General features: G+C 67.1%; 54 protein-coding genes and 2 pseudogenes (1 of these 56 only partly in view). 26 read left to right on the forward strand and 30 right to left on the reverse strand.

Annotation, left to right across the window (positions count from 1 at the left end):
* From QZM35_RS15800 to QZM35_RS15810, 3 genes and pseudogenes are all read right to left on the reverse strand, one after another.
* Positions 1-136: pseudogene (locus QZM35_RS15800) on the reverse strand (electron transfer flavoprotein subunit beta/FixA family protein); the annotation flags it as partial.
* A 31-nt stretch (positions 137-167) separates the two neighbouring features.
* Positions 168-1,307: an acyl-CoA dehydrogenase family protein gene (locus QZM35_RS15805; RefSeq protein ID WP_089427026.1), complete on the reverse strand. Its 1,140-nt coding sequence runs from the start codon at positions 1,305-1,307 to the stop codon at positions 168-170.
* Entirely contained in the window at positions 1,300-2,574 is a 1,275-nt protein-coding gene (locus QZM35_RS15810; RefSeq protein WP_301776329.1) for a CaiB/BaiF CoA-transferase family protein, read from the reverse strand. The genes QZM35_RS15805 and QZM35_RS15810 overlap by 8 nt, the downstream gene beginning before the upstream one ends.
* A gap of 119 nt (positions 2,575-2,693) precedes the next feature.
* Here QZM35_RS15810 and QZM35_RS15815 point away from each other — a divergent pair, with 119 nt between their 5' ends.
* The 3 genes and pseudogenes from QZM35_RS15815 (at position 2,694) to QZM35_RS15825 (ending at position 4,685) form a co-directional block, all read left to right on the forward strand.
* On the forward strand, positions 2,694-3,653 hold the full coding sequence (locus QZM35_RS15815) for a LysR family transcriptional regulator (protein ID WP_301776615.1): 960 nt from the start codon (positions 2,694-2,696) through the stop codon (positions 3,651-3,653).
* Between the two features lie 27 nt (positions 3,654-3,680).
* Positions 3,681-3,908 (forward strand): annotated as a pseudogene (locus QZM35_RS15820) (PLP-dependent aminotransferase family protein); the annotation flags it as partial.
* Between the two features lie 609 nt (positions 3,909-4,517).
* Positions 4,518-4,685: a hypothetical protein gene (locus tag QZM35_RS15825; protein WP_301776616.1), complete on the forward strand. Its 168-nt coding sequence runs from the start codon at positions 4,518-4,520 to the stop codon at positions 4,683-4,685.
* Between the two features lie 558 nt (positions 4,686-5,243).
* On the opposite strand, the gene QZM35_RS15830 is transcribed toward QZM35_RS15825, so the two are convergent.
* Both QZM35_RS15830 and QZM35_RS15835 read right to left on the reverse strand, forming a co-directional pair.
* Positions 5,244-6,677 (reverse strand): nicotinate phosphoribosyltransferase, encoded by a 1,434-nt coding sequence (locus QZM35_RS15830; RefSeq protein ID WP_089427022.1) that lies wholly within the window; start codon positions 6,675-6,677, stop codon positions 5,244-5,246.
* A 73-nt stretch (positions 6,678-6,750) separates the two neighbouring features.
* Positions 6,751-7,791, reverse strand: a complete 1,041-nt coding sequence (locus QZM35_RS15835) for a bifunctional nicotinamide-nucleotide adenylyltransferase/Nudix hydroxylase (RefSeq protein ID WP_089427021.1) — start codon at positions 7,789-7,791, stop codon at positions 6,751-6,753.
* Between the two features lie 191 nt (positions 7,792-7,982).
* Here QZM35_RS15835 and QZM35_RS15840 point away from each other — a divergent pair, with 191 nt between their 5' ends.
* The 4 genes from QZM35_RS15840 to QZM35_RS15855 all read left to right on the forward strand — a co-directional run bounded on the left by QZM35_RS15840 (position 7,983) and on the right by QZM35_RS15855 (position 10,447).
* Positions 7,983-8,435, forward strand: a complete 453-nt coding sequence (locus tag QZM35_RS15840; RefSeq protein WP_027789550.1) for a type II toxin-antitoxin system RatA family toxin — start codon at positions 7,983-7,985, stop codon at positions 8,433-8,435.
* A 215-nt stretch (positions 8,436-8,650) separates the two neighbouring features.
* Positions 8,651-9,367, forward strand: coding sequence for a hypothetical protein (locus tag QZM35_RS15845; protein ID WP_301776330.1), 717 nt, complete (start codon positions 8,651-8,653; stop codon positions 9,365-9,367).
* Positions 9,367-9,537: a hypothetical protein gene (locus QZM35_RS15850; RefSeq protein ID WP_301776331.1), complete on the forward strand. Its 171-nt coding sequence runs from the start codon at positions 9,367-9,369 to the stop codon at positions 9,535-9,537. Before QZM35_RS15845 ends, QZM35_RS15850 begins: the two co-directional genes overlap by 1 nt.
* A gap of 121 nt (positions 9,538-9,658) precedes the next feature.
* Positions 9,659-10,447: a lysozyme inhibitor LprI family protein gene (locus QZM35_RS15855; protein ID WP_089427018.1), complete on the forward strand. Its 789-nt coding sequence runs from the start codon at positions 9,659-9,661 to the stop codon at positions 10,445-10,447.
* A 168-nt stretch (positions 10,448-10,615) separates the two neighbouring features.
* Here QZM35_RS15855 and QZM35_RS15860 read toward each other — a convergent pair whose 3' ends face one another.
* From QZM35_RS15860 to QZM35_RS15885, 6 genes are read right to left on the reverse strand one after another with little or no spacing between them, the layout of a single operon-like run.
* Positions 10,616-10,984, reverse strand: a complete 369-nt coding sequence (locus tag QZM35_RS15860; RefSeq protein ID WP_254600211.1) for a hypothetical protein — start codon at positions 10,982-10,984, stop codon at positions 10,616-10,618.
* Between the two features lie 53 nt (positions 10,985-11,037).
* Complete coding sequence (speD, locus tag QZM35_RS15865; protein ID WP_301776332.1) at positions 11,038-11,421, reverse strand: adenosylmethionine decarboxylase; 384 nt, start codon at positions 11,419-11,421, stop codon at positions 11,038-11,040.
* Positions 11,418-11,567 carry a hypothetical protein gene (locus tag QZM35_RS15870; RefSeq protein WP_155291822.1) on the reverse strand — a complete coding sequence of 50 codons (150 nt, stop codon included), beginning with the start codon at positions 11,565-11,567 and terminating at the stop codon, positions 11,418-11,420. The genes speD and QZM35_RS15870 overlap by 4 nt, the downstream gene beginning before the upstream one ends.
* On the reverse strand, positions 11,564-13,081 hold the full coding sequence (locus tag QZM35_RS15875) for a DUF4178 domain-containing protein (protein ID WP_301776333.1): 1,518 nt from the start codon (positions 13,079-13,081) through the stop codon (positions 11,564-11,566). Before QZM35_RS15875 ends, QZM35_RS15870 begins: the two co-directional genes overlap by 4 nt.
* Positions 13,082-13,090: 9 nt before the next feature.
* On the reverse strand, positions 13,091-14,149 hold the full coding sequence (locus tag QZM35_RS15880) for an SPFH domain-containing protein (RefSeq protein ID WP_089427014.1): 1,059 nt from the start codon (positions 14,147-14,149) through the stop codon (positions 13,091-13,093).
* Positions 14,150-14,176: 27 nt separating this feature from the next.
* Complete coding sequence (locus QZM35_RS15885) at positions 14,177-14,563, reverse strand: DUF350 domain-containing protein (RefSeq protein WP_089427013.1); 387 nt, start codon at positions 14,561-14,563, stop codon at positions 14,177-14,179.
* 121 nt (positions 14,564-14,684) lie between these two features.
* On the opposite strand from QZM35_RS15885, the gene QZM35_RS15890 reads away from it, so the two are divergent.
* From QZM35_RS15890 to QZM35_RS15915, 6 genes are all read left to right on the forward strand, one after another.
* Positions 14,685-16,199, forward strand: coding sequence for a polyamine aminopropyltransferase (locus QZM35_RS15890; RefSeq protein WP_089427012.1), 1,515 nt, complete (start codon positions 14,685-14,687; stop codon positions 16,197-16,199).
* On the forward strand, positions 16,199-17,818 hold the full coding sequence (locus tag QZM35_RS15895; protein ID WP_301776334.1) for an NAD(P)-binding protein: 1,620 nt from the start codon (positions 16,199-16,201) through the stop codon (positions 17,816-17,818). Before QZM35_RS15890 ends, QZM35_RS15895 begins: the two co-directional genes overlap by 1 nt.
* 123 nt (positions 17,819-17,941) lie before the next feature.
* On the forward strand, positions 17,942-18,688 hold the full coding sequence (locus QZM35_RS15900; protein WP_174973580.1) for an N-acetylmuramoyl-L-alanine amidase: 747 nt from the start codon (positions 17,942-17,944) through the stop codon (positions 18,686-18,688).
* Positions 18,689-18,742: 54 nt separating this feature from the next.
* Positions 18,743-19,132 (forward strand): lysozyme inhibitor LprI family protein, encoded by a 390-nt coding sequence (locus tag QZM35_RS15905; protein ID WP_089427009.1) that lies wholly within the window; start codon positions 18,743-18,745, stop codon positions 19,130-19,132.
* Positions 19,133-19,237: 105 nt separating this feature from the next.
* Positions 19,238-19,816, forward strand: coding sequence for a hypothetical protein (locus QZM35_RS15910; protein WP_089433013.1), 579 nt, complete (start codon positions 19,238-19,240; stop codon positions 19,814-19,816).
* 50 nt (positions 19,817-19,866) lie between these two features.
* A complete protein-coding gene (locus tag QZM35_RS15915) occupies positions 19,867-20,406 on the forward strand; it encodes a GNAT family N-acetyltransferase (protein WP_301776335.1) in 540 nt (179 codons plus the stop codon).
* Here the strand turns inward: QZM35_RS15915 and QZM35_RS15920 are convergent.
* Entirely contained in the window at positions 20,401-21,321 is a 921-nt protein-coding gene (locus QZM35_RS15920) for a LysR family transcriptional regulator (protein WP_301776336.1), read from the reverse strand. The genes QZM35_RS15915 and QZM35_RS15920 overlap by 6 nt on opposite strands.
* A gap of 153 nt (positions 21,322-21,474) precedes the next feature.
* On the opposite strand from QZM35_RS15920, the gene QZM35_RS15925 reads away from it, so the two are divergent.
* Complete coding sequence (locus QZM35_RS15925; protein ID WP_301776337.1) at positions 21,475-22,650, forward strand: FAD-dependent oxidoreductase; 1,176 nt, start codon at positions 21,475-21,477, stop codon at positions 22,648-22,650.
* Between the two features lie 27 nt (positions 22,651-22,677).
* Here the strand turns inward: QZM35_RS15925 and QZM35_RS15930 are convergent, their stop codons facing one another.
* The 3 genes from QZM35_RS15930 to QZM35_RS15940 form a co-directional block, all read right to left on the reverse strand.
* On the reverse strand, positions 22,678-24,024 hold the full coding sequence (locus QZM35_RS15930) for a glutamine synthetase family protein (protein WP_301776338.1): 1,347 nt from the start codon (positions 24,022-24,024) through the stop codon (positions 22,678-22,680).
* 152 nt (positions 24,025-24,176) lie between these two features.
* Positions 24,177-24,734 (reverse strand): helix-turn-helix domain-containing protein, encoded by a 558-nt coding sequence (locus tag QZM35_RS15935; protein ID WP_089427004.1) that lies wholly within the window; start codon positions 24,732-24,734, stop codon positions 24,177-24,179.
* 17 nt (positions 24,735-24,751) lie between these two features.
* Entirely contained in the window at positions 24,752-26,041 is a 1,290-nt protein-coding gene (locus QZM35_RS15940; RefSeq protein ID WP_174973592.1) for an FAD-binding oxidoreductase, read from the reverse strand.
* Between the two features lie 288 nt (positions 26,042-26,329).
* On the opposite strand from QZM35_RS15940, the gene codB reads away from it, so the two are divergent.
* Genes codB through QZM35_RS15955 form a run of 3 tightly spaced genes read left to right on the forward strand, consistent with a single transcriptional unit; the run spans position 26,330 to position 29,640 of the window.
* Positions 26,330-27,625, forward strand: a complete 1,296-nt coding sequence (gene codB, locus QZM35_RS15945; RefSeq protein ID WP_367620789.1) for a cytosine permease — start codon at positions 26,330-26,332, stop codon at positions 27,623-27,625.
* Positions 27,626-27,668: 43 nt separating this feature from the next.
* Positions 27,669-28,922: a cytosine deaminase gene (gene codA, locus QZM35_RS15950; protein WP_301776339.1), complete on the forward strand. Its 1,254-nt coding sequence runs from the start codon at positions 27,669-27,671 to the stop codon at positions 28,920-28,922.
* A 40-nt stretch (positions 28,923-28,962) separates the two neighbouring features.
* Entirely contained in the window at positions 28,963-29,640 is a 678-nt protein-coding gene (locus tag QZM35_RS15955; RefSeq protein ID WP_089427001.1) for a TetR/AcrR family transcriptional regulator, read from the forward strand.
* Between the two features lie 72 nt (positions 29,641-29,712).
* On the opposite strand, the gene QZM35_RS15960 is transcribed toward QZM35_RS15955, so the two are convergent.
* Together QZM35_RS15960 and QZM35_RS15965 are read right to left on the reverse strand one after the other, a co-directional pair.
* Entirely contained in the window at positions 29,713-30,141 is a 429-nt protein-coding gene (locus QZM35_RS15960) for a hypothetical protein (RefSeq protein ID WP_089427000.1), read from the reverse strand.
* A 166-nt stretch (positions 30,142-30,307) separates the two neighbouring features.
* Positions 30,308-31,234 carry a LysR family transcriptional regulator gene (locus tag QZM35_RS15965; RefSeq protein ID WP_301776340.1) on the reverse strand — a complete coding sequence of 309 codons (927 nt, stop codon included), beginning with the start codon at positions 31,232-31,234 and terminating at the stop codon, positions 30,308-30,310.
* A 113-nt stretch (positions 31,235-31,347) separates the two neighbouring features.
* Between QZM35_RS15965 and QZM35_RS15970 the strand changes: the two genes are divergently transcribed.
* The 3 genes from QZM35_RS15970 to QZM35_RS15980 all read left to right on the forward strand — a co-directional run bounded on the left by QZM35_RS15970 (position 31,348) and on the right by QZM35_RS15980 (position 33,610).
* Positions 31,348-32,013, forward strand: a complete 666-nt coding sequence (locus QZM35_RS15970) for a DsbA family oxidoreductase (RefSeq protein ID WP_301776341.1) — start codon at positions 31,348-31,350, stop codon at positions 32,011-32,013.
* A gap of 96 nt (positions 32,014-32,109) precedes the next feature.
* Positions 32,110-33,282, forward strand: a complete 1,173-nt coding sequence (locus tag QZM35_RS15975; protein ID WP_301776342.1) for an FAD binding domain-containing protein — start codon at positions 32,110-32,112, stop codon at positions 33,280-33,282.
* A gap of 34 nt (positions 33,283-33,316) precedes the next feature.
* On the forward strand, positions 33,317-33,610 hold the full coding sequence (locus QZM35_RS15980; RefSeq protein WP_301776343.1) for a DUF488 family protein: 294 nt from the start codon (positions 33,317-33,319) through the stop codon (positions 33,608-33,610).
* 48 nt (positions 33,611-33,658) lie between these two features.
* Here QZM35_RS15980 and QZM35_RS15985 read toward each other — a convergent pair whose 3' ends face one another.
* Positions 33,659-34,954, reverse strand: a complete 1,296-nt coding sequence (locus tag QZM35_RS15985; RefSeq protein ID WP_301776344.1) for a right-handed parallel beta-helix repeat-containing protein — start codon at positions 34,952-34,954, stop codon at positions 33,659-33,661.
* A 623-nt stretch (positions 34,955-35,577) separates the two neighbouring features.
* On the opposite strand from QZM35_RS15985, the gene QZM35_RS15990 reads away from it, so the two are divergent.
* The gene (locus QZM35_RS15990) at positions 35,578-36,315 is read left to right on the forward strand and encodes a sulfite exporter TauE/SafE family protein (RefSeq protein WP_089426996.1); all 738 of its coding nucleotides are present in this window, start codon (positions 35,578-35,580) and stop codon (positions 36,313-36,315) included.
* Between the two features lie 299 nt (positions 36,316-36,614).
* A complete protein-coding gene (locus tag QZM35_RS15995; protein WP_089433022.1) occupies positions 36,615-37,994 on the forward strand; it encodes an amino acid permease in 1,380 nt (459 codons plus the stop codon).
* A gap of 95 nt (positions 37,995-38,089) precedes the next feature.
* On the opposite strand, the gene QZM35_RS16000 is transcribed toward QZM35_RS15995, so the two are convergent.
* From QZM35_RS16000 to QZM35_RS16020, 5 genes are all read right to left on the reverse strand, one after another.
* Positions 38,090-38,668 carry an NnrU family protein gene (locus QZM35_RS16000; protein ID WP_089433023.1) on the reverse strand — a complete coding sequence of 193 codons (579 nt, stop codon included), beginning with the start codon at positions 38,666-38,668 and terminating at the stop codon, positions 38,090-38,092.
* Between the two features lie 312 nt (positions 38,669-38,980).
* Entirely contained in the window at positions 38,981-39,520 is a 540-nt protein-coding gene (locus QZM35_RS16005) for a TfoX/Sxy family protein (protein ID WP_089433339.1), read from the reverse strand.
* On the reverse strand, positions 39,517-40,626 hold the full coding sequence (locus tag QZM35_RS16010) for a malate/lactate/ureidoglycolate dehydrogenase (RefSeq protein WP_089426993.1): 1,110 nt from the start codon (positions 40,624-40,626) through the stop codon (positions 39,517-39,519). The genes QZM35_RS16005 and QZM35_RS16010 overlap by 4 nt, the downstream gene beginning before the upstream one ends.
* A 55-nt stretch (positions 40,627-40,681) precedes the next feature.
* Positions 40,682-42,136 carry a M20 family metallopeptidase gene (locus tag QZM35_RS16015; RefSeq protein WP_046548379.1) on the reverse strand — a complete coding sequence of 485 codons (1,455 nt, stop codon included), beginning with the start codon at positions 42,134-42,136 and terminating at the stop codon, positions 40,682-40,684.
* An 80-nt stretch (positions 42,137-42,216) separates the two neighbouring features.
* Positions 42,217-43,287 (reverse strand): nitronate monooxygenase family protein, encoded by a 1,071-nt coding sequence (locus QZM35_RS16020; protein ID WP_301776345.1) that lies wholly within the window; start codon positions 43,285-43,287, stop codon positions 42,217-42,219.
* Positions 43,288-43,720: 433 nt separating this feature from the next.
* Between QZM35_RS16020 and adiC the strand changes: the two genes are divergently transcribed.
* Together adiC and QZM35_RS16030 are read left to right on the forward strand one after the other, a co-directional pair.
* A complete protein-coding gene (gene adiC / locus QZM35_RS16025; RefSeq protein ID WP_089433026.1) occupies positions 43,721-45,253 on the forward strand; it encodes an arginine/agmatine antiporter in 1,533 nt (510 codons plus the stop codon).
* Positions 45,254-45,256: 3 nt separating this feature from the next.
* Positions 45,257-47,596, forward strand: a complete 2,340-nt coding sequence (locus QZM35_RS16030; RefSeq protein WP_301776346.1) for an Orn/Lys/Arg decarboxylase N-terminal domain-containing protein — start codon at positions 45,257-45,259, stop codon at positions 47,594-47,596.
* Positions 47,597-47,756: 160 nt separating this feature from the next.
* Here QZM35_RS16030 and ftrA read toward each other — a convergent pair whose 3' ends face one another.
* On the reverse strand, positions 47,757-48,731 hold the full coding sequence (gene ftrA, locus QZM35_RS16035) for a transcriptional regulator FtrA (RefSeq protein WP_089426989.1): 975 nt from the start codon (positions 48,729-48,731) through the stop codon (positions 47,757-47,759).
* Positions 48,732-48,841: 110 nt separating this feature from the next.
* On the opposite strand from ftrA, the gene QZM35_RS16040 reads away from it, so the two are divergent.
* The gene (locus QZM35_RS16040; protein WP_089426988.1) at positions 48,842-49,261 is read left to right on the forward strand and encodes a rhodanese-like domain-containing protein; all 420 of its coding nucleotides are present in this window, start codon (positions 48,842-48,844) and stop codon (positions 49,259-49,261) included.
* Between the two features lie 101 nt (positions 49,262-49,362).
* Positions 49,363-49,689, forward strand: coding sequence for a superinfection immunity protein (locus QZM35_RS16045; protein ID WP_011354384.1), 327 nt, complete (start codon positions 49,363-49,365; stop codon positions 49,687-49,689).
* 15 nt (positions 49,690-49,704) lie between these two features.
* On the opposite strand, the gene QZM35_RS16050 is transcribed toward QZM35_RS16045, so the two are convergent.
* The 6 genes from QZM35_RS16050 to QZM35_RS16075 all read right to left on the reverse strand — a co-directional run.
* Positions 49,705-50,880: a cytochrome P450 gene (locus QZM35_RS16050; RefSeq protein ID WP_301776347.1), complete on the reverse strand. Its 1,176-nt coding sequence runs from the start codon at positions 50,878-50,880 to the stop codon at positions 49,705-49,707.
* A 101-nt stretch (positions 50,881-50,981) separates the two neighbouring features.
* Positions 50,982-51,248, reverse strand: a complete 267-nt coding sequence (locus tag QZM35_RS16055) for a YodC family protein (protein ID WP_089426987.1) — start codon at positions 51,246-51,248, stop codon at positions 50,982-50,984.
* A gap of 337 nt (positions 51,249-51,585) precedes the next feature.
* The gene (locus QZM35_RS16060; protein WP_089426986.1) at positions 51,586-52,446 is read right to left on the reverse strand and encodes an isocitrate lyase/phosphoenolpyruvate mutase family protein; all 861 of its coding nucleotides are present in this window, start codon (positions 52,444-52,446) and stop codon (positions 51,586-51,588) included.
* Between the two features lie 175 nt (positions 52,447-52,621).
* The gene (locus tag QZM35_RS16065) at positions 52,622-54,289 is read right to left on the reverse strand and encodes an ankyrin repeat domain-containing protein (RefSeq protein WP_301776348.1); all 1,668 of its coding nucleotides are present in this window, start codon (positions 54,287-54,289) and stop codon (positions 52,622-52,624) included.
* 193 nt (positions 54,290-54,482) lie between these two features.
* Complete coding sequence (locus QZM35_RS16070; protein ID WP_301776349.1) at positions 54,483-54,908, reverse strand: N-acetyltransferase; 426 nt, start codon at positions 54,906-54,908, stop codon at positions 54,483-54,485.
* A gap of 55 nt (positions 54,909-54,963) precedes the next feature.
* Positions 54,964-55,794 carry the 3' portion of a MurR/RpiR family transcriptional regulator gene (locus QZM35_RS16075; RefSeq protein WP_089426983.1) on the reverse strand. Its footprint extends 30 nt past the window's final position, so the window shows 831 of its 861 coding nt (coding positions 31-861); its start codon lies off the right edge, out of view — the gene reads right to left on this strand; it ends in the stop codon at positions 54,964-54,966.

Below are 55,794 nucleotides of genomic sequence, written 5' to 3' on the forward strand. Positions count from 1 at the left end.
CTTCTTCAACCGCGATTTCGTCGAACGGGTTCATCGACATCTTCACGTTCGCGATGTCGACGCCCGTGTTGTCCGACTTCACGCGGACCTTCACGTTGTAATCGACCACTCTTTTCACTGGCACCAGTATCTTCATCATTCGTTCCCCAGTCCGGTTTCAACCACCGTCATGCAAGCATCGTGCGTGCAATGACCGTGCGCTGGATCTCCGACGAGCCTTCGTAAATCCGCAGGATCCGTGCATCACGCATGAGGCGCTCGATCCGCATTTCCCGCGTGAAGCCGTAGCCGCCGTGGATCTGCAATGCGGCGTCCGTCACGAACGCGACCATCTCCGACGCATACAGCTTCGCCATCGATGCCATGTCGGTAAACGGCTCGCCGGCCGCGCGCCGCGCAGCGGCCTGCAGCGTCAGCAGCCAGGCGGCTTCGAGCTGCGTCTTCATGTCGGCGAAACGCCACTGCAGCCCCTGCTTGCTTGCGAGTGGTTCGCCACCGACGTGGCGCTGCTTCGCCCAGTCGATCGCATCGCCCAGCGCCGCTTCCGCGATCCCGAGGCTCGTCGCCGCGACGTCGAGGCGGCTGTTGTCGAGCACCTTCATCGCGGTGCGAAAGCCGCTACCCTCTTCACCGAGCCGGTTCGACGCCGGCACGACACAATCGAATGCGACTTCGTGCGCGGGCGCGCCGTGGATGCCCATCAGCTTCTCCGGCGACGACACCGACACGCCCGGCGTATCGCGATCGACGACGAATGCGCTGATCCCGCGCGTCCCGAGTTCGGGCGCAGTTTTCGCGTAGACGACGATGAATTGCGCGGCGTCCGCATTCGAGATGAAGTGCTTCACCCCACGAAGACGGTAGCGGTCGCCGTCGCGCACCGCCTGCGTGGTCATCCCCGCCGGATGGGAGCCGGCCTGCGGCTCGGTCAGAGCGAACGCGCCGAGCTTGGCGCCGGTCGCAGCGTCCGGCAGGTAGCGCGCACGCAATGCGTCGTCGCCGCCGATCAGCACCGAATCGGTCGCCAGATAGTGCGCGCCGATCATCGACGACGTCGCTGCGCATGCGTTCGCGATCTCGGCCAGCGCGAGGATGATCGCGGCCGGCGATGCCCCGATTCCGCCCCAGCGCTCCGGCAGGTTCATGCCCATCACGCCGAGTTCGGCCAGCGCCGGCACGTAGCACGTCGTCGAGGTTTCGTCGCGATCGACCTGCGCCGCATGCGGTGCGAGTTCAGCCTGTGCGAAACGGCGAATCGCATCGGCGATTTCGAGGTCGGCGTCGCTCACGCCCAGTCGTTTAAGCATCGTTCATCTCCTGACGGGTTTTGGTTTGATGGAGCGTCACCGCCGCACTGGCATCGACCGCGTCGGCGGCCGCGTGGACCACGCCGGCCTTCGCGAGCGCGGCAATCGCCGCTTCGTCGAGGCCGAGCATGCGCGTGAGCACCTCGCGTGTGTGCTCGCCAAGTTGCGGTGCGCGCGTCGTGCGCGTGCCGGGATACGCGGAAAACTTCAGCGGCTGCACGGGCAGCCGGATCGTCGAGCCGTCGGCCGCGGTCGTTTCGACGAGCAGGCGCCGCACGCGGGCCTGTTCGCTTTCGAGCGCCTGCCGCACGCTCCGGATCGGTGCGACCGGAATGCCCGCTGCGCTCAGCGACGCGTTGACGTCCGCGACCGAACGCGTTGCGGCCCACTGTTCGATACAGGCGCGCAACGCAGCCTCGTGCTCGCAACGCGACGCATCGGACGCGAACCGCGGATCGTCGACCAGCGCCGGATGGCCGATCGTGTCGGCAAGCAGGCTGAACAGCTTGTTGTTGAGCACCGCGACGACGAAATGACCGTCCGCCGCGCGATACGCGCCAAACGGCGCGGACGTCGGATGGCGATTGCCGACGCGCGGTTGCGCGACGCCGGTGGTCGCATAGCGTGCGACCAGCGCTGCTGTCAGATTCATCGTCGCATCGAACATCGACACATCGACGTGCGAGCCCTCGCCGGTGCGATCGCGTGCGACGAGTGCGGCCAGCACGCCCCACGACGCGAAGATCCCGCTGACCACATCGGACACCGAATCGCCCACCATCGTCGGGTCGCCGTCCGGTGAACCGGTCGCGTCCATCAGGCCGCACATCGCCTGAAGGATGATGTCGTACGCGGGCCGGTGCGACTCCGGGCCGGTCTGCCCGAATCCCGATACGCTCGCGTAGATCAGTGCCCGATTGCGCGCCGACAGCGCCGCATAGCCGATCCCGAGGCGATCGGCCACGCCCGGGCGGAAATTCTCGACGACGACGTCCGCCTGCGCACACAGCGATTGCGCCAGCGCCTGCCCGTCGGCGGTCTTCAGGTCGATCACGACACTGCGCTTGTTGCGGTTCATCGCAGCGAACAACCCGCTCTCGCCATTCGCGAACGGACCGATCGCACGATAGTCGTCGCCGGCGGGCGGCTCGATCTTGATCACGTCGGCGCCGAGGTCGCCGAGCAGCGCCGAACACAGCGGCCCCGCGAGTACCCGGGAAAAATCGATCACACGTATGCCGTCGAGCGGCAGCCTGGACACAGTCACGGCATCTCTCTCCTGAAGGTCGGGCCGAGTAGGCCGATGCGGTGATTCTGTTCGAGTGTGGCAATCAGATAAAATATCGGAATAAATTAACTCCTATAAGATTTTCGTATGGGTTCGACATGGCTCTGTCGCTGAGACTGCTTCGCTATTTCGTCGCGGCCGCGGAAGCGGGCAGCACGACCGCGGCCGCGGTCGCGCTGAACGTGTCGCAACCGTCGATCTCGGTGGCGATCCGCGAGCTCGAAGCGCTATTCGATGACCCGCTGTTCACGCGCGGCGCGGGCACGCGAATGACGCTCACGCACTTCGGCGAGCGCAAGCTCGCGGAGGCACGTCAGTTGCTGGCATCGGCGTCGGCGTTCGCAACCGACGACGCGGGCGACGAACCGGGCGGCGTCGTGCAAATCGGCGTATTCAGCACGATTGCGCCGGTCTATTTGCCGCGCGTGCTGGAACTCGCGCAGCAGCGTCATCCACGCCTGGACATCCGTTTTGTCGAAGGCGATCTCGCGCAGCTCGACATGGCACTGCACAAGCAGCAGATCGACTTCGCACTGATGTACGACGTAGGCTTGCCCGACGACATCGAGTGCGAATGCCTTGCCGAACTACGGCCCTATGCGCTCGTACCGGCCGGGTCCGCGCTCGCGAAGCGCAAGCGTGCGATTTCGTTGCACGATCTCGCCAAGCATCCATTCATCCTGATCGACCTGCCGCACAGCCGCGACTTCCTGATGGCGCCGTTCTGGCAATGCGGCTTGTCGCCGAACGTCCGCTATCGCGCCGTGTCGATCGAACTCGTGCGGGCGATGGTCGCGAGCGGGCTCGGCGTGTCGCTGCTGATCACGCAGAGTCCGGCGGTCACGCGCTCGCCGCTCGTCGTCGAGTGTCCGATCCGGGAATCGACGGTGATCCAGCCGCTGGTGATCGCCCGGCTTGTGCGCGCGGCGCGTACCCGTGCGTCGGAAATCGCAGCGGCCTGCGTACGCGACGCGGTCGCCGACGCGATGCGTACGCGCACGGGGCTACCCGCGTCGGAACGCACGGGTATGCGGCCAAGCACGACGATCTCCCGTTAGGCGATGCAACACGCGAACGCTCGGCCAGTTGCCGCGCGCCCGGAATGGATCGAGGTGCTCGTCGACCTGAAGCTCGCGACGTCGTTCGGCCATGCGCAGATCGGCGCGAACGTCGTCCACCGGTTGCTCGTCGACGGCACGTACCGGCGCCACGTCGACAGCCTGCGTGCGCGCCTCGCGGACGCGATGGGCGAAACGCTCCGGCGCGTCACGCGCGCCGGGCTCAGGATCTGGACGGAGCCGCGCGGCGGCGTGCGGATGCGCGCGAGCCACCGTATCCATGCTGGAGAATGATGAAGCCCGGCAATCGGGCGGACAACTACGGAATGAATCGGTAATCTGCCTTCGGCATCTGCAGCCAAGCAGGCCGACATCCGATAGAGCATGTCGTTCGGGATACCTCGTTTCGCAAATCGTACACGACCAATAGACGAGCATGCCTCCGTCCGTCGATAGTTTTCCTCCTCTTCCGGATAACTATCGAATCAATGAGCGAGAACTTCGATTCACGCGACGCTACGCACCACGAAGAACGCGACGAATGGATATGCGTCGGAACCACCTATACAAACACCACACCGGGATCCACTCACACCATCGAACTCGACATGGCGCAAATCTGCGAAAACATGTCGAACAAAACATTCAGGCGCCTGATTGCTCGGCTGCGCGACGCTGAAATTGTCCTGATTCGCGAGCGAATTCATGGCCTCGCCGCTTGGGATCAGGAAGAACAGCGCCGCGTCCAGACTTGGTTCGGCCGATCAGATGACATAGTCCGTCGAAGACTCGACACCGGATTACCCAAACTTCTGCGCACTTCCCGATGCCCGGCTTTCTACCAACTGCAAACTGAAAGTCCTGATTCACGAATGCACGCACTACGTCGACACATTCAACTCGGAAGACGAAATCTATGGGTTCGGCCCCGGCCTGAAGTACTGGGCTCAGACGCGTCCGGATGTAGCGATCGACAATGCAGACAGCATTGCCCGCTACATTTCATTTTTCGACGACAGGATTCTGTGGTGAAATTTCTTGCACGTGTGATCAGCATCGCGGTCTGGTCCTGCCTCTCGTTTTCGATTTCACCCACGGCTTGTACCGTTTCGGAAGACATGCTTGACAGCGTCCCGCTCAATTCCGACGCGATCCCTAACGAGGATCGCGTCAAAATTGCGGAGATGGTCATTCGCGCGCGTCAATGGCCGGATGCAGAGATTCGTGGCATCGTCACTGCCGGCGCCTACATCGGGGAAGTCAATCCACAAGCGCTCGCGTTACGACGAGCGGCGAATCTGAAGGAATACCTGACACAACTCGGCGTCAAGAACGAGAACATCTGGTCTGATACCCACATCATCTCGAAACCGTATCCGAAAGACAGCGCCGGTTACGAAGGTTATCTTCAGATCGGACTGACACTGGTCCCGCTTTGCAACGATGGATGTCGGCGCCTGTGTGGTGATCCGCGTACCACGCCGACATCCAGAGCCCTTCACTAAGGTAGTCCGCAGCCAAACGACATCGCGATCGCATCGCGTCGGCGACGGCGTGACCCGAGCCTCTCACGCCGCCCCGCCGCCTGCCTCACACCTCCCCCGCGTGCGCCCTCGCCCGCACTTGCGCAAACGACGTATCGACGAGCAGGCGCCCCGTATCGAACACCGTCTCCAGCGCGTCCTCCCACTCGCCTTCCAGCATCCGGTCGTCCCACGCGGCAGGCAGCGTCGTCGTCCGATACTCACCGGTGCGGAAACTGCGCAGCAGCGTGAGCCGCCCCTTCTTCGAGCGCTTGCCCTGATCGGTGACCGGATCCTTGCAGACGTCGTGCCACACGTCGCCGCGCCGGATCGCCGAGCACTTCATCGCAAAGCGCTGCGTATCGCGGTTCACCTGCTGCAGCAGCCCGCCGCCCATGCCGAACACGACGTTGCCGGCCGCATAACCCGCGTCGTCGAGCGCGGACAGAATCGCGTCGATCGACAGTTCGTCGACACCGTCGCCCTGAATCACGCGCACGCGATTCAGCACGCGCCGCCCCTTGCCGTTCACGGTCGAGCCGAACGATGCGTCGAGCGCACGCACGGTCTGCAGCACGATCGCCACCGGGTCGCCCGAATCGGGCCGCACGACCAGCGTAGCGCCGGAATCGAGCACGGCCTGCCGAAGCTCGCCGCCCCACAGATCGAGCGCGGCGAACAGATCATAGGAGTCCGACACGACCGACACGATCGCGCCGGGCAGACCAAAGCGGCGAATCATGTTCCGGTACGCATCGGCTTCGTGTTCGCGGCCCCACGACGTGATCGTGCTGTGCTCGGCCGCCGGCACCGAGTACGCGGCCATCGGCTCCCGATAGAAACGGTTCGCGGCCAGCACGCCGAGCACCGTATCCGAACCCATGAAGTTGACGAGATGCGCGGCACCGCCGATCGCGGCCGACTCCGCGCTCGACACGCCGCGTGCGCCGAAGTCGTGCAGCTTGAACGGCAGTTGCGCGAGATCGTCGTCGGTCTTTTCCAGGAAGCGGCGGATCGTCTGCCGCAGGTGCCAGCTTCGCGTCGCAACCGTCACCGGATACCACACGCGCAGCAGCATCGTCTCGAGATACGACGCGAGCCAGAACACCTGCGGGTCGTCGCATTCGACCGTCATCAGCACGTTGTGCACCGGCACGACCGAGCCCTCGGGCACCGCGCGGATCTTCACCGGCAGGTAGCCATCGTAGCGTTCGACGATATAGCGCCAGCCTGCCTCGTTGAACGGCTCGCCATGCACCGTGAAGAAATCGCGCGCCTCGTCGATCATCGCGTGCGTGATCGGCTTGCACAGATATTCCTTCAGCAGCATCTGCAGGCCGAAGAACACCGTGCGGTCGTAGCGGCCACCGCGCGATTCGACGTACGAGAACATCGCCGACGCGTCGGGCGGATATTGCAGGAAGTGGGAAGCCTTGTACGAATCCGTGTTGAGGATAGGATTGGCGAGAACCGCGGCAAAGCCGCCGAGATCGTTTTGCATGGCTAGAGCTCCTCTAGGCCGTTGAAGTGCCGCCGCGTCTGTCGCGGCGGACGGAATGCGGGGAATCAGCGGATCACAGCTTCCCCAGGAAGTGATACGCGATGTCGAAGTGATCCTCGAACATCACGTTGCGCATCTGCGCGAATTCGTTGAGCGGCACCCAGCGCGCCTTGTCGGCGTCGTCGCTGCCCTTCACGCGCGGCAGCTCGCCGGTCGGGAAGTTGAACAGGCACGCATGCGTAATCGTGCGGCCGCGCAGCGAGCGCGTCGGGTGATCGAATACCTGGCGATCCTTGATCGAGCCGCGCAACACGGGCTCCGGCAGCTTCAGGCCGGTTTCCTCGCGCAGCTCGCGGATACAGGCCGCGTCGAGCCGCTCGTCCTGGTTCACGAACCCGCCCGGCAGCGCCCACAGGCCGCGGCCCGGCTCGCTGCGGCGGCGCACGAGCAGGATATGGCCCGAGTGCACGACCACCGCGTCGACCGTCACGAACGTGACGGGATACGGGGCCGCCGCCCACGCCTTGCGATACCCGGCGATGAATTCGGCTTCCGACTTCAGCTGCGCGAATTCCGGCTGCGTGCGGAAACGCTCGAGCCAGCCGAACACGGGTTCCGGCACGGCCCACTGCACGAAGCTGTTGGTGCGTTCGGCGAAATACTGGTCGCGGATCTCGGTGGCGGAAATGTCTTCGGTCGCATCGACGTCGACGAGCTCCCATTGCGGGAACATCCGCAGGTAATACGACGTGGCGTCCTTCTCGTGGCCGATCAGCCCGACCTTGCGCTGCGCGATGTCGCCGAGCGCGGACGCGACGGCGTCCTGCACCCAGCGCACCCAGTCGCCGTCGTTGTAGGTCGAATCCTGCAACGGCGCGATCGTGACGCGGTCGCGCTCGGACGCGTCGAACAGCGAAGCCAGCATCTGGCGGCGCTCGTCGAACGAGAACGGATCTTTGATGGTGCGGGGCTTGTCGGTCGATCCGATCAGCACGCACACGCGCTCGGCCCGGCTCAGTGCCGACTTCAGCACGTTCAGGTGACCACGATGCGGAGGCTGGAAACGACCAATGAAAACGAGCGCGTCGAAGCGCCGGTTCTGTTGCGTACTCATGAGGCTCCCTCAAGAGATTGAAACGCTTCGGGTCTTTCCCGAAGGGTTGAAACGAATCCTAGGGGAAATCCCGAGGTGCGTCAATCGAGCCCGTTCGAGCCCCTCCTCGACTTGACGAAGTCTGACGAAACGCGCGTTATTGGCGGGTTACACTCGATTTCATCCTAATCCGCGCCAGGGCGCCCGCCATCATGAGGATCTCAGTCAGCCGCACCGTCGGCGTCGATCGCAGACGCCTCTTCACGTGGTCGCAGGATTACGCGCGTCGGCTCGTGTGGGACAGCTTCCTCACCGACGCCTACCTGCTCGACGGCATGACGGCCGACGTCGGCGTCGATGCGTTCTGCCGCAGCCAGTCGGGCGCAACGATGGTATCGCGCTACATCTCGTACCGTCCGCCGCAGGTCGCCGCCGTCGAAATGGTCGACGGGCCGAAAGTGCTCGAGCGCTTCAGCGGCAGCTGGAACTTCACCGAGCACACGCCCGGCACGACCGAAGTGAAATTCACGTACCACTTCCGCGCCCAGCCGGCCTGGCTGCGCTGGCTGCTCGAACCGCTGATCGGCGCGTTCTACCTCGTGCAGACGCGCCGGCGTCTCGATTCGTTCAAGCGCTGGGCCGAAGCCGAAGCGCTGCCGCACTGACCGGCGAGCTCGGGCCGTACGGCCCGGCTCGTCCGCGCCACTTCCCATCTAATGCGTCCGAACGCGCCATTGCCGCGCCGCTCCGGCATGCACCGCGCATTTGCCAGATTCGCCGAACCCGGGGAAACTACGGGCGGCCGTCACCCCGACGGCGCGCCCCGACCGAGAGAACGGGGCACCGCTCCCTGCAACGGCTTCGACACGAACCTACTCCAATGAGCCTGATATCCCGATTCTTTGGCCGCAAGGAAGAACCCGACAACCCCGTCGCGCTGGTCGCGGCACCCGACGTCGAGAACCCGCTGAGCGTGACGGTCGTCTTCGACGGCCCGCTGCAGGTCGATATCGCCGCGCTGACGGCCGCGCTGCGCGCGTACCACCCGAGCATGAAGCAGGCGCGCGTCGAGACCGAGCCGACGCTCGCGCAGGTATTCGGGCTCGCCGGCTGGGGCAACCACGTCGTCCGGCTCGTCGGCTTCGACGCACCCTATCCGTCCGAGGCCCTGGAAGCGTGTGTCGCGCCGGCCCACTACGGGCAGGACCTGAAGCAGCAAGTGCGCGCGAGCCGCAGCCACGTGATCCTCTACTACGCCGGGCACGAAGCCAATCCGCTCGACCAGTATGTCGCGCTGGCGGCCGTCGCCGGCGCGCTCGCCGAACAAAACGGCCTCGCGGTGCTGAACGAGCACGCGCACACGTCGCTGCCGGCCGGCGTCTTCAATGCGAAGGAACTCGGCGCGGAAAGCCTCGAAGTGCTGCGGGACATCCCGCTGAACCTGTTCTTCTGCGGCTTCGTGAAATACGAAGTCGAAGGCGTCAACGGCGTGTGGATGCGCACCTATGGCGCCGACGTGTTCGGCCTGCCCGATTTCGCCGCGCTCGCGTTCGCCATCATGAAGGCGAACGCTATTCGGGCATCTTCAACAACGTGATGCACTACCTGCTGGAAAGCGGCGCGCGCATGCACGCAGGCGAAACGATGCAGATCGGCGCGGAAACGTTCATGAAGCTGCGTGAGCCGCTCGAGCAAGAGTATTACCTGCAAGGGCCCGCGCAGGTGCTGGTGGCCGAGCTGATCTCGGCGGATCAGATCAATCGCTGATTTCACCTCGCCGTATCTCGCTGCACGGCGCAGGGGTTCGAGGCTTAACGAACCACGTGCGCCGCTGCATCACGTGACGGCGGCGTGACAGCCGCCATTCCAACCCGATGAGGAGCGATCCGTGTTTGGTATTCGCCTGGGTCTCACGCTGGCCGCCATCGGCCTCTCGCTATCGGCCCACGCCGACAGCATCGACTGCACGCGCGCAAAGACGCGCACCGAGCGCCTGATCTGCAGCGACAAGGCGCTCGTGTCGGCCGACAGCACATTGGCAAGCGCCTACTACGGCGCGATCGACATCGCAGCCGACCAGCAGGCCGTCATCCGATCGCAACGCGCATGGCTCGCGCAACGCGATGCGTGCGCCGATGCAGCCTGCATCGCCACCGCTTACCGCGACCGTACGGCAGCGCTGAAGCAGGTGAAGCACGCGGGCTGGAAAACCTATCGCGACCCGGTGCTCGGCATCTCGTTCGAGTACCTCGGGAACCGCCAGATCAAGAAGCCGTGCCCGGAAATCGGCGGCGACCGGTGCGTCGCGATCGTCGGCCGCAACATGACGAACAGCAGCTATTTCATTGCGTTCGAGATCGTCGATGGCGCGCTCGAACCCGTTGCGGAAAAGGAAGCCGGCTTCGAGCGGCAGGACGACGGCAAATGGATGTCGACGTATGGTCGCGGCACGCCGCAAGCGGTCGAACGCTTCTCCGGCGCCGGCTGGCGCGGCATGCGCGCGACGATCACGTGCGGCATCAGCGATCCGGAAACCGGCTTCCACGCGGCCGGCGGCGAATGCTACTGGGCCGTGCTGAGCAACGGCAAGCGCGCGGCCGTCGCGAATACCCAGGGTATCGTCGGCACCGACGACGCGACGATGCACAGCGTGTCGTCGTTCCGGTTCGAGCGTTAGCGGGAACGTCGTGACGTGCAATCGCCCGGGCATGAATCGACGTGCGATGCGTCATCGCAACGAAGCCTCGGCAGCCTGTCGCCGACACCCGCAAGCGTAAAAAACGCACTGCATGGCGCGATCCGCAACGGCCGCTCCTCCAGCCGCGCCGTTCGACCCGCATCCGCGCTAACGTGCGCCGTCCCCGCGCAACGGGAACGTTTCCGCCCCCGCCTCGCGGCGCAACGTGACCTCCGTACCCGTCAGCCATCCTGACGATTTCAGGATCGGGCGCGCGATCGCGTACAGGCGGTCGGCGCTTGCACCGTAAAAGTATAGATAGCCGTCGTTGCCATCGCGATGCAATTCGGTCTCGCCCAACTCGCCGGCCCCGGCCTGTTTCACCGCACGATCCAGCCGTTGCTCCAGCGCATGAAGGCGCGCCTTGTCCTTCTCGTAGTAATCGAAGTGCACCATCACGACCGGCCCGGGCGGCTTCGGCGGTACATCGGCGGCAGCGTCGGCCGCGTTGGCGGCAAGCAGCGCCCAGCCGAGCAACGCGGCACACCGGATTCTGTTGCGCCTATCGGCAAAGGAAGTGAATCGCCCGCTCACGTCGGCGCGCCGCCGCGCGCAACCTGCTGCCGGACTTGCGCCTGCGTGCCGAGCGCCGCGGCGATCGCATCGACCGCATCGGCCGCACGCGCCGCGCCGCACATGAACGCGTCGACGGCCGCGAAGCGATGCTCGGGCCACGTGTGGATCGTGATGTGCGATTCGGCGAGCAGCACGACGCCCGTCACGCCATGTTCGCCGCCGAAATGATGGAAATGCGCGCCGATTACACGCGCGCCGGCCTGCTGCGCCGCTTCGGTGAGGATCGACTCGAGCCGGGCGGCGTCACGCAGCAGCGCCGCGTCGATGCCGGCCAGGTCGGCCAGCACATGCGAGCCGAACGTCGCGCGCGGTGGCGTGATCCCGTCGCGCGCGGTCATTTGTGCGACCCGTACGACGAGTACCCGCTGCGCGCCGACGAACTGCCCCAGCCGCTGCCGCCCGAGCCGCTGCCGCCGATCGATGCGCAGCTGAACAGCGTGACGACGATCAGGCCGTAGATACCGTAGAGGATGTACCGGATCACGCGTTGCCCCCGTCCGATGCAAAGCGCTTCCACAGCCATTCGGGCAGCCACAGTACCAGCAGGCCGATCAGCAGGTAGACGGAACGGCCGCTGAACGAGAACAGCGAGCCCATGTTCAGGATCACGAGCAGCGCGCTGAACACGAGCGGCAGCGGCGCGAAACTGTGCGGGCCCTTCCGGCCGAACAGGCCCGTCGTCACGGTGGCGCCGGTTGCCGCCGCAGCCGCGGCCGTCGCGAGCGACGGCGTGCCGAAGCGTTCGGCAAGCGTGCTGGCCGACAGCGGCCGCGCGCGCGACCAGACGATCTCCGCGTCGCTGCGCTCGCGCGTCAGCTTGTCCTTCTGCCAGCCGTAGTCGATGATCGACGTACGATCGCCGACCTGCACGCGCCAGTTGAACGCACCGACCACGTAGACGACCTCCGAGTCGTATTCCTCGCGCAGGCGGTAGGTCTTGTCGCCGTCGGTCACGTCGGCATCGCTGCCGATCGTCGGCCACTGGTCGAGCACCTGCACGCGCTCCCAGCGCCCTTCGCTCTGCACGAGCCACAGGAACCCGCGTGTCGGATTCAGCAGCAGGTATTCGTCCCACGTCTCTTCGTTGCCCGGCACGCGGCAACGCATCATCCCGATCACCGTGTACTTCACGCCGTCGAACGTGCCGATCGCGCCGAGCTCCAGCGCCCCCTTCACCGCTTCGAGCTTGCGCTGCGCCGCGAACACGGTCTGCTGCTCGGCCGTGCACTGCACGCCCGCATGGCAACTGCCGCACACCACGTAGTCGGCCACGTTCGGCGCATACGACAGCGGCGCGCCGCAGCTCGGGCACGCGAACGGCACCATCTCCGCGCCGCGCTTCTCGCGCGTATCGTGGTCGGTATCGCGCAGCCCGGTGAAGGCGAGCGCGTCGAATTCGAGGGCTTCGCCCGTATAGACGGCCGGGCTCCCGCCGTTCGCATCGGCGTCGGAATAGTCGTAGGTCGCGAACGCGTTGCCGGTGCGCAGGTCGACGACGCGCGCCTCCCATCCGGCATCGACGCGGAACGGCAGTTCGCCGTCGCCGCCCGTGCAGCGCGCGGTGCGCACGTCCGACACGAGAAACGCGCGGCCGCCATGGTCGATCCGCATGCCCGGTTCCAGCGTGCCGAACGCAGGCCATGCGCCGCCGGACGCATCGTCGGGCTCGCGCACCGTGATCGCATACTGGCCCGACGCATCCGACAGCCAGCCGAACGTGCCGTCGTCGAACACGACGTACCACTCGCTCCACGCGCCGGCGTCGTAGGTCATCTGGATGCGCCCGAGCACGGTGAACGTACGCTTGCCGTAGCGACCGGCCGTGCCGATCTGGATCGGCGACGCATCGTCGAGCACCGTCGCCAGTTCGCCGATGCGTTCGACGTCGGTGCCGCGCTTGAGCAGCGTGCTGCGACAGAACGCGCAGACGGCCATCACCGCCGCCGCCGAGCGAAACTCGACCGGCGCGCCGCACTGGGGGCACGAGGTACTGAACATGCGCGACGCTTACCGGGTGAGCTTCGCGAGGATCTCGGCCTTCGCGCGCGAATATTCGTCTTCGGTCACGAGGCCCTTGTCGAACAGCGCCTTCAACTGTTCGAGCCGCTGCACGTAATCGGTGCCTTCCGCCGGCGCGGCAGTCGGTGCGGCGGCCACCGGCGCCGCGGCAGGCGCGGGCGCAGGCGGGGCGGCCGGCGCCGGTTGCGCGGCACCCGCCATCTGGCCGGCCATCGCCTGCCCGATCGCCGCCCCCGCGGCAAGCCCCGCGCCGATCCCGGCGATGCCGCCCGGGTTCTGCGCGGCGAGCGGAATCGCCTGCGCGGTCTGGTATTGCGTGGCGCGCGCGAGATCGCCGGCCATCCCCGCGCCGATCCGCAGGTCGAGCGCCTTCTGCAGTTCGGCCGGCAGCGACACGCTTTCAACCGCGAACGCGTCGAGCGCGAGGCCGTAGCGCGTGAACACCGGCACCAGCGCCTCGGCGACGCGCTGCGACAACAGCGACTGGTTCGCGGCCATGTCGACGAACGGCACGTCGGCCGAGCCGAACGTCGTGCTCATCGCGGTGACGACCAGGTTGCGCAGTTGCTGTTCGAGATCGTCGACCGTGTACTGCGCGCGCGTGCCGCTGACTTCGCGATGGAACGCGCCCGCATCGACGATCCGGTACGAGTAGATGCCGAACGCGCGCACCTGCACGAAGCCGAATTCGCGATCGCGGATCGTCACCGGCTGCGCGGTGCCCCAGCGCCGGCCGAGCTGCAGCCGCGTGCTGAAGAAATAGACGTCCGATTTGAAAGGAGACTGAAAGAGTTTGTCCCAGTTCTTCAGGTACGTGAGCACCGGGAGCGTGTTCGTTTCGAGCGTGTACAGCCCCGGCTGGAACACGTCGGCGACCTTGCCTTCGTTCACGAAGATCGCGACCTGCGTCTCGCGCACGGTCAGCTTGCCGCCGTACTGGATTTCCTGGTCTTCCATCGGATAGCGCCAGGCCAGCACGCCGTCGGTGTCTTCCGTCCATTGCAGGACGTCGATGAACTGCTTGCGGATGAATGAACCCAGACTCATGTCGGTCTCCTCGAAACGCGTGGCGCGTCAGGTCAGGCAGGCGGCATTGATGATGCCGACGACGAGCGACGCGGTGCCCATCAGGCCGCCCATCGCGACGTTGCGATCCTCGATCGCATGATTCATGCCGGGCATCAGGCGCGTCAGCACCGCATAGGTGATCAGTTGCACGGCCATCGCGCCGACAGCCCAGATCACGACTTCGCCGAGCGTGGAATTGTGCGCGATGCTGGACGCGAGCGTCAGGCAGAAGCCGATCAGCGCGCCGCCGAACGACAGCGTCGCGGCGGCGTTGCCGTCGCGGATCAGCGCCAGTTCGTCGAACGGGGTGACCTTCAGGTACACTGCCGCGAACACAAGAAGCAGCACGAACGCCGACAGTAAATGAACCGCATAGAGATAGGCACTATTCATTCTTTCCCTCGGATTTTGTGCTCGGTTCGCCGCCCCGTCGCCGGCCGGCCCGCGCAGGGCCAGCGGACAAAATTCCGCGCCAGTATATCCACATTGCCGACCGCCGCACAACGGACACCCGATGCTGCATAGGCGCGCGCTCGTCCTGTCGATTCTCGTGCTCGCATCGTGCGGGCTCGGCTACGAACTGATCAGCAGCGCGCTGTCCAGCTACCTGCTCGGCGATTCGATCCTGCAGTTCTCGTCGGTGATCGGCAGCTACCTGTTTGCGATGGGGATCGGCTCGTGGCTCGCGAAGTTCGTCGAGGACGACGACGTACTCGACCGCTTCGTCGACATCGAGCTGCTCGTCGGCCTGCTCGGCGGCGTGTCGGCCGCGCTGCTGTTCGCGGTGTTCGCGTGGCTCGCCGCGCCGTTCCGCGCGGCGCTCTATGCACTCGTGCTGGCGCTCGGCCTGCTGATCGGGATGGAGATCCCGCTCGTGATGCGCGCGTTCCAGCAGCGGCGCCAGGCGTTCCGCCATACCGTCAGCGAAGTGCTCACCTTCGACTATCTCGGCTCGCTCGCCGTGTCGCTGATCTTCCCGCTGGTACTCGCGCCGCGTCTCGGCCTGCTGCGCACCAGCTTCCTGTTCGGGCTCCTGAATGCGTTCGTCGCGCTGTGGACGACGCACCTGTTCCGCGACGAGATCCGCAACGTACGCGGCAAGCTGATGCGCGCGTCGCTCGTGATCGGGCTGCTCGTCGCCGGTTTCGCGCTGTCTGACCGCATCACGCACTGGGCCGAACACGGCGTGTACGGCGACGAGACGATCTATTCGGAAACGACGCCGTACCAGCGCATCGTGCTCACGCAGTGGCATGACGACATGCGGCTGTACCTGAACGGCAACCTGCAGTTCTCGTCGCGCGACGAGCATCGCTATCACGAGGCGCTGATCCACCCGACGATCGAGGCGCTGCCGTGGGCGAAGCGCGTGCTCGTGCTCGGCGGCGGCGACGGCCTCGCGGTGCGCGAGCTGCTGAAGCACCGCAACCTCGAACAGATCACGCTCGTCGATCTCGATCCCGCGATGACGAAGCTGTTCTCCACGTCCGCCCCGCTCGTCAAGCTGAACCAGGGCGCGCTGAAGGACCCGCGCGTGCACGTGATCAACGACGACGCGGTGCGCTGGCTCGAATCGAACGCCGACGTGTACGACGCGATCGTCGTCGACTTTCCCGACCCGACCAACTTCGGGCTCGGCCGGCTGTATTCCGTGCCGGTGTTCCGGCTGCTTGCACGCCACCTGTCGGAGAACGGCTACGCGGTGATCCAGTCGACCTCGCCGTATTTCGCGCCGCACGCGTACTGGACCATCATCGCGACGCTGCACGAAGCCGGCCTCAACACGTGGCCGTACCACTGCTACGTGCCGTCGTTCGGCGACTGGGGTTTCGTGATCGCCGGCAAGCGCCGCGACTTCACGGTGCCGACGCACTACGCGGTGCCCACGCGCTGGCTCGACGCGCAGACGGCCGCCGAGATGTTCCACTTCCCGGCCGACATGCCGGCGCTGCCGATGTCGCCGAACGAACTCAACGACCAGCCGCTCGTGCGCCGTTTCGACGACGACTGGAAACACGTGCTGCGCTGATGGACCGCCGCACGTTCCTCGTCGCGTCGGCGGCCGCGTCGCTCGCCGCCTGCGGGCGCACCGGCTGGATCGAGACGACGCCGCATGTCGGCTACCCCGGCATGCGCGAAGGCCATGCGCTGCGCGACCATGCAACGCTGCCGCCGCCGTCCGGCACGATCGAGACCGACGTCGCGATCCTCGGTGCGGGCGCGGCCGGGCTGTCGTGCGCGTGGCAGCTCGCACGCGCGGGGCACCAGCGCTTCACGGTGCTCGCCGGCCCCGAATTCGGCGGCAACGCGGCCGGCGGCCGCTTCGGCGATCTCGGCTATCCGAAAGGCGCGCACTACCTGCCGCTGCCGTCGCTCGAATCCACGCACCTGCGCGACATGCTCGCCGATCTCGGGGTGATCGAAGCGGCGCCGCTTTCCGCGCGCCCAGTGTACGACGAGCGCGCGCTGGTCCATGCGCCCGACGAACGGCTCTTTATCGCCGGGCAATGGCAGGACGGCATCGTGCCGACGGCCGGCCTCGGCGCCGACGACCTCGCGCAGCAGGCACGCTTCTTCGCGTACACGGACGGGCTGCGCACCGCACGCGGCGCCGATGGCCGCAAGGTGTTCTGCATCCCGATCGCGGAATCGTCGCGCGACCCGCACTGGCGCGTGCTGGACCGGCGCTCGTTCCGCCAGTGGCTGGTCGACGAGGGCTACACCGCGAAGGCGCTGCACTGGTACCTGAATTACTGCTGCCGCGACGACTATGGCGCAGGCTACGAGCATGTTTCGGCATGGGCCGGCCTGCACTATTTCTCGTCGCGCGGCGGCCATGCGGGCGATGCGAGCGACGGCGCGGTGCTGACCTGGCCCGACGGGCTGCACACGATGGTGACGAAGCTCGCCGATTCGATCGCCGCGCGCACCGGCTCGACCGCATGGTCGCGCGACGGCTTCGCGGTGCGTGCGACCGAGCGCGCGGGCGGTGTCGACGTGCTGTGCGCGCGCGTCGGCAACGACGGCACGCTGTCGACGTTCACGCTGAAGGCGCGGCGCGTCGTCTGCGCGATGCCGCTGTTCGTCGCGGCGCGCGTGTTTCCGCAGCTTGCCGCGTACGGCTTCGATCCCGCGCGCGACCTGCCGCCACGTGCGCCGTGGCTCGTGTCCAACTTCCTGCTCGACGGCATGCCGGCCGAGGAAGCGGGCGTGCCGCTCGCGTGGGACAACGTCGTCTACGACGGCGCGGGGCTCGGCTATGTCGTGTCGACGCACCAGCTGATCCGCATGTCGCCGCCGACGCGCTCAGTGTTCTCCTCGTACCAGGCGTTGAGCACGCAAGCGCCCGACGACACGCGCCGCTGGCTCGCGCAAGCCCGACCCGACGCGTTGCGCGAACAGGCGGCGATCGACCTGCAGGCCGTCTACGGGCGCGAACTGTGGAAACACGCGACGGCGCTCGAGATCACCGTGCGTGGTCACGCGATGGCGACGCCCGACGTCGGCTTCCTGAGCCGGCCGGGGCTGCTCGCGCTGCGCGATGCCGACGGCCCCGTCGTGTTCGCGCATGCCGATCTGTCCGGGCTGTCGCTGTTCGAGGAAGCGTCGTACTGGGGCGTGCTCGCCGCCCGGCGCGTGCTGGCCTGACGGTCGTCATCCGTCATTGCGGCGCCGCTGCCAGCCGCTATAATCGCCCGACATTCCGACTGCATTGAGCAGGCCGACGTGCCGCGCCGTCCGACGCGCCGTATGCCCTCCTCGACAACAACAATGACGAACCGAACCATCCGACGCCTTCGCCCGTTCGTGCGCGCCGCCGCGCGCGTGCTCGCCTGCGCCCCGCTGCTCGGCGCGCCGCTGGCGCTGCATGCGGCCGACTCCGCACCCGCCTCCGGGCGCTACATCGTCGTCGACACCGGCCATACGCCGGCGCGCCCGGGCTCCACCGGTGCGAGCGGCCGCGTCGAATACCTGTACAACCTCGACCTGTCCACGGCGGTCGCCGAGAAACTCGCCGCGCATGGCGACCGCGTGCTGCGCACGTCGGCCGACGGCCGCGAGATCGCGCTCGACCAGCGTTCGACGCAGGCGCCCGACGCGAACCTGTTCGTGTCGATCCATCACGACTCGATGCAGCAGCAGTTCATCGACGCGGGCCGGCAGCGCGAATTCCGCGGCTTCTCGGTGTTCGTGTCGGAACGCAATCCGCACTATGCGGAAAGCCTGCGTTGCGCGAAGGCGATCGCCGAGCGGCTGGTCGCGTCCGGCGAGCGGCCGTCGCTGTATCACGCGCAGCCGATCCGCGGCGAGAATCGCCCGCTGATCGACCCTCAACTCGGCATCCACCGCTTCGACGATCTCGTCGTGCTGCGCACCGCGCCGATTCCGGCGGTGCTCGTCGAAGCCGGCGTGATCGTCAATCCGGACGAGGAAGCGCGGCTGGCGCGACGCGAGACGATCCAGAAGCTGTCCACCGCGATCGCCGGCGGGATCGACGCGTGCACGACACCGAAGTAAGCAACGATCACGCCCGTCGGGCCCAACGGTTTTCACCCAGTCAGGAGCCTCACCATGAAAATGAAGCATCTGCTCGCATCCTGCGCGCTGCTCGCGCTTGCCGTTCCGTTCACCGCACACGCTGCCGGCTGCGGGAAGCCACGCAGTGCGTTCGACCAGGTGTACTGCACCAGCACGCAGTTCTCGCAGTCCGACCGCGATCTCAACGATGAATACGGCCGCCTGCGCAAGCAACTGAGCGGCGACCAGCAGGCGACGCTGAAGGCCGGCCAGCTCGCGTGGCTGAAGCAACGCGACGCGCAGTGCAGCGAGACGCGCAATAACAGCTACCTCGTGGACATCCAGTGCGCGAACGACATGACGCAGTCGCGGCTGTCGTTCCTGCGCGAGCGTGAGCGCGAATGCTCGAGCACGGGCTGCGTGACGTCGAAGCTCGGCGAGTAAGGGCGTCGCGCGTGCCGCGCCGCGAGACGTTTCGCGACGCGGCGCTTCGCGCCCTTGCGAACCCTGCGCATCGGCACCGCGAAAGGAGCCTTGAAAGGAGCCGCGATGCGACATGAATTCTCTGAAGTCCTCAACGATCTGGTCGACTATTTTCTCGTCGGCGATCTCCTGCTGCTGAAGCGGTTCAAGGAACAACACGGACTGCCGGACGACGTCGCATCTGCGTTCACCACGAGCGACAGCGGTGATCGCGCCGTGCTGGAAGGTGTCGTCGTTCCGCTCGCCGGCATCGAGAACCATCCGTACACGGTCATCTTCACGCTGGATGACGACACACCCGAATTGCTGAAGACGGGAAGCCGCCTGCAGCATCGGCGCGGCGGGTACGTGCTGCGCGTCGAGCATCGTGCGGTCATGCTCTGCACGTGGCGGATTCTCGAACGCTTCAACGACACGACGGTGAACGCACTGCTCGCGCGTTACCGTGAACCGGGCCGGCCCGTGATTGAAATCGACAACGGCTGGTATGAGGTCGAGATCCTCGGTGGAGAAGTGCCGCGCAACGGCTGGTTCGAGCCCGCGTTCGAATTCGTGCTGAAGAAAACCGACGTGCCGGGCGATGCATCGCAGGTGGAGATCGATTACCGTTTTGCGATCGACGCCAGTCTGGATCCGGCGAATTGAATCCCGCGCGCGACGGCGCGGCACACGGCAACTGATCAGGCGGAGTACACATGACACCGAACACGATGCACATCGACATCCGCCCTGCCACGCCCGCCGATGCCCCGGCCATCGCCGCCATCCACGTCGCATCGTGGCAGGCCACCTACCCGGACATCATGCCGGCCGCGTTCCTCGCCGGCCTGTCGGTCGAAAAACGCACCGCTTCGTGGCGCCATGCGCTCGACGCCGGACGGCCGCGTGTCGCGCTCGCGTTCACGGAAGGCGAGCCGATCGGCTGGATCGCGTACGGTCCGACGCGCGACACCGACAAGGATCGCACCTGGGGCGAAATCGAAGCGATCTATCTGCATCCAGCGCATTGCGGGCAAGGTGTCGGCGCGGCACTCGTCGACCATGCATGCCGTGCGCTGCATGATTTGGGCCATGAATGGGTGTCGCTCTGGGTGCTGGTGAAGAACCATCGTGCACGGGCGTTCTATGAACGCGAGGGCTTCGTCGCCGAAGACGACATCAAGACGTTCGAGATCGAAGGCGCGCCGATTGAAGAAGTGCGCTACTGGCGCGCATTGCCGAAACGATCGTCATGACGGCATCGCCACCGCTGCCGCCAGACGCGCCTGCATCAGCTGCAGCAACTCGCGGATCTTCGCGTTGACGGAATTGCGGCTCGAATAGGCGGCCAGCAGTTCCAGCGGCGCCGGCGTCATCTCCAGCGGCACGCGCACCAGCCGCCCGGCGGCCAGCTCGGCCGCGCATCCGCGTTCGACGAGAATCGCGAAGCCGATCCCGTTCACCGCCGCCAGACCCGCCATTTCGCCGCTATTGACGCGATACCGGCTCGCGACCGGAATCTTGTGAATCCGCCCGTCGCCGTCGGCGAACTGCCACGGTTGCCCTTTCAGCGTGCTCAGCGTCGTGATGCACGGCAACTGCCTGAGCTGCTCCGTCTGCGTCGGCATGCCGGTGCGCTCGATCAGCGACGGCGCGGCCACGACGACGCTCGGCAGGCTCACGAGCGGCCTGACGACGAACGCGCTGTCGTGCAGCTTGCCGCGATGGACGATGATCGACAGGTCGATATCGTCGCGCAGCGTCGAGACGCCTGCGAGGCTCGTATCGCAATCGATTTCGACACGCGGATGGCGGCTCGCGAATTCCGCGATGATCGGCCCGAGCATGCGCGGCCCGATTTCGCCGGGCACGCAGAGCTTCAGCACGCCGCGCAGCTCCGTCTGCTGCGAGGTCAGTTCGAATTCAGCAAGCGTCAGTGCATCGAGCATCGGCTTCGCGCGCTCGTGCAGCAGGCGCCCAGCCTCCGTCATGCGCAGGTGCCGCGTGCTGCGCTCCAGCAGGCGCACGCCGAGCCTCGACTCCAGTTGCGCCACATGGCGGCTCACGTTGGAACCGGGTATCGACAGCACGCGCGCGGCGCCGGCAAAGCTGCCTTCGTCGACGACCGACACGAACACGCGCACCGCGTTCAGATCCAGCTTGCTGCGCATCATTATCCCGTTTCAGGTATCAAAGCTCGCCGTTTTTCACGGCTTATCCCGTTCGGGACCGTAATTTACGATGCGGATCCAGTCAAGGCGTGGCCGCCGACGCACGAACCCGCGCCGACGTGAGCACGCACACGAACCTACGGGAGCATCAACATGGATATCGCCATTCTCGGCGCCGGCGTGGCCGGCATGAGCACCGCGCTTGCACTCGCCGGGCAGGGTCACCGGATACGGCTCCATGAACGCAGGCCGTCCGCGACGACGATGGGCGCCGGCGTCGTGCTCTGGCCGAATGCCGGCTTCGTGCTCGAGCAACTCGGCCTCCTGCCGGACATCGTCGAGGTCAGCGGCCACCTGCATGCGATGCGGTGCATGGACCGGCACGGCACCGCGTTCAAGCGCTTCGATATCGGCGAACTCGACCGCCACATGGGTTTCCCGACGCGCTCGATCTTGCGGCGCGACTTGCAGGCCGTGCTGGCGCGGCACGTCGCCGCGCACGACATCGAAGTCTGCTTCGGTCACTGCGCGACAGCCATCGATACCGGCACCGATGGCCGCGCGATCGTTCGCTTTGACAACGGCGTGGCGATCGCCCCCGATCTCGTGATCGGCGCGGACGGCCGCATGAATTCCGTCGCGCGACGCTACGTGGTCGGCGACGCCACGCCCGTCTATCAGGGATTCGTCAACTGGATCGGCGTCGCGCATAGCGATGTGCCGCTGGTCGACGACGTGTCGATATTCGACTACTGGGGCCAGCGCGAACGATTCGGCATCGTCGCGCTGGACCGGCATCGCATGTACTGGGCAGCGGCCCGGGCCGAGGCTGAAATCGACGATAGCGACGATGCGGCACCGGACGATCCCGGCCCGCTGCTGGAACGGCTCTTCGACGGGTGGCCCGCGCCCATCGCGAGCGTGATGCGTGCAACACCGCCGGGCACGATCGCGAAGATCCGCGTGCACGATCTCGATCCGGTGGACATATGGCACCGCGGCAATGTGCTGTTGATCGGCGACGCCGCGCACGCACCACTCCCCACCTCCGGACAGGGCGCATGCCAGGCGCTCGAGGACGCATGGCATCTCGCCCGTTGTCTCGACGAGCATGGAAAAGGCAACGACCTCGACGCAGCGCTCGCGTCGTTCACGCTGCGACGCACCCGGAAAACCACGGCAATCACGCTACGTGCACGCGAGTTCGCTCACCGGCTGTTCGGCAAAGACACGCATGAAGCCGCGCGACAGGTCGATCCGAGCGCCGAAATCGAAGCGCTCGCAAACGCGTGGGGAGCGGGCCTGCCGATGATGCCGGCGCGGGACTGACCAAGACGCGCAAGCGATGGCATTCGATCACAAGAACCACCGATACTCCCGCGCCCCGATCTCATTGCGAAAATCCAGCTCCTCCTGCCGCTTGTTCTCGCAATACACCATCACGAACTCGCTGCCGAGCCCTTCGCGCACGGCCGCGTGCTCCTGCATCCCGGCGACAGCCGACAGCATCTCCTTGGGGAAATCGATCCCGCTGCCGCGATCCTCGTTGAGCGGCGCGATCGGTTCGAGCTTCGCGTCGAGCCCGTGCTCTATCCCGGTGAGAATCGCCGCGAGCACGAGGTAAGGGTTCGCGTCCGCACTCGCGAGCCGGTGCTCGATCCGCAAGTTGCGCGCATCCGACTCGGGAATCCGGATGCATGCGTCGCGATCCTCGAAGCCCCAGCTCGCGCGACTCGCCGCATTCACCATCGATCCGTAGCGCCGGAACGCATTGTGATTCGGCGCGAACACGGGCATGCAATGCGGCAGCAGCGCGAGGCAGCCGGCCACCGCGTGCCGCAGCGGCCGCTGCCCGTCCGCCGCGAGCAGGTTGCGCCCTGCATCGTCGTAGAGGCTCACGTGTACATGCATCCCGCTGCCCGGCGCATGCAGGTACGGCTTGCCCATGAAGCTCGCGCGATAGCCGTGCTGCAACGCGACGCCGCGCGTGCTGCGGCAGAACATCGCCGACCAGTCGGCCGCGCGCAGCCCGTCGTCGCAATGGCCGAAATTGATTTCGAACTGGCCCGGCCCGAGCTCGGCGGTGATCACGGTCGCGTCGATTCCCTGCACGCACGCGACGTCGACCATTTCGTGCAGCACGTCGGAGAAGCGCGACAGGCGCTCGATATGCATGTTCGGCTGATCGTCGCGATCATCGGACAGGCGGTCGCGCGGATACTTCGGCATCCCCTCTTCGAGCTGCGCGGCAAACAGGTAGAACTCGAGCTCGAACGCGACGACCGGCCGGATGCCGCGCCGCGCGAGCCGTTTCAGCACGCGCGCCAGCACCTCGCGCGGCTCGAACTCGACCGGCGCGTCGGTGCCGTCCGTCGTGATCAGCATCTGGCCGAGCGGCTGCTTCTCCCAGGTCACCGGCTTCAGCGTGCCGGGAATCAACCGGCGCACGGCGTCCGGATCGCCGTCGTTGAAACAGTAGTCGCCGATCTTGTAGAGCCCGCCCTGCGTGCCGAGCAGGATGCAGTTCTGCGGCAGCTTCAGCAGCGAGCCGGCCGCCACCTTCTCGAGCGCATCGATCGGGTAGCGCTTGCCGTAGAAATGCCCGGGCAGGTCGAGGCAGATCAGGTCGACATAACGGATCTCGGGATGCGCCTGCCGGAATGCGCGGACCTCGGCGACCAGCGCGGGAACGACGTCAGCCATGTCTCATCCTTTCCATGTCTTGTATGGCGGTGCCGCGATGCGGCGAACCGGATTCATGCGGCACACTCGACAACGAACGCCGCATTTAAATCAGTACTGCAAACATGCTGCGTGGCGCGATGGCCTGCATCACCGCGCGCCCCGCGGAAAATTCAGGTGAATACCCAGATCACGCGCGTCGGCGCATCGGTCAGATTGGCATAACGAAAGCGCTTGTGCGCCGGAAGCTGGAATGCATCGTTCGGGCCGAGTGTGACGGGCGTATCGTCGCCGTCGACCCAGATCGTCAGTTCGCCTTCGAGCACGAAACCGCCCTGCTCGTCGCTGTCGTCGACGGGCCGCTCGCCGCTGCTCGCACCCGGCGCGAGATGGCTTTCGAGGATCGAGAAGCGCGAGCGCATGTTCGGCGACACGAGGATGTCGGTAATGCCGGCCGCGTAATACACGGTGCGCCGCTCGTCGGGCCGCGTCACCCACGGCACGCTGCGCGGCTTGCTCAGGCTGTAGAAATAGGTGGTCGGCACGCCAAGCGCCTCGCCGATCGCGGTGAGATCCGCCACCGTCGGGCGCGACAGCCCGCGCTCGACCTGCGACAGAAAGCCGACCGAGCGGCCGATCCGTTCCGCGAGATCGTTGAGCGTGACCTTGCGATGCTTGCGCAGGTCGCGGATCAGGATCGCCAGGCTTTCTATCTCTTCCTGTTCATTCATGGTGGGTTCCGGTGCAGTCAGACGGTATCGCGCAGACGGTACCAGGCCTTGCCGATCGCTTCCAGCGGCGCGGCGAGCCGGTCGCCGCCGGGGAAGCGCGGGTTGCGGATGCGCTGATACTGCGCGAGCAGGCGTTCGTCGCCGAGCACCGCGTCGGCCACCGCGCGCGCACCGGCGAGCGTCGGCAGTACGCCGTGCCCCGAGAACCCCTGCAGCCAGAAACGCTGCCCGTGGCGGCCGATGTCCGGCGTGCGGCGCATGCTGATGTCGATATGGCCGCCCCACGCGTAATCGAGCGGTACGCCGGTCAGTTGCGGGAACACGCGTTCGAGGTGCGGGCGCGTGGCCGCCGCGATATCGGCCGGAATGCCGCCGAGATACGTGCAGCCACCGCCGAACAGCAGCCGGTTGTCGGGGCTCAGGCGGAAATAGTCGGGCACGAACTGGTTGTCGATCACGCAACTGTTGTGCGGCAGCAGCGAACGGGCGACGTCGGGCGCGAGCGGCGCGGTCGCGACCTGGTACGTGCCGACCGGCAGCAGCCGGCGCGCGAGATCGCGATCGAGCCGGTCGACATACGCGTTGCAGGCCAGCACGAGCACGTCCGCGCGTACTTCGCCGCGCGCCGTGCGGGCGACGTGGCCGCCGGCCGTCTCGCGGCAGTCGAGCACACGACTCTGCTCGAAGATGCGGCCGCCCGTGCGCTCGATCGTCTGCGCGAGGCCGAGCGCCAGTTTCAGCGGATTCAGGTGGCCGGCCTCGGGATCGTAGAGCGCCGCAAGGTAACGCGTGCCGCCGATCCATTGGGGCATCTCGTCATGGCCGATTACGCGCAGCCGGTCGTAGCCCCAGCGCTCGGCCGCTTCGTCACGCGCCTGCTCGAGCATCGCGACACGCCGCGGCCGCACGGCCGCCCACAGGCTGCCGGGCCGATAGTCGATGTCGAAACCGTGCCGCGCGGGCAGTTCGCGCACCTCGGCCGCGGCCCAGCGCATGCTGTCCCACAGCAGGCGCGCGCCGTCGCGGCCGAGCGAATCCTCGAGCGGCTGCATGTCGCACGACCAGCCGAGCAGCGCCTGCCCGCCGTTGCGGCCCGACGCGGCCCACGCGACGCGGCTCGCTTCGAGCACGACGACCCGCTTGCCGGCGAGCGCCAGGCGCAACGCCGTATGCAGCCCGCTGAAACCCGCGCCGACGACGAGCACGTCGGCATCGATGCGTTCGTCCAGCGCCGGACGATGCGGGATCGGCGCCGGGTAGGTGCCGGCGTAGTAGCTTGCGACGTGACGGTCGGACTGCACGAACATGCGGACTCCCGTGAAAATTACGCCGAGAAATTTCATGAAAAATTAGCACGGCAATTTCACGGAGGCAAGCGGGCAAAAAAACGCCGGATCGGCCGATACACGACACGCGTTGCGCATGAACCGCACCGCCCCGGTGAAGGTTCCTGCCATCCACCCGGACGAAATTTTTACGGTTGTAAAAATTTTGGACTGAGAGAATGACCCGCTGAAACAGCGCGTCACCCATCCAAGCACGGCCCCCGTAACCCCTTTCAGACCCGACCCAATCGCTGACGGGAGACAAGAAAGATGCCCACGAACCGGGATGCAAGCCCGATGGCCGAATCGGATCACGGAGAATTCTCGCTGAGCGAAGTCCCGCTCGAGAAACGCACCGGATTCCTGTCCATCACGATGGTGTTGTTGAGTTTCACGTTCTTCACGGGAACGATGTTTGCCGGCGGCAAGATCGGTGTGGCCTTCGACGTCGTCAGCATGATCCAGATCGCCGTCATCGGAAACCTGTTGCTCGCCGTCTATGCGGCGTCGCTTGCGCTGATTGCCGCCCGCAGCGGCCTGAATGCGGTGCTGATGGGGCGGTTCTGCTTCGGGGAAACGGGCAGCAAGCTGTCCGATTTCCTGCTCGGCTTCGCCGAACTCGGCTGGTACGCATGGGGAACCGCGACGGTGGCGATCGTATTGGTCAAGCTGCTGGGCTGGCCGCCCGCCGTGACCACGCCGTTGATGATCCTCTTCGGCTTCGGATTTTCGATCACGGCCATCATCGGCTATCGCGGCATGGATGTGCTGTCGCGCGTCTCCGTGCCGCTGATGTTCGTGCTGCTGATGACGTCGATGTGGATCGCCACCCGCGATATCGGCGGGTGGGCCGGCCTCACGCATGTCGCGCCGTCCCAGCCGATGCCGTTCTCGGCCGCCGTGACCATGGTCATCGGCACCTTTGCCAGCGGCGCGACCCAGGCCACCAACTGGACCCGCCTCGCACGCAGTGCGCGCAGCGCCGTCTCGGCCAGCATGATCGGATTCTTCGCGGGCAACGGCCTGATGATCATCGCGGGCGCATACTGCGCGATCGTCTATCAGCAAGCCGACATCGTCGAGGTGATGATGCTGCAGGGCCTGTCGATCGCGGCGGTCGTGATGCTGTGCCTCAATCTCTGGACCATCCAGGGGCCGACGATGTACAACGTGGCGGCCGCCGGATGCCATCTGCTGCGCACCGAACGGCGCCGCACGCTCGTACTCGTGGGCGCGGCGATCGGCATCGTGCTCGCGGTCGGCGGGATGTACGCGTGGCTGATTCCGTTCCTGGTGCTGCTCGGCTCGATCATTCCGCCGGTCGGCGGCGTGATCATGGCGGACTACTGGTACCGCCATCGCGGGCAATATCCGTCGCTCGCCGCCGCCCGCCTTCCGCGCTTCAACCTGGTCGGCCTGGCCGCGTATGCCATCGGCGCCGGACTCGCCTATACCTCGCCGTGGATCGCGCCGCTCGTCGGCATCGCGGCGTCCGCCGCCGCTTACATCGTGCTGCTGCAGATTGCCCGCGCATTCACGCGCGAGCCGTCCGTTCAGGGTGAATGATTCCGCTGCGCGCCCTCCCGCCCCCAAAACCACAGGAATCCTCATGAAAATCATCAACGCCAGATTGCGCGGCCGTAGCGGCCTCTTCACGATCGACATCGATGCGGGCACGATTCGCGGCATCGACCTCCAGCCGTCGCCGCTGACGTCTCAAGGGGACGGCGTCATCGATGCGGGCAGCCATCTCGTCATCCCGCCGCTGGTCGAGCCGCATATCCACCTGGATGCGACGCTGACCGCGGGCGAACCCGAGTGGAACATGAGCGGCACGCTGTTCGAAGGTATCGAGCGGTGGGGCCAGCGCAAGGCCACCATTACCCATGAGGATACGAAAGCCCGCGCCCACACCACGATCGGCATGTTGCGCGACAACGGCATCCAGCACGTGCGCACGCACGTGGACGTCACCGATCACACGCTTGCCGCGTTGAAGGCGATGCTCGAGGTCAGGGACGAAGCGCGCGATCTCATCGATCTGCAGATCGTCGCCTTCCCGCAGGAAGGCATCGAGTCGTTCGAGAACGGACGGGCGCTGATGGAGCGCGCGATCGACATGGGGGCCGACGTCGTGGGTGGCATTCCGCATTTCGAGAACACGCGCGACCAGGGCGTGAGCTCCATCAAGTTCCTGATGGAACTCGCGGAGCGCAAGGACTGCCTGGTCGACGTTCATTGCGACGAAACCGACGATCCGCACTCGCGCTTCCTGGAAGTGCTTGCCGAGGAAGCGCGGGTTCGCGGGATGGGCCCGCGCGTCACCGCCAGCCACACGACCGCGATGGGTTCCTACGACAACGCCTACTGCTCGAAGCTGTTCCGGTTGCTGAAGCGCTCGGACATCCATTTTGTTTCGTGTCCGACCGAAAGCATCCATCTGCAGGGGCGTTTCGACACGTTCCCGAAACGACGCGGCATCACGCGTGTCGCGGAACTCGATCGCGCCGGCATCAACGTATGCTTCGGACAGGATTCGATCAAGGATCCGTGGTATCCCATCGGCAACGGCAACATCCTGCGCATCCTCGACGTCGGCCTGCACGTGTGCCACATGCTCGGCTACGAAGACCTGCAGCGATGCCTCGACTTCGTGACGGAGCACAGCGCCCGTGCGATGTCCCTGGGGGACCGCTATGGCATCGCGGTCGGGCGGCCGGCCAACCTGCTGATCCTCGACGCGGATTCCGACTATGAAGTGGTTCGCACGCAAGCCAAGGTGCGCGTGTCGCTCCGTGCCGGGAAGGTCATCATGCAGCGCACGCCCGAACACATCACCTATCCTGAAGCGGGCACGCGTTGAGCGGGCGACGACACTGGTCCGACATGCCGGAGGACGCATCGTGAGGCACCCGTCCGAGCCGACTGCGGAAGCGCCCGGCCGGCCTCACGGCCGGCGCGAAGCGCTGCGCGACACGCTCGAGGCGACCATTCTCGCCGCGGCCGAGGAATCGTTTGCCATTGACGGATTCGAGGGCAGTTCCGTTGCGACGATCGCAGCGGCCGCCGGCCTGTCGAAGCAGAACCTGATGTACTACTTCCCCACGAAGCTGGCGCTCTACCAACGCGTGCTGGACGACGTCTTGCGGGACTGGCTCGGCAGGATGCGGGAATTCGCGGCGCCCGATCGCGAGCCCGCGGAAGCCATGTCGGCCTATATCCGGGCCAAACTCGAATTCTCCAGAAATCGCCCGCATGGATCGCGGGTATTTGCGCTGGAGATCATCGGCGGCGCCAGGACCTACGGAAAGGAAATTCGCAAACAACTGATTCCGGTGTTGCGCGACGACATCCGGGTGCTCGAACGCTGGATCGAGGAGGGCAAGGTCAGGCAGGTCGATGCCGAGCACCTGTTCTTCCTGATCTGGGCAGCCACGCAGGCGTATGCGGATTTCGCTCCCCAGATGCTGCTGGTGCTCGGCAAGCGTGCGCTGGGGAACGACGATTTCGACGCGGCTTACCGCACGATCTCGGATCTGGTGCTCAACGCATTGATCACCGGCGACGGAAAGCCGGATTGACCGCTTGACCGCCTCCGTCGCCCTTCATGCACGGCACCCCGGCGCCGTCGACACTCGCCGGGGAACCGCCGGTCAGTCGTGCTTGTGGCGCTTCTTGTGCTTGTTGCCGCGGTAATGATCGTTGGAACGCGAGTTGTTGCGCGACACGTGGCCGCCCAGCGCCGCGCCCGCGCCACCGCCCAAGCCGGCGCCGACGAGCCCGCCGGCCGTGCCGCCCATCGCGTTGCCCGCAGCGGCGCCTGCGCCGCCGCCCAGTGCGCCGCCGACGATCGCGCCCGTGCGTTCGTGTTTGTTCGACGTCACCGCACCACCCGCGCCACCACCCACTGCCCCGCCGATCACGGTGCCCGTGCTGCCGCCAATCGCGTTACCGACCGCCGCGCCGGCGACGCCACCCAGCGCGCCGCCCAGTGCGTTGTTCGTGTCGCCTGCCACGGCCGGCAGCGACACCACCGCCGCCGCACCGACCACCACGGCCATCCCTGCCAGTTTCTTCAACATCTGTCTGCCCTCTCCGCCTTGCGAATTATCGATGCGCAAATCTAGCACCTTTCCGGACAGCCCATCGTAATGAAGCGTTAAATCGGGCAGTGTCATGGCCGGAGCGCGCGTGTTTGCGGCTTCGGGTGGCCGGCCGCCGGAGCGGGGGACCGCGCGAGATCGCGGCCTAGCTCGACGCATCCGAGAACGCGCCGGAGTGCGTGATGCGATGTCGAAGAAATTCAAGCAACGCATGCACTTTGCGCGAGTGGCGGCGATTCGGAAGATAGGCGGCATAAACGCAGACGGTCTGGTCGAGCGGGTTGATCGAGTAGTCTTCGAAAAGACGCGTGAGCCGCCCCGCCATCACATCCTCTTCGACGAGCCATTGGGGAAGCAGTGCGATGCCAAACCCGCTGATCACGGCCTCGCGCAGCACGTCCGAGTTGTTCACCGACAGTCTGCCGTTGATCTCGACATGCTCGGTGCTGCCTGCGCGGGTGAACGACCAACGCTGCACAGCCGCCTGGTACGCAAAACGCAGGCATTGATGGTTTCGCAGATCGTCCGGAGAAGCGGGCATTCCGTTGCTTTCCAGATAGTCACGACTCGCGACGACATAGCGATGATGTTCCGCCAGGCGATTGACGATCAGATTCGGCTGGTTTGCAGGCGTGCCGATGCGCACCGCAACGTCAATTCGCTCGGTCGCCAGATCCAGATACGAATCCGACAGCACCAGATCCAGGGATACGCGGGGATGCTGCTGCAGGAAGCCGGCGATGTGCGGCCCCAGGCACAGGCGCCCGAAGGTCACGGGCATCGAAACACGCAGCGGTCCAACCGCCTCGCCACCCGTGTCGGACACACTCCCATCGGCTTCGTCGAGGTCCGACAGCACGCGCGTGATCTGCTCCAGATACGCGGAACCGGCATCCGTCAACGTCACGTGACGCGTCGTGCGAGTCAGCAACGCGCTGCCAAGAGACTTCTCCAACGCGTCCATCAGGCGCGTCACCGACGAAGTGGCCACCCCCATGCGGCGAGCCGCCTTCGAAAAGCCCCCCGTTTCCGCCACGTCGATGAATGCCCGCAACGCAAGAAGCTTGTCCATGCCTTGTCCTTTATCTTTGCGCGCACCGCAATGCTGGTTTGCGATCGGTTCATATTCTTTTACCCTGACGCAAAGCCTAAAGTGCTTGAACCGTCAACGCAAGGAGCCTCCAAATGAATCCGCTCGACATCCAGGTCACGTACGACTTCATCTGCCCGTGGTGCTGGATCGGCCACGCACATCTCAAGGCAGCGCTCCGGGAGGCCAACCTGCCCGTCGCACCGACCGTCAAGTACCTTCCGTATGAACTCAATCCGACCATGCCCAAGGACGGAATCGATCGAAAAGCCTATCGCAGCGCCAAATTCGGAAGCTGGGCACGTTCACAGGCAATGGATGCCGACGTCACGCTGGCGGGCAAACGCGCAGGTGTCGAATTCAACTACGACCGCGTAGCGGTCACGCCCAACACGCGGCTTGCCCATCGCCTGATGTTCCTCGCTCAGTCCAAGGGAGATGCGGCCCGGACCGAAGCACTGTTCGAGGCGGTTTTCTCGGCCTACTTTTCCGACGGACAGGACATCGGCATGGCCGAGGTTTTGGTCAGCCTCGCGGAAAGGACGGGTTTCGACGCTGACGAAGTGCGCAGTTTCCTGGCGACGAACGACGGCGAGCGCGAAGTCGTTGCCGACGAACTGCGGGCCGGGGCGGCCGGCATCCGGTCGGTGCCGACAATCCGTGTGGGCGGCGTTCCGGTTAGCGGTGCACAACCGGTTTCGGTACTCGCTGAAGTGCTTCGGCATGCCACCGGCGACACAACCGCCAAAGCCGCCGTCTGAACCGACACCTGCAGGTGAACGCAAGCGCGCACGCTCGATTCGCTGAATCGGGCATGCGCGCCAAGCACAACACACGCTACTCGTTTGGAGAGATTCATGGTCGCCACCGCAAAAGCCAGGCCGCGCGCACTGATCATCGGCGGCTCGCTCGGCGGGCTCTTTACTGCAACGACGCTGCAAGCCGCGGGGTGGGACGTCGACATCTTCGAGCGCTCCCCGAGTGAACTGGACAGCCGAGGGGGTGGAATCGTGTTGCAGGGCGACGTCCTGTCAGCGTTTCATTTCGCCGGAATTCAGACCGACGCCGCGCTCGGCGTGCGGTCGGGCGACCGCATCTACCTGGACCGTACCGATCGCGTCATCCAGCGCAGCTTCATGCCGCAGACCCAGACGTCCTGGAACATGCTCTACGGCACGATGAAGGCGCACCTGCCCGCGCAGGTCTTTCATCCGGGCGAGCGCTTCGTCCGCTTTGAACAGAACGGCGACCGGATCACCGCCTGCTTTGCCAGCGGCCGCATCGAAACCGGCGATCTGCTCGTCGGCGCGGACGGCGCACGCTCCACGGTCCGAGAACAAGTTTCTGCCGGCCTGGCACCCACCTACGCCGGATATGTCGCGTGGCGCGGGCTCGTTCCTGAAGCGGCACTCCCGGCAAGCGCCGCGGATGTTCTCAAGGGAACCTTTGCCTTCCAGCAAGGCCCCGGTCACCTGATGCTCGAATATCTCGTCCCGGGCGAAGACCTGTCGACGCAGGAAGGTCAGCGGCGCTGGAACTGGGTGTGGTACCGGAAGGTTGCCCACGGCGAAGAACTCTCATCGTTATTGACCGACCGCTCCGGGATACGCCACTCGTTTTCGCTGCCTCCGGGCGCATTGAAAGACGAAGACCTCGCCAGCCTGACGCAGGCGTCGAAGGCGCTTCTCGCGCCGACTTTCCAGACGTTGGTTGAAGCCACCCACGAACCGTTCGTCCAGGCCATCCTGGATCTGCAGGTGAAGCAGATGGTGTATGGCAGAGCGATCCTGCTGGGCGACGCCGCCTTCGTTCCGCGCCCTCATACCGCGGGCAGTACCGCCAAGGCAGCCGCCAACGCATTGACGTTGGCCTCGGCGCTGCAATCCGCGGATTCCGACATCGATGCAGCCTTGTCACGTTGGCAGGCTGAACAATCGAGTCAGGGCATCGACATGACCGAATGGGGAATGAACATCGGCGACCGGATCATGGGCATCCCGCGCAGCCATGTCGTCCTGACGAGCGCTTGAGCAACAACGGCCGCACATACTGGCGCGAAGCCGTGTGGCGGCGGCGTCGGGCACACGTCGCCAAGCGGAAGCGGCTATCGTCGCGGAACACGGGCAGCGCTGCGCGATCGTGTGCTCGGAAGCGGTGTGGTGGCGCTGCCACCGGCGGATCGTGTCCGACTACCTGATCGCGCGCGGCGAAACGGTGCTGCACATCATGGGCCCCCACCGCGTGGAACCCGCGCACCTGACGGCCGGCGCGGTGATCCGGCCTGACGGCACGATCGTCTATCCGGACGCCGGGGACGACGCCACGGCGCCGGGGGCAACCGCGCCCCCGAACGCATAGCGCGGCGCCCCGTTCGATGGCACGGCCGGCAGCGCGTCGCGAACATCGTCAGTTCCGCGCCGATGCGGCCGAGCCATTCGCCTGCATCAGGCTCGTGCGCACCGCCGGCATCCCCGACGTCACCGCGCCGCCGGCCGGAATCGTCCCGGACGGGGAAGCACCGACCGGCGTCGCCAGCGCCACGCCACCCAGTGAATTGCCGTACGCGACGATATCGGCGGCCGGGCAGTTGTTCGTCAGCAGCGACACCGGCATGCCGGCGATCGACGCGAGCGCCGTGTCGGCCACCGCGAAATGGCAGACGTTCCCCACCGCCCGGAAGCCGTCATAGCCCGAGCCCGATACGCGGTTGCCCTTCACGACGACGTACGACACCGTCCCCGACCAGGTATCGAGTTCGATCGCGGCCTGATGGGTAGGCGGCAGGCCGTTGTTCGCATTCGTGCCGTCCTGGATCGCGCCGACGACGTTGTTCTCGATCAGCACGTCCGACACGCCGTAGGTTTTCCAGCTATCCTCCTGCGCGACCAGGATGCCGGCCGCCTTCTGCACGCCGCTGACGGTGTTGTTCGAAATCGTCACGGTCCGCCCGCCGACCACGGAGATGCCCCGCCCCCAGTAGTTGCCCGATACCGTGTTCCCGTCAATCAACACGTTGGCGCTGAGGCGGCCGTCACCCTGGTAGCTGACGACGGCGATCAGGTCGTCCCCGGTGTTCTTCACCGTGTTGCCGCGCACCAGCACGTTGGTCGAGCCGTACGTGGTGTGGATGCCGTCGGCCAGCGTCGCCTGCACGGTGTTGCCCACGATCGCCACGCTGTTGCCGCCGAACACGAAGATCCCGGCGCTGGCGCCACCCTGGATCGTCACGCCGAGCACCTGGACGCCGGTGCCCGTCACCTCGACCTTCGTCGATGCGGGCGTCGTCAGCCGCGTCGTACCCGTGCCGACCAGCGTGACGCCGACGAGCGTCGAACCGCTGCCGCTCATCACGATGGTCTGATCAGCCGGGTTGGTCGCAACCAGCGTCGCGCCATAGCCCGAGATCACGACGTCCGCCTTGGACACCGTCAGCGACCGGCCGACGATGTAGCGTCCCGGCGCGAGCACGAGGCGCTGGCCCGGCTGCAATGCCTCGAACGCGGCCTGCAGCGCGTCGGCCTGGTCGCCGCCGTTCGCCGTCGGCTGGACGGTCACGGTCGAAAGCGCCGGCGCGCTGCGCGACGGATGCGCATGACGAGCACCGCCCGGCGTGTAGGCGGCCGCCGGCGATGCGGCGAAACATGCGGTGCAGATCAGACAGACGGCCGTACTCGGACCGACCCCTCGAAACGACTTTTTCATGGTTGTTCTCTCACGCCCGTTCGCCCGCGACGACCGGCCAACGGCTGGCGGTCGCGAGGCGTTCGAGCAACGGCGATCACACGGCGCGTGACACACGCGGCGCACCATCCCGACTGCGACATTCATTTGCTCCGCCGATGCGGCGGAGCAACGGCAACGAAGCGCCGTCGCGTGGCCGCGATCGACACCCGGTCGCCTGTTCGCCCGCCGGCGCCCATGCGTGTCCCCCGAGGAAAGGCGGCCCGATTCCGACGCGCCGGCACCGCGTGGCCGGAATCGAACCCGTCAACAGGAACTGCGTTCCCGAGCGCACCGGACGCCGGCTGACCCCCAACCCTGCCGGTTCTTTCCCGCCGCTCATCAACCAGTCTATTTCACGCGCGTCGTTCGACAATCCGACATTGGCCGCGCGACGTCGTAAGACCGCCCGTCTGCCCGCCCGGGCCATCCTCGACCTTGGTCGCGGGCCAGCCGGCACCGTGGGCTGCGCCGGCCAGGAAGGCCCGCGACGACACCGCGGTCGCACCCATTCACGCCGCCCGCGGTCCTGCATTACCATCGTGCGTTCGCCGCGCCTGCCCGCTTCCGGCAGGTGAGCCCCGCCACCTTCCGCGCCCGCTCCCATGCTCGCTCTCGTCATCCTCGCCGGCCTGTGGGCCGGACTGCAGAACACCCTGGCCGGCGGCGGCTCGTTCGTCACGCTGCCCGCGCTGATCGTGTCGGGCATGTCGCCGCTCGCGGCGAACATCACGTCGACGGTCGCGCTGTTTCCCGCGCAGGTCACGACCGGCTGGGCGAGCCGCAAGATGGTGCGCGGCGTCGGCAGGCTGTCGTTTCGCGCGATGTTCTTCATCAGCGTGGTCGGCGGTGCGCTCGGCGGGCTGCTGTTGCTGAAGACTCCGTCGTCGATCTTCTCGCGCCTCGTGCCGTGGCTCGTGCTGTTCGCGACGATCGTGTTCGCGTGGGGCAGCTTTTTCCGCAAGCCGGGCGAAGGCACGGCCCACCTCGGCACCGTCCCCGCCGCGCTCTCGCAGTTCATGATCGCGATCTACGGCGGCTACTTCGGCGGCGGGCTCGGCTTCCTGATGATGGCCGTGCTGACGATGGCCGGCCTGTCGCCGCGCCACGCGATGTCGACGAAGAACGCGCTCGCGGGCGTGATGAACGCATCGGCCGTCGTGCTGTTCCTGACGTCGCCGCACCTGCACTGGGGCAAGGCGCTCGCGCTCGGCGGCGGCGCGATCGTCGGCGGGCTGCTCGGCACCTGGGCGCTGCATCGCGTGAACGAACGCGTGCTGCGGATCGGGATCGTCTGCATCGGCGCGGTGCTGACCGTCGGGTTGTTCGCCAAGCCGATCTGACGCGCGCCCACGCCTGCCGCCATCGCGGCAATTGATGAGCAAACCGCAAGACGTCTTTCGCATATCTCGTTTGCCGTGACGACGGTGTCCGCCCACAATCCGGGGGGGCGTCGTCATCGCCCTCTCGCGGGCACCGACCGGCACTTCGCGGCCGCCATTCCGATTCACCGCCGGCGGCCCGGCACATCGCGTCACACACGCTCCCTCGACATCGGCGCCCCATGCGGCGGCAGCACGCTTGCCGCCGCGCGGCCCGATGCGTTCCCGGCCAACGGGCCAACAATAACTAGAGGTAGGAGATGCAGGACAACTCGTTGAGGCAAAGCCTCAAGCAACGGCACATCACGATGATCGCGCTTGGCGGCGTGATCGGCGCGGGCCTGTTCGTCGGCTCCGGCGCCATCATCGCGACCGCCGGCCCCGCGGCGATCCTGTCGTACCTGATCGGCGGCGTGATCGTCACGCTGGTCATGTTCATGCTCGGCGAAATGGCGTCCCGCAACCCCGACAGCGGATCGTTCTCCACCTACGCAAGCAGCTATCTCGGCGAATGGGCCGGCTTCGCGGTCGGCTGGCTGTACTGGTTCAAGTCGATGATGACGATCACCGTCGAGGCGATCCTGCTCGGTGCGATCCTCCACGATTTCCTGCCGTGGCTGCCGGTGTGGGGCGGCGCGCTGTTCATGCTCGTCACGCTGATCGCGAGCAACGCGTACTCGGTGCGCTCGTTCGGCGAAGCGGAATACTGGCTGTCGTTCGCGAAGGTGACGACGATCATCATCTTCATGGCGCTCGGCGCATCGATCCTGCTCGGCTTCCAGCCGCGCATTCCCGCGCCGGGGCTCGTGAACCTGACCGATCACGGCGGCTTCATGCCGAACGGCATGGCGCCCGTGCTGGCCGGCGTGATGGTCGTGATCTTCTCGCTCGGCGGCAGCGAAATCGCGGCCGTCGCGGCGGGCGAATCCGAGAACCCGAGCAAGAACGTGATCCGGGCGATCAAGAGCGTGATCGTGCGCGTGATGGTGTTCTACGTCGGCTCGGTGTCGATCCTGATCCTGTGCATGCCGTGGACCGACAAGGCCAACCTGAAATCGCCGTACGTGTCGCTGTTCAGCATGGCGGGCTTCACGGGCGCGGCCGTCGCGATGAAGATCGTGCTGTTCGTGTCGTTCATGTCGGTGATGAACTCGTTCCTGTTCTCGAACTCGCGCATGCTGTTCTCGCTCAGCCAGCGCGGCCACGCGCCCGCGATGTTCGGCCGGACCAACGCGAAAGGCGTGCCGATGAACGCGCTCGTGCTGTGTCTCGCGATCTGCGTGTCGATCCTCGGCGTTCACTTCGTGAGCGGCGGCGACCTGTTCCTGATGCTCGCGAAGAGCAGCGGCGCGTTCGTGATGATCGTGTGGATCTTCATCATCGTCGCGCACTTCGCGATGCGCCGGCAGGAGAAGCACGCGCCGCGCGATCCGCAGGCGTTCCGCGCGTGGTTTTATCCGGTGTCGAACTGGATCGCGCTGCTGGCGCTGGTGGCCGTGCTCGGCTCGCAGGCGTTCAACCCGGATTCGCGCTTCCAGTTCTGGTTCACGGTATTGACGGCGCTGGCGATCGTCGCGGCCTATTTCCTGCGCCGCAAGCCGGCACAACTCGGCGAGACGGCCGGCGCGAAGGCGCGCTGACCGTTGCTCCGGGCGAGCGGCGCGCCGGTCGGCCGCCGCTCGGTTGCTCGACGTCTCAGTCGCTCGACGTCTCGGTTGCTCAATCCCTTGGCCGCTCAGCCGAACGGCCGCACGCCGATCAGCCAGCCGTGCAGGAACCGCGCGAAGACCGCCCACACGACGAGCCCGGCCACGATCGCCACGACGTCGCCCGACAGCCTGCCCGCCGGATAGCGCACGCCGTCGCGGCGATCCCGCGCGCGCCACACGACGAAATCGACCAGCGCCCATACGAAGAACGCGCCGAACAGCACGACTGCGTGCAACGTGCCGTTCGCGAGCAGGTGCGCGATGGCCCACACCGCCACGCCGGCCACCATCGGATGGCCGACCAGCGTCTTGATGCGGTTGCCGGGCACGTAGGAGGCGGCGATCAGCACGAACGCGATCGCGGTCAGCATGCCGGTGAGGTGGCGCACGCCGACGGGCGACACCCACAGCAGCGTCGCGCCCTGGCGCGCGATGCCGTACCCCCAGATGATCAGCACGAAGCCGATGATCGACGCGATCGCATAGGGGCCCTTCCAGCGCTTCTCGCCGATCCGCTCGATCGTCGCTGACCGCCAGCCGTCCGCGACGATCCGGATCGAGTGCACACCGAGGAAGATCGCTAAACCGAGAATCAGGACGAGCATCGGCTGTCTCCGTCTGGAATGATGAGTGGGGGGAAGCGTCCCGCGCGGCGTACGATGCGCCGTTCGCGGAGCCGGTGGCGAGGCCGGCGAGGGTCGCGCCAGGCACGGGTGCAACCCGCGCCGATCATAAACGCCGAGGCCGCCGTTGTGAAGCATGGGGGATGTGCGGTGCGGCACGCGCTTGACGCTTTCGTGACTGTGTCCCTCCCCGGCTGCCCTTGTGCCAGCCGGCGCATGTCGCGTGAATCGTCGGGCGACGGCCGGGGCGACAAAAAAGAAAAGTCGCGCGGCTTTCGCTTCGCGCGGCCGGCACTATGTTTGCTTGCGCTTCGCCGGGGATTTCGCTGCCGGTGTCGACGTCGGCTTGATCGTTCGCTTCGATGCCGACTTGGCTTCCTGTGCAGAAGCAGGCTTCGGCGACGCTTTCGATGCCGGTTTGGCGATTCGCTTCGACGCGGGCTTCGCTTCTTGAACCGGCGCAGCTTTCGCCACCGCCCTGGCCTTGCGCTTCGGCGGCCCCGCCAGCAGCGCCGCGCGATACGCGCTGCGACACCAGTCGAACAGCGCGCCGGCATCCTCGAGCACGTCGGCCGGCGTTTCGTAATAGCCGTCGAGCGAAACCGTGCGCGTGGGCCGCTCGTACGAGAACGGCCCCATCCCCGCCGCGACGAACGCCGGACGGTTCACGTCATCCACACGCAGGAACAGCGACCCGCGCGACATGAAGCCGAACATCACGCCGTCGAGCCGCAGCGCCGCACCGCTGAAGAAGCGCGCGACCGTGACGTTGCCGAGCGGCGCGAGCTGATACGCGATCTCCTCGCCGTGCGCCTGTTCCGATTGCCAGCTCATGCGGATGCCCTGCAGCGCTGCGTCCACGCGTCGAGCTCGGCTTCGTCGAAGCCGATCGCCGCCGCGCTCTCGCGAATCTGCCGCCACGTCGCGCGATCGACCGGGATGCCGCCGGCACCGCGCGCCGCGCGGCTCGCTTCCTCCGGCTCGCCCGGCACCTGCACCGGCGCATCGCCCGCCTGCGGCGACGCCTTCGCCCATGCGACGAACGCATCGGCTTCGCGCTGCGCGTCGGCCGCATCGAACGCGTTCGGGTCGATCAGCACCGACAGCATCCCGTTGACGATCGCGCTCGTCTTCTGCAGCGTGTCACCGTAGGTCGTATGCCCGCCGACGAGCGCGCCGCCGAAAATCTCGCACATCGCCGCCAGCGCGTACCCCTTGTGCAGCCCGAACGGCAGCAGCGCACCGAACGGCTGTTCATGCATCACGGCCGGATCGTCGGTCGGCTGGCCGCGAGAATCGATCAGCGACCCGGCCGGCACGCGCTTGCCCTGGTTGTACGCGACGCGCGTCTTGCCGTACGCGATCGCGCTCGTCGCGAAATCGAGCAGCAGCGGCGGCTGGCCCGCACGCGGATACGCGGCGCAGAACGGGTTCGTGCCGAAGCGCGGATCGGTGCCGTGCAGCGGCGCGACCAGCAGGTCGCCCGGCACGTTGACGAAATGGAACGACACGAGCCCCGAACGCGCGCACTGCTCGGCCCAATGCCCGATGCGGCCGAGATGATGCACGTCGCGCAGCCCGATCGCGCAGATGCCCATGCGTCGCGCACGGTCGATCCCTTCGACCATCGCCTCGAACGCGATCACCTGGCCGAAGCCGCGCCCACCGTCGATCGTCAGCACCGCGCCGCCGTCGCGCGCGATCGACGCGTGCCCGTTCAGCTGCAACTGCCCTTCCCGCCACGACGCGACGTAGTTCGGGATCATCCCGATCCCGTGCGAATCGTGGCCCGCGAGATTCGCGCCGACCAGGTGATCGGCGACGAGCCTTGCCTCGCGCTCGCTGCTGCCGGCCCGCTCCCAGAGTGCCGCGACGAATGCATGCAGCGGTTCGGCGCGCATGCGCAGCGGTTCGGTATCGGGCGTCGGCAGTGCGGTCATCGGCAAGGTTCCGTGAGGGTGGGTCGGACAGTGGTCACTGCTGAGCGCGAAGCAATCAGCGCGCGGTCGCGATCACGTCCGCGACCGCCGCCGTCAGCTTCTTCGCATACGGCACGTGCAGGAATTCGTTCGGGCCATGCGCGTTCGACTTCGGCCCGAGCACGCCGCACACCATGAACTGCGCGGACGGGAACCCTTCCTGCAGCACGTTCATCAGCGGGATCGTGCCGCCGAGCCCCATGTACGCGCAATCGGCGCCGAAGTGGCGGCGCGACGCGGCATCGAGCGACGACGCGAGCCACGGTGCGAGATCCGGCGCGCTCCAGCCCGTCGCGGCACCCGCGTCCGGCTTGAACGTGACCTTCGCGTTGTACGGCGGATCGAGTTCGAGCAGTTCCTTCAGCTGCTGCACGGCCTGCGCGGCGTCGACGAGCGGGGGCAGGCGCAGCGACAGCTTGAACGCGGTGCGCGGACGCAGCACGTTGCCCGCATCGGCGAGCGCCGGCAGGCCGGCCGCGCCGGTGACCGACAGCGACGGACGCCACGTCGAATTCAGCAGCGCCTCGCGCGGATCGGTCGTGGTCGGCAGCACCGGCTTGCCGTCCGCGCCGCAGGCCCACGGCAGCCCCTTCCATACGGCGTCGCCGAGGATCGATGCGGCCGCTTCGGCCTCGCGCACGCGGCTGTCGGGAATCTCGCAATGGAACACGCCCGGCAGCAGGTTGCCGTTCTTCGCGTCCTCGAGGCGCTCGAACAGCTGGCGCATCACGCGGAAGCTCGACGGCGCGATGCCGCCGAACACGCCCGAGTGCACGCCTTCCTCGAGCACCTCGACCTGCAGGTCGCCGGACACGAGCCCGCGCAGCGACGTGGTGAGCCACATCTGGTCGTAGTTGCCGGCGCCCGAATCGAGACACACGACGAGCGACACCTGGCCGAGCCGGTCGCGCAGCGCGTCGACGTACGGCAGCAGGTCGTAGCTGCCCGATTCCTCGCAGGTCTCGATCAGGCCGACGCAACGCGGCCGCTCGATGCCCTGCTCGTCGAGCGCGCCGAGCGCCGCGAGGCTCGCGTAGATCGCATAGCCGTCGTCCGCGCCGCCGCGGCCGTACAGCTTGCCGTTCTCGTACTTCGGCGTCCACGGGCCGAGGTCCGCGCGCCAGCCGTCGAATTCGGGCTGCTTGTCGAGGTGGCCGTACAGCAGGATCGTGTCGGTGCTGCCCGAGCGCGTGGCGGGCGATTCGAAGAAGATCACCGGCGTGCGGCCGGGCAGGCGCACGATCTCGAGCTTCAGGCCCTTCACGGGCTGGCGCTCGGCCCACTGCGCGGCATCGGTGACGACGCGCTCGAGATAGCCGCGTTTCGCCCAGTCGGGGTCGAATGCGGGGCTCTTCGCAGGGATCGCGATGTAGTCGGTCAGGGCGTGGAGGATTTCATCGTTCCACTTGCGCTCGATGAAGGTAACGAGCTTGTCATGGTCGAGGACGGGGGTAGTGTCGACGGAGGTCATGGTGGGGGTGCCTGGATCGGGCTGACGAAAACCCAGATGATACGCCGATGCTCCCGCGCCGGCGCCCCCTTCCCGGTCGCTCAGACCGCCTGCGGAAACGCGTCGCGCAGCCCCGCCGCACACGCCAGCGCGTCGCGCCACAGGCGTTGCGTCAGTTCGCCCGCATCCGCTTCACGCGCGAGCGCCGCGGCCTCGCCCGACCACAGCAGCGAGAAGTCGTCGCGGCCCTGCCGCTCGAATGCGCCGCGCAGCGGATCGACCGCGGCCGTCGCGAGCGGGAACGCCGGCGCGAGCGCGCTCATCGGCCCCTGCTCGCGCATGAAGCGCGTCAGCAGCCCGCGCGCGGGGCGGCCCGTGTACAGGTTGGTCATGCGTGTGCCGTCGTCGCGCGCGGCGCGCACCGCCGCGCGATGCTGTGCCGAGCGGCCGGCTTGCGGCGTCAGCAGGTAGCCCGTGCCGATCTGCACCGCGCGTGCACCGAGCGCGAACGCCGCCGCGATGCCGCGCCCGTCGGCGATCGCGCCGGCCGCGATCACCGGCACGCGCACCGCGTCGACGATCTGCGGCAGCAATGCGAACAGGCCCGGTTGCGCGTGGATGTCGTCGGTCAGGAACATCCCGCGATGGCCGCCCGCCTCCGCGCCCTGCGCGACGATCGCGTCGACGCCGCGCGCATCGAGCCAGCGCGCTTCCTCGACGGTCGTCGCGGACGACACCACCCACGCACCCGTGCGCCGCACGCGCTCGAGCAGCGCATCATCCGGCAACCCGAAATGGAAGCTGACGACGGCCGGGCGCAGCTCCTCGACGACCGCGCACATCGCATCGTCGAACGGCGCGCGGCCGGGGCCGCCCTTCACGTCGGCCGGATCGAGACCGGCTTCCGCGTAATAACCGGCGAGCGCCACACGCCAGCGTGCCTCGACCTCGGCGTCGGGCGCCGGCGGCGTGTGGCAGAAGAAGTTCACGTTGAACGGCGCGGGCGTGCGCGCCCGGATCGCCGCGATCTCGTCGCGCAGTTGCTGCGGGCCGAGCGCCGCGCACGCGAGCGAGCCGAGCCCGCCGGCTTCGCACACCGCGATCGCGAGCGGGCTCAGCGAACCGACCATCGGCGCCTGGATCAACGGCAAACGGGAAGGCAGCGTCGTCATCGGAATCGTCCTCGGGGAAGAAGCGGTGGTCGCGCGCGCCGGCGGCGCGCGTTTGATGCGCCCGATATTAACCGACAAACCCGAACCCCGATTGGTGCGCCATTTACGTCACGAATTGATTTAACCGAATCGGGAAAAATGATTATTTACTGCAGATTCAGCTGCGCGATCCCACCATCCATGGCCGAGACCAATGAAAAACGCCCACATCCTTACTGCACGGCTCACCCACACCCAAACTCAAACGTCGATTCACGGGTTTCAATGACATTCATCAATATTCAAGTTATTAAATACCGGCGTTTACCCTTATTAAAAACCACCAAGGCGATAACATGAAAACGTTAAATAAAACGACGATTCATGCCGGAATCGTCAACCGGCGCCACGCCGCGCCACTTCAACCGCAACACGTCTCGTCAAGGAGCGTCGCATGTCCGATGCCAGCTCGTCCTCCTCCCGCGCCGCCGCCCCGTCGGCCGCGGCTTCCGCGCCGAAAATCGGCGTCATTCCCGCCACGCTGATGGTCGCGGGCAACATGATGGGCTCCGGCGTCTTCATGCTGCCCGCGAACCTCGCCGCCACCGGCGGCATCGCGATCTTCGGCTGGCTGATCACCGTCGTCGGCGCCGTGTCGCTCGCGCTCGTGTTCGCGAAGCTCGCGGCGATCGACCCGGCCGCCGGCGGCCCGTATGCGTATGCGCGCAAGTCGTTCGGCCCGTACATGGGCTACCAGACCAACCTGATCTACTGGCTCGCGAACGTGCTCGGCAACGTCGGCCTCGCGGTCGCCGGCCTCGGCTACCTCACGCATTTCTTCCCGGTCCTGAAGGACCCGCTCGTGTTCGCGCTCGCGCAGATCTTCGTGATCTGGCTGTTCACGTACGCGAACATCCTCGGGCCGAACGTCGTCGGCCGCGTGCAGTCGGTCACGACGATCTTCGCGCTCGTGCCGATCCTCGGGATGGCCGTGTTCGGCTGGTTCTGGTTCAGCAAGGACGTGTACTTCGCCGGCTGGAACGTGTCGGGCACCAACAGCTTCAGCGCGATCGGCGCGACGCTGAACTTCACGCTGTGGGCGTTCATCGGCGTCGAGAGTGCGTCGGTATCGGCCGGCGTCGTCGAGAACCCGTCGCGCAACGTGCCGATCGCAACCGTCGGCGGTGTCGTGCTCGCGGCCGTCTGCTACGTGCTCAGCTCGACCGTGATCATGGGGATGATCCCGAACAAGGCGCTGCTCGCCTCGAGCGCGCCGTTCGCGGATGCCGCGCGCCTCGCGCTCGGCGACACGGCCGCGAACGCGGTCGCGATCTGCGCGGCGCTCGGCTGCCTCGGCTCGCTCGCGGGGTGGACGCTGCTGGTCGGCCAGACCGCGAAGGCGGCCGCCGACGACGGGCTGTTCGCCGGCGTGTTCGCCCGCGTGAACTCGAAGAACGTGCCGTCCGCGGGCCTCGCGATCGTCGCGCTGATCATGTCGGTGCAGGTGCTCGCGACGATGTCGCCCAGCGCCAGCGAGCAGTTCGGCAAGATCGCGTCGATCGCCGTGATCATGACGCTCTTGCCGTACATCTACTCGTGCATCGCGATCAAGGTGCTCGGCTACGGCAAGATGCCGTCGCACCAGTTCACGTTCTACACGATCGTCGGCCTGATCGGCGCCGTCTACGCGCTGTGGGCAATGGTCGGCTCCGACGGCCAGCAAACGCGCTGGTCGCTGATCTTCGTCGTCGCGACGATCGTCTTCTACGAGCTGTCGATCAACCGCCAGCGCGAGATCGAGGAAACCCACATCCATCCGGGCGGCCGCTCGCCGCGCTGGGTGCGCTATCTCGCGCTCGGCGTGACCATCGCCGCGCTCGCCGCCACCTTCTGGATCTCCGTGGGCCGTCACCAGGCCGACACCCTTCACGCGCGCTCGCCGGCCGTTGCCGCGAGCGTCCAGGCAACCCAGCAAACGGGGGATTAAACAATGACTGCTTCCTTGACCCAACCGGCCTTCCGCCGCCTCGGCATGAAGGCGCTGCTCGTGCAGCACGACATCGATGAACGCACGGCCACCGGGCGCGCCGCGACGGCACTTGCCGAGGAACTGCGCGCGCGGCTCGTCGACGTCGTGATCGCGACGTCCGCCGACGATGCGCGCGCGGTGGTTGCCGCCGATCCGGCGATCCAGTGCCTGCTGCTCAACTGGGAACTCGGCAACGACGCCGACCATGCGCCCGCGCAGGCCGTACTCGACGCGATGCGCGCACGCAACGCGACCGTGCCCGTGTTCCTGCTCGCGAGCCGCGCGAGCGCGTCCGCGATTCCGGTCGACGCGATGCGCAAGGCCGACGACTTCATCTGGATGCTGGAGGACACCACCGCGTTCATCGGCGGCCGCATCGTCGCCGCGATCGAGCGCTACCGCGAAACCGTGCTGCCACCGATGTTCCGCGCGCTCGCGAAGTTTTCCCGCGTGTACGAATACTCGTGGCACACGCCGGGCCACACGGGCGGCACCGCGTTCCTGAAATCGCCGGTCGGCCGTGCGTACTTCGAATTCTTCGGCGAATCGCTGTTCCGCTCCGACCTGTCGATCTCGGTCGGCGAACTCGGCTCGCTGCTCGATCACTCGGGCCCGATCGGCGAAAGCGAACGCTATGCGGCGCGCGTGTTCGGCGCGCATCGCACGTATCACGTGACGAACGGCTCGTCGATGTCGAACCGCGTGATCCTGATGGCGAGCGTCACGCGCAACCAGGTCGCGCTGTGCGACCGCAACTGCCACAAGTCGGCCGAGCACGCGATGACGATGTCGGGCGCGATTCCGACCTACCTGATTCCGTCGCGCAACCACTACGGGATCATCGGGCCGATCATGCCCGAGCGGCTGACGGCCGCCGCCGTGCGCCTCGCAATCGACGCGAACCCACTCGTGCGCGGCCGCGACGGCATCGACCCGACGCCCGTGCATGCGCTGATCACGAACTCGACGTACGACGGCCTCTGCTACAACGTCGCGCGCGTCGAGGCACTGCTCGGCCAGAGCGTCGATCGATTGCATTTCGACGAGGCATGGTACGGCTACGCGCGCTTCAACCCGATCTACCGCGACCGTCACGCGATGCACGGCGATCCGTCGCAACACGACGCGAGCAAGCCGACCGTGTTCGCGACGCAATCGACGCACAAGCTGCTCGCCGCGCTGTCGCAGGCATCGTTCATTCATGTTCGCGACGGCCGCAACCCGATCGAGCACGCCCGCTTCAACGAGGCGTACATGATGCATGCGTCGACGTCGCCGAACTACGCGATCATCGCGTCGAATGACGTGAGCGCCGCGATGATGGACGGCCCCGGCGGCGAGGCGCTGACCACCGACGCGATCCGCGAGGCCGTCGCGTTCCGCCAGATGCTGGCGCGCCTGCATACGGAATGCGCGGAGAACAACGACTGGTTCTTCAACGGCTGGCAGCCCGATAGCGTCGTCGATCGCAAGACGGGCCGGCGCGTGCGCTTCCACGAAGCGGACGAGACGCTGCTCGCCACCGATCCGTCGTGCTGGGTGCTGCATCCGGGCGACACGTGGCACGGCTTCGGCGAGATCGAGGACGACTACTGCATGCTCGATCCGATCAAGGTGTCGATCGTCACGCCGGGTGTCGCGGCGCACGGCGGGCTGATGCCGGTCGGCATTCCGGCGTCGGTCGTCACCGCGTATCTCGACCGGCACGGGATCGTCGTCGAGAAGACGACCGACTTCACGATCCTGTTCCTGTTCTCGCTCGGCGTGACGAAGGGCAAGTGGGGCACGCTGGTCAACACGCTGCTCGATTTCAAGCGCGACTACGATGCGAACGCGCCGCTCGAACAGGCGCTGCCCGAACTCGTCGCGCGTTATCCGGAACGCTACGGCAAGCTCGGCCTGCGCGACTTGTGCGACCTGATGTTCAGCGCAATGAGCGACCTGAAGACGACCGAGATGATGTCGCGCGGCTTCTCGACGCTGCCGAAGCCCGACTACAGCCCGGCCGAGGCGTTCGAGCATCTGGTGCACAACGACATCGAGATGCTGGAGCTCGCGGAGATGGAAGGCCGCACCGTCGCGACGGGCGTCGTGCCCTATCCGCCCGGCATTCCGCTGCTGATGCCCGGCGAGAACGCGGGGCCGGCCGACGGCCCGCTGCTCGGCTACCTGAAGGCGCTCGAGCAGTACGACCTGCGCTTCCCCGGCTTCACGCACGACACGCACGGTGTCGAGGTCGAGGACGGCGTGTATCGCATCGCGTGCATCAAGCAGAAGGCGCGCGATACCAACACGCGCTGAGTACGCAACGCAACCCGACGCCGTGCCGCCGCCCGGCGGCGCGCGTCGCCACTTGCAGCCGGCGTCGGCCGCTCAGGCGGCCGGCCTCTCTCGGTGAGGCGCGATCTTGCGCCACTGCGGTGTCATCGGAAGAAAACGTCGACAGGAATCGGTACCGCGCTCAGGCGTCCCGTGTGCTTTCGCCGCGACTCATCCCGCGCCGGTACGCGGCCGGGCTCGTCGCCGCGACACGCCGGAAATGCCGGCGCAGCGACTCCTCGGAACCGAACCCCGCACGCGCCGCGACCTGCGCGAGCGACAGCGCGGGATGCGCTTCGAGCATGTCCTTCGCGACGTTCACGCGTTCGCGGATCAGCCACGCGAGCGGCGACATCCCCGTCGCGTCCGCGAACTGACGCTGCAGCGTGCGCGTGCTCATCGCGGCCTGCGCGGCGAGCGACGCAAGCGTATGCGGCTCGGCCGCGTGCGCGCGCATCCAGTCGATCAGCTTCGCGAGCCGGTCGGTGCCGCCCGGCGCGACCGGGCGCGGCACGAACTGCGCCTGCCCGCCGTCGCGATGCGGCGGCAGCACGAGGCGCTGCGCGACCCGGTTCGCGATCGCGCCGCCGTGATCGCGGCGCACGAGATGCAGCAGCATGTCGAGCCCCGCCGCCGATCCGGCCGAGGTGATCACCTGCCCTTCGTCGACGTACAGCGCATCGGGATTCACGCGCAGCGCCGGATAGCGCGCCTGCAGTTTCTCCGCATAGCGCCAGTGGGTCGTCACCGTGAGGCCGTCGAGCACGCCGGCCGCGGCCAGCACGAACACGCCCGAACAGATCGAGCAGAGCCGCGCGCCGCGACGATGCGCGGCCCGCAGTTTCTTCAGCAGCGGCTCCGGCGGCAGTTCGTCCGGATCGCGCCAGCCGGGAATCACGATGGTGTCGGCGCGATCGAGCGTCGCGAGCCGATAGGGCGCGGCGACCGTGATGCCGCCCGCCGCGCGCACGGGCCCCGGCTCGCTCGCGCAGACCGCGAAGCGATACCAGTCGACCCCGAGCTCGGGGCGTTCGAGGGCGAACAGTTCGACCACGCAGCCGAATTCGAACGTGCAGAGGCGATCGTAGGCGAGTGCGACGACGAGATGATTGTGCATGGCGCGATGTTACCGGAACTTGTCGATCGCGCCACTGCCGCGAAACGCGCCGAACCGCGATACTGCCCCTCATTCCACCGCGTTCCACGCAATCTTCAGGAGAACCTGCCATGTCCTACGTCACCGACGTGCCCGCCGCCGACAGCCCCGCCGCCCTCGCGCATTTCGAGGCGTCGCTGCGCTTCGAGACCGATTGCTGGGACGTGCACGACGCGCTCGCATCGGGCGCGCCCGATTTCGTGCTGCTCGACGTGCGCGGCCCCGATCAGTTCGCCGCCGGCCACGTGCCCGGCGCGCGCAACCTGCCGCGCCGCAAGATCATCGAGAGCAAGCTCGCCGGCTATCCGGCCGGCACGCTGTTCGTCGTCTACTGCGCGGGCCCGCACTGCAACGGCGCCGCACGCGCGGCGATCCAGCTCGCGCGCCTCGGCCGGCCGGTCAAGCTGATGATCGGCGGTGTGACGGGCTGGCTCGACGAAGGTTTCGCGCTGAGCAACGAAGTGCAGCCGGCGGACGCCGAAGCCGGCTGATCGTCATTAAAATCGCAACAATCAATTGCTTGGCCACGGCCTGCACGCAAACGGAAAAAGCGCGATACTCGGTTCCATTGCAGTTCGGATGGAGCAGCAACATGCAGAACGCAGTCCTGATTCAAGTGGCCGGTTCGGTGGCCGCGATCGCGATCTATTTTCTGCCGGCGGTCATTGCCGACCGGCGTGGCCGGCACGACAAGCTGACGGTCGCGATGTTCAACGCGCTGTTCGGGTGGACCGGCATCGGCTGGCTGATGACGCTGTACTGGGCCTGCCAGCCGAACCCGCGCACCGACGTCGCGCAGACGATCCTCGCGAAGCGCCGTGGCATCAGCATGCGAACCTTCTCGACCGGCCTCGTCGAACGCGTGCAGCGCCGCGTTGCCGCCCAGGAGCAATGGGCGGAGAAACAAGGTTGCCGCTAAGTCCCTTTTTCCCCTTCAGCGTACCGCGTCGAACTTCGGCATCCTGACGTTGGTCGACGCGCGGTAGTCCCACGCCAGCCCGACGTGCGGCGGTACGCCGCCCGCACGCAGCCACGCCCCGAACGCCCCCGCCGTCACCGCCCGCGCGATCCGCTCGCCCGGGCAACCGTGCGGCCCCGTGCCGAAGCCGAAATTCGGCCCGGCCGCGCGGTCAGGCATGAACCGCTGCGGGTCGCGATGCACGGCCGGGTCGCGGTTCGCGGCGGCGAGCACGACGAGAATCGCGTCGCCCGCTTCGACGGTCACGCCTTCGATCGCCGTGCGCGATGCGACGAAGCGGCGCGTGTTCTGCACCGGTGAATCGAAGCGCCCGACTTCGGCAACGAATGCGTCGAGCGCGGCATCGTCCGGCGTGACGCGCGCGGCGCGCGCCCCCGCTTCCCCGTTCCACGCCACCAGCGTATTGCCGAGCCACGCGGCGGTCGCCTCGCAGGTCTGCGACAGCAGCCCGACGAGATTCGCGACCAGCGCGCCGCTCGCGTGCCAGCCCGACGCGCGGGCCGCCTGCTGCACGGCGGCAACGAGCGTGCCGTCGTGCGCCTGCGTCTGCGCGACGCGCGCCGTCATCCGGTCGAGCAGCGCTCGCGCAGCGTCGCTCGCGCGGGCCAGTGCCGCGGCATCCGACAACGGCGACAGCGCGGCGACGAAATCGACGACCTGCGCCGCGATACCGTCGAGCTGCGTCTCGTCGAAGCCGAGCAGATCGGCAACCGCGCAAACGGGCACCGTCATGCACCACGCGTTCAACGCGCCGGCATCGCCCGGCGCCGGCAAGCGCCGTGCGGCAATCCGCGCGGCACGGTCGCGCAGCGCCGCCGTGTCGATCGGCGCGAACGCCGTGCGCAGCGCCTGCTTCGGCACGTCGTGCCGCAACGCGCCGTCGTTCATGCGCACCAGCTCGCCGAACAGCGCGCCGGCCGTCGTGCCGCGCAATGCGGGCGGCACGGGGGCGTCCAGCGGGCGAACCCGGCAGGCCGGATGGCCGAGCACGGCCGTCACGGCGGCCGCGCGGCTCGCGACCCACAGGCCGAGCGTGGCGTCGAACGCGAGCGGCGGCCCGTCGACGAGCGCCGCATAATAGGGATAGGGATCGCGGTGCGTGACCGCTGCGATGGAATCGGTCGGGTTCATGCAGACAGTATCGGCGCAGTGCACGGCCGCATGTTTCGGGCTGACGTGAAATGTCGCGGCGCGGGTGCCGGGCGTGACGGCATCGCGACGACAGCGAATCGTCAGGCAGCCGACCGGTAGCGATGCGACTGCATCCGCATGCGAACGCGCCCGGCCGAAATCGCGCGCGGCTCGGCCACCACCGTGTCGTGAGGGAACATTTCCTGCCGGAATTCGCCGTTTTCGTCGAACCACTGGCAGATCAGCCAGTCGCCGTCGTCGAATACGACCGGCCCGGCATAGGTGACGGTCATGCGTGGCCCGCCCGTCTTCAGCGTCACGACATCGCCGACGCGAAACCTGACGCGTTGATTTTCTCGGTTCGTCATCGCTCTCTCAGCATTTATATATATCGATATTCCCGGCGGACCACCCACTGTCCTTTCGAACGTGCCGCAGATTATCAATCAAATAATCAGCCGGCAACTCCCGCGGTCAAAAACATACTGACCGAGGAAATGCAACAATGCGCGGCATCGACGCGCCCGGCGAGCGCCCGATCGCCCGGTCCGGCGCGGCTTATGCGCCGACGCCAGCCGAACGGGCGGGAATGCGGAGAATAGACGATGTATTTTGCGTCGTCACCGATGTTTAATTCAGACGCGAAATCGGTTGATTATTGTCAATCAGCTTTCGACTGGAAACGATCCCACCATTTATCTGCGCTCATTCCCCGAACAAAACCGGCGAATTATCGGGTGACGCAAACCAGCGGTTGATATCGCGCCCGGGCACGGCAGCTTGCGTAAACGTAAACGTGCCGTCCTGCGCCATCTCCTTCGCCGCGCGCAGAAACGCGCCGAGCGCGGCCCGCGCCAGCGCGCCGCCGACGCTCACGCGCTTCACGCCGAGCGCCGCCAGCGCGTCGAGGCTCAGCAAGCCGCCCTGCAGCCCCATCACGACGTTCACGGGCGCGCCGACCGCCTGCGTCACCGCCGCGATGTCGTCCGCATCGGTGATGCCCGGCGCGTACAGCACGTCGGCGCCCGCATCGCGATAGGCGACGAGCCGCGCGATCGTGTCCGCGAGGTCGGGGCGGCCATGCAGGTAGTTTTCGCAGCGCGCCGTCAGCGTGAACGGAAACGGCAGCGCGCGTGCCGCGGCGACGGCCGCCGCGATACGCTCGATCGCCGCATCGCGGGCATAGATCGGCGCATCGGCGCGGCCCGTCGCGTCCTCGATCGAGCCGCCCACCGCGCCGGCCTCGGCCGCGAGCCGGATCGTTTCGGCCACCGTGTCGGGCGCGTCGCCGAAGCCGTTCTCCAGATCCGCGCTGACGGGCAAGCCGCCCGCGGAGACGATCTCGGCGATGTGATCGAGCATCGCGTCGCGGTCGATCGCGTTGTCGGGCTGCCCTTTCGAAAACGCGTAGCCGGCACTCGTGGTCGCGAGCGCCTCGAAGCCGGCCATCGCGAGCAGGCGCGCGGTGCCGGCGTCCCACGGGTTCGGGATGATGAAGGCGCCGGGGCGCGCATGCAGGGCGCGGAAGGCTTCGGCTTGGCGGGCTTGCAGGTCGGAACGGGTCATCGCGGACTCCGGAAGGAAGTTGACGACCGAGCTTACGCCGGTCGTGCACGCGACGTTTCAGCGTTCGCCGAAATGTCGTCGCGCGACCGGCAAAACCCGGCACGCCGACCGTACGCCCGCAATCGGCCACGAGCGGGCCGGCACCGCCGCCTGCCCGTCGCCGGCCCACGATTGTTCAGATCGATGCGGCCGGCCCGCCGTCGATGCCGAGCAACACGTCGGTGACGGCCTCGGAGAAGCGCATCGCGCGGCCGTCGATCAGCACGTCGTCCGGATTCGACGGATCCCGCGTGGCGTGCGGCACGCCGTGCGCGAGCAGCACCCGCGCGCATGCCTCCCAGTCGGCCGCGCCGACCTGCTCCGGTTCGTTGACGGATGCCCACGACAACGTGCCGAGCGCGTCGCTCCCGAACCCGTGCAGGTCGCGCCAGTTCGCGCCGTGCGCGAGCAGGAACGCCAGCAAGTCCGCGTCGCCGCGGAACACCGCGTGATTCAGCGCGCTCGCGTCCCAGTCGCCGCCGCGCGCGGCGATCGGCCAGCCCAGTTCGACCATGACCTTCACCGCGTCGCCCGAACCCCATGCGGCGGCGTCCGGCAGCAACCGCAGCCGTTCAGCGGGCAGCGCGCCGGGCAGTTCGGGATGCCGCGCCTGGATGCGCCGCGCATCGTCGGCGTCGGCGCGCGCGCAGGCTGCCACGAACGCGTCCGCCGCGTCGAGCGCCTCTTCCGCGCCGGCCGCACGCAACAAGGCCGCGACGTCGGACAGCCCGGTCTGCATCGCCAGCCGGTACGCACTGATGCCTGTCGGCGTTTGCGCGCGGGGATCGGCGCCGGCCGCCAGCAGCGCGGCGACGTGGCGCGCCGAGCAGCGCACGCCGATCGCCCGCAACAACGGCGCGCCCCAGGTTTGCGCGAGCCCCGCGCCGGGCGGCTCGTTCGGGTCGCCGCCATGCGCGAGCAGCAGTTCGAGCGCGTCGGCATCGCGCATGTCGAACGCGCGCCGCAACGCATTCGTCCCGCCCACCCGCGCGCCGTGTTCGAGCAGCACGCGCGTGCAGGCCGGATGCTCCACCGAGTGATACAGCGATTCGCCGTCGTTCGGGTCGGCGCCGGCTTCCAGCAGCATCGCGGTGAGAACCGGATCGCGATTGACGCCCGCCGCGCCGTACAGCGCCGACAGCGGCCCCGCTTCGTCGGGTTCGGCGAGCGACGCAGGCGGAAAGCGGTTGCCGATCCGCTGGTTCGGATCGGCGCCGGCATCGAGCAGAAGACGCGCGCAGGCGCGCAGCCTGGCGGCGAACTCGGGAAGCTGCCCGAGCCGCGAATGCGTGACGGCGACCAATGGCGGCAGCTTCAACGGGCCGCCGGCGCGCGCGATCCAGCCGGGATCGGCGCCCAGCGCCGCCTTCACGGCGTCGAGGTCGCCGGCCGCGCAGGCGATGGTCGGATCGTCCGCGACGAGCTCGGGATGGTCGAGCAACAATTGCGCGGCGACGCGCGGCCGGGGCGCGGCGACGCCACCGGTCACGTCGCCGCCGTACGCCAGGTCGAGCCAGCGCCGGACCAGCTGCGCGCGCTGTTGCCCCGCCAGCGCATGCGTTTCGACGAACGCGCCGAGATCGGCCCATGACGCAAAGCCGTACTCGCGCGCGATGCACGATTGCGCGTCATGCAGCCGAAGCCCGAGCGCGAGCGCTTCGTCGTGCGTGCGGTTCGCGGCGGCAGGGAGAAACCGGACAAAGCGCGCGACGGCATCGGCGTCGCCTTGCCGGTACAGGCGCAACAATGCCTTGGCCTGCTTTTTCAGATGATCGGGATGGGCGTTGGGAGGCAGCTTTTTCATGCGGATCCTCGTGCAGTGAATGGCCGAAGGTCCGCAATACCGCCAGCACAAAGGACAGGGGGAAAGCTGAATTTGCTGCGACAGGTGGGTTCAACCCTTTCCGCGGACCCGGAAGCGACCTGCATCGCTGCCCGGTATCCTAGGCGACGGCCGGCGGCGACGTCAACCGCGCCGCGCCCTGCGGCGGCGACACTCAGTCCGCGAGCTGCTTCGTCAGGAAAATGCGCGCGTGTCCGACCGGATAATCCGGCAGCTCCCCGAAGCGGACATAGCCGCGTTTCTCGTAGAACGGCCGTGCCTGGAAGTCGAACGTGTCGAGCCACGCGCTGTGGCAGCCGCGCGCGACGGCTTCCGCCTCGGCCAGATCCATGATGCGCGTGCCCGCGCCCTGGCCGCGCGCGGCCTCGGGCACCACGAGCAGGTCGACATGCAGCCAGCCGTACGCCGTGCTGCCCCACAGGCCACCGACCACCGCGCCCTCGCCATCGGTCACGACCACGGCCAGCGGACGGGCGTCGATCGGGCCCGCCTGGCTTTCGTTGAACCGGATGAGCGGCGCGACGATCTGCTTGCGCACGTTCGCGTCGCCCGCGTCCGTCACCTCGTATGTGAACGTCATCGGTTGAATCCGCTTGAATCCTGAATGAGGAAGGAGCGACGCCGCACGCACCGCGTCAGACGACGTAAGCGCCCTTCGCGTGCAGTTCCGCTTCCGTGCGCTCGAGCGCCGCGATCGCATCGCTGCCTTCGAGCGCCAGCAACTGCGCGACCAGCGCTTCGGCCATCGCATGCGCGGCCACCAGCGACGGAAAGAACGACGGGCTGTCGTGCGTGAAGATCAGTTGCGCATCCGCGTGCAGTGCGATCGGCGACACCGCGCTGTCGGTGATCGCGACGATCCGGCTGCCCTGCGCCTTCGCGGCCTGCGCGACGCGCGTCGCTTCCTGCGAATACGGCGCGAAACTGACGACGACGGTCACGCTCTGCTTCGCGATCGTGCGCAGCTCCATCTCGAGCGAACCGGCGACGCCATTGAGCAGCGACACGGTCGGACGGAACAGCCGGTAGCCGTACACGAAGCCGAACGCGACCGGATAACACGAGCGAAACCCCGCGACGTGCACGTGCGACGCCTTGCGGATCAGTTTCGCGGCATCGGCGAGCGCGTGCTCGTTCTGCGCGGCGGTGGCCGACAGGTTGTGTTGTTGCGCGGCGAGCAGGTCGTGCGCGAGCGACGCCTGCGCGTCGGGCCGCACGAGCGAGCGTGCCCGCTGCGTGAGCGGCTCGGGGCGCGTGCGCACGCGTGCCACGCACAGGTCGCGCAGCTCGTTCCAGCCGGGGAAACCGAATTGCTGCGCGAGCCGCACGAGCGAGGCGGGCTGCACCTGCGCGCGCTGGGCGACCTTGCGCATCGACGAGGTGGCGACTTCGTCGGGATGATCGAGCAGGAAGGCAGCGCCCGCCTGGAATTGCGGGCTCAGCTCGGAAAATTGCGCCCGGATCCG

Origin of the sequence: Burkholderia sp. AU45274 (genome assembly GCF_030482505.1) — a bacterium.
In the GTDB taxonomy this organism is placed as follows: Bacteria; Pseudomonadota; Gammaproteobacteria; order Burkholderiales; family Burkholderiaceae; genus Burkholderia.

What these genes read in the sequence shown, in the direction of transcription:
- QZM35_RS16015 (WP_046548379.1), bottom strand. Translation starts at nt 42,136, where the DNA reads ATGACCTCCGTCGACACTACCCCCGTCCTCGACCATGACAAGCTCGTT.
- QZM35_RS16065 (WP_301776348.1), bottom strand. Translation starts at nt 54,289, where the DNA reads ATGAAAAAGCTGCCTCCCAACGCCCATCCCGATCATCTGAAAAAGCAG.
- QZM35_RS16070 (WP_301776349.1), bottom strand. Translation starts at nt 54,908, where the DNA reads ATGACGTTCACATACGAGGTGACGGACGCGGGCGACGCGAACGTGCGC.
- QZM35_RS15885 (WP_089427013.1), bottom strand. Translation starts at nt 14,563, where the DNA reads ATGAATAGTGCCTATCTCTATGCGGTTCATTTACTGTCGGCGTTCGTG.
- QZM35_RS16000 (WP_089433023.1), bottom strand. Translation starts at nt 38,668, where the DNA reads ATGCTCGTCCTGATTCTCGGTTTAGCGATCTTCCTCGGTGTGCACTCG.
- QZM35_RS15845 (WP_301776330.1), top strand. Translation starts at nt 8,651, where the DNA reads ATGAGCCTGATATCCCGATTCTTTGGCCGCAAGGAAGAACCCGACAAC.
- QZM35_RS15835 (WP_089427021.1), bottom strand. Translation starts at nt 7,791, where the DNA reads ATGAGTACGCAACAGAACCGGCGCTTCGACGCGCTCGTTTTCATTGGT.
- QZM35_RS15920 (WP_301776336.1), bottom strand. Translation starts at nt 21,321, where the DNA reads ATGCGCAGCAAGCTGGATCTGAACGCGGTGCGCGTGTTCGTGTCGGTC.
- QZM35_RS16010 (WP_089426993.1), bottom strand. Translation starts at nt 40,626, where the DNA reads ATGACCGCACTGCCGACGCCCGATACCGAACCGCTGCGCATGCGCGCC.
- QZM35_RS15975 (WP_301776342.1), top strand. Translation starts at nt 32,110, where the DNA reads ATGGTCGCCACCGCAAAAGCCAGGCCGCGCGCACTGATCATCGGCGGC.
- QZM35_RS15995 (WP_089433022.1), top strand. Translation starts at nt 36,615, where the DNA reads ATGCAGGACAACTCGTTGAGGCAAAGCCTCAAGCAACGGCACATCACG.
- QZM35_RS15925 (WP_301776337.1), top strand. Translation starts at nt 21,475, where the DNA reads ATGGATATCGCCATTCTCGGCGCCGGCGTGGCCGGCATGAGCACCGCG.
- ftrA (WP_089426989.1), bottom strand. Translation starts at nt 48,731, where the DNA reads ATGCACAATCATCTCGTCGTCGCACTCGCCTACGATCGCCTCTGCACG.
- QZM35_RS15840 (WP_027789550.1), top strand. Translation starts at nt 7,983, where the DNA reads ATGAGGATCTCAGTCAGCCGCACCGTCGGCGTCGATCGCAGACGCCTC.
- QZM35_RS15990 (WP_089426996.1), top strand. Translation starts at nt 35,578, where the DNA reads ATGCTCGCTCTCGTCATCCTCGCCGGCCTGTGGGCCGGACTGCAGAAC.
- codB (WP_367620789.1), top strand. Translation starts at nt 26,330, where the DNA reads ATGCCCACGAACCGGGATGCAAGCCCGATGGCCGAATCGGATCACGGA.
- QZM35_RS15915 (WP_301776335.1), top strand. Translation starts at nt 19,867, where the DNA reads ATGACACCGAACACGATGCACATCGACATCCGCCCTGCCACGCCCGCC.
- QZM35_RS15805 (WP_089427026.1), bottom strand. Translation starts at nt 1,307, where the DNA reads ATGCTTAAACGACTGGGCGTGAGCGACGCCGACCTCGAAATCGCCGAT.
- codA (WP_301776339.1), top strand. Translation starts at nt 27,669, where the DNA reads ATGAAAATCATCAACGCCAGATTGCGCGGCCGTAGCGGCCTCTTCACG.
- QZM35_RS16055 (WP_089426987.1), bottom strand. Translation starts at nt 51,248, where the DNA reads ATGACGAACCGAGAAAATCAACGCGTCAGGTTTCGCGTCGGCGATGTC.
- QZM35_RS16020 (WP_301776345.1), bottom strand. Translation starts at nt 43,287, where the DNA reads ATGACGACGCTGCCTTCCCGTTTGCCGTTGATCCAGGCGCCGATGGTC.
- QZM35_RS15935 (WP_089427004.1), bottom strand. Translation starts at nt 24,734, where the DNA reads ATGAATGAACAGGAAGAGATAGAAAGCCTGGCGATCCTGATCCGCGAC.
- QZM35_RS16045 (WP_011354384.1), top strand. Translation starts at nt 49,363, where the DNA reads ATGCAGAACGCAGTCCTGATTCAAGTGGCCGGTTCGGTGGCCGCGATC.
- QZM35_RS16040 (WP_089426988.1), top strand. Translation starts at nt 48,842, where the DNA reads ATGTCCTACGTCACCGACGTGCCCGCCGCCGACAGCCCCGCCGCCCTC.
- QZM35_RS15910 (WP_089433013.1), top strand. Translation starts at nt 19,238, where the DNA reads ATGCGACATGAATTCTCTGAAGTCCTCAACGATCTGGTCGACTATTTT.
- QZM35_RS15850 (WP_301776331.1), top strand. Translation starts at nt 9,367, where the DNA reads ATGCACTACCTGCTGGAAAGCGGCGCGCGCATGCACGCAGGCGAAACG.
- QZM35_RS15830 (WP_089427022.1), bottom strand. Translation starts at nt 6,677, where the DNA reads ATGCAAAACGATCTCGGCGGCTTTGCCGCGGTTCTCGCCAATCCTATC.
- adiC (WP_089433026.1), top strand. Translation starts at nt 43,721, where the DNA reads ATGTCCGATGCCAGCTCGTCCTCCTCCCGCGCCGCCGCCCCGTCGGCC.
- QZM35_RS15880 (WP_089427014.1), bottom strand. Translation starts at nt 14,149, where the DNA reads ATGAGTCTGGGTTCATTCATCCGCAAGCAGTTCATCGACGTCCTGCAA.
- speD (WP_301776332.1), bottom strand. Translation starts at nt 11,421, where the DNA reads ATGACCGCGCGCGACGGGATCACGCCACCGCGCGCGACGTTCGGCTCG.
- QZM35_RS15970 (WP_301776341.1), top strand. Translation starts at nt 31,348, where the DNA reads ATGAATCCGCTCGACATCCAGGTCACGTACGACTTCATCTGCCCGTGG.
- QZM35_RS15900 (WP_174973580.1), top strand. Translation starts at nt 17,942, where the DNA reads ATGACGAACCGAACCATCCGACGCCTTCGCCCGTTCGTGCGCGCCGCC.
- QZM35_RS16060 (WP_089426986.1), bottom strand. Translation starts at nt 52,446, where the DNA reads ATGACCCGTTCCGACCTGCAAGCCCGCCAAGCCGAAGCCTTCCGCGCC.
- QZM35_RS15985 (WP_301776344.1), bottom strand. Translation starts at nt 34,954, where the DNA reads ATGAAAAAGTCGTTTCGAGGGGTCGGTCCGAGTACGGCCGTCTGTCTG.
- QZM35_RS15875 (WP_301776333.1), bottom strand. Translation starts at nt 13,081, where the DNA reads ATGTTCAGTACCTCGTGCCCCCAGTGCGGCGCGCCGGTCGAGTTTCGC.
- QZM35_RS15940 (WP_174973592.1), bottom strand. Translation starts at nt 26,041, where the DNA reads ATGTTCGTGCAGTCCGACCGTCACGTCGCAAGCTACTACGCCGGCACC.
- QZM35_RS16030 (WP_301776346.1), top strand. Translation starts at nt 45,257, where the DNA reads ATGACTGCTTCCTTGACCCAACCGGCCTTCCGCCGCCTCGGCATGAAG.
- QZM35_RS15815 (WP_301776615.1), top strand. Translation starts at nt 2,694, where the DNA reads ATGGCTCTGTCGCTGAGACTGCTTCGCTATTTCGTCGCGGCCGCGGAA.
- QZM35_RS15965 (WP_301776340.1), bottom strand. Translation starts at nt 31,234, where the DNA reads ATGGACAAGCTTCTTGCGTTGCGGGCATTCATCGACGTGGCGGAAACG.
- QZM35_RS15895 (WP_301776334.1), top strand. Translation starts at nt 16,199, where the DNA reads ATGGACCGCCGCACGTTCCTCGTCGCGTCGGCGGCCGCGTCGCTCGCC.
- QZM35_RS15960 (WP_089427000.1), bottom strand. Translation starts at nt 30,141, where the DNA reads ATGTTGAAGAAACTGGCAGGGATGGCCGTGGTGGTCGGTGCGGCGGCG.
- QZM35_RS16005 (WP_089433339.1), bottom strand. Translation starts at nt 39,520, where the DNA reads ATGAGCTGGCAATCGGAACAGGCGCACGGCGAGGAGATCGCGTATCAG.
- QZM35_RS15905 (WP_089427009.1), top strand. Translation starts at nt 18,743, where the DNA reads ATGAAAATGAAGCATCTGCTCGCATCCTGCGCGCTGCTCGCGCTTGCC.
- QZM35_RS15890 (WP_089427012.1), top strand. Translation starts at nt 14,685, where the DNA reads ATGCTGCATAGGCGCGCGCTCGTCCTGTCGATTCTCGTGCTCGCATCG.
- QZM35_RS15930 (WP_301776338.1), bottom strand. Translation starts at nt 24,024, where the DNA reads ATGGCTGACGTCGTTCCCGCGCTGGTCGCCGAGGTCCGCGCATTCCGG.
- QZM35_RS16050 (WP_301776347.1), bottom strand. Translation starts at nt 50,880, where the DNA reads ATGAACCCGACCGATTCCATCGCAGCGGTCACGCACCGCGATCCCTAT.